Below are 41,937 nucleotides of genomic sequence, written 5' to 3'. Positions count from 1 at the left end.
CCCCGACAGCGCATCCGGGAAGTTCAGCCCGTTCGCCAGATACACCACCGGCACACCCGCCGACGGATACGTCGCCTTCGACACCGCCACCGCCGTGTCATAACGATTCGCGCCACCCTGCCGCGACACCGCATCGGGGCTCGTGGGCGTCGGTGCCAGGGGCGTGACCGCGGCCGATTTCGCGGACGCCGGCGACGAGCCGGCCGCGTTCGTCGCGGTCACGGTGAAGGTGTACGCCGTTCCATTGGCCAGCCCCGACACCGTCGCCTTCAACGCCCCGGTGGTCGTGACGGTCTTGCCGCCTGGCTGGGTCGTCACGGTGTATTTCGTGATCGCCGATCCGCCGTTGCTCGACGGCGCCTTCCACGACACCGTGGCGCGCGCATCGCCGGCCTTGGCACTCACACTCTGCGGCGCGCTCGGCGCCTTGTACTGCGTCGACCCGAACCAGTCGGTGAAGTAGTTGTAGAAGTTGCGGTTGCCGTAGGAGCCGCACGGCTCGGCAGAGCCGTAGCCGGCCTTCAGGGCGGCGGCGTTCGGCTGGTACGGCGTGTAGTAGTACAGCGCCGAGGTGGCCTTGTTCGCCACGTACACGGGCGCGGAGCCGCAGCTGACCTCGACGTCGTAGCGGATGTTCCACGTCTTGCCCGGCGCGTACCAGGTGAAGTACCGGCCCTCCATGTACAGCTGCATCTGGCGAGCCGCGCCGTAGATCTGGTGGAAGAATCCGACGTATTTCGGGTTGCACGCCGCGTCGTCGGGGCACCCCTGCCCGAGCGCCTTGTCATAGCGCCAGGCGCTGGGCCAGGTATGCGTCACCAGGCTCTGCTCCTTCTGGAGCATGACGATCAGCACGCGCGGGTTGATGTTGCACGACTGCGACACGCGGTGGATGATGCGCGCTGCCGACTCGCCCTTCGCGCCGGTGTACCCCTTGCAGTAGGCGTCGGCCGGGCGGTTGACGGAATCCGTCTTGAAGTCCTTCAAGCAGATGATGGGGCCGTACTTGTCGCTGCCGCCGCGACAGGTCTTGACCTTCGAGTTGAAGAACGACTGGATCTGCGCCTCGGTCATCGTCGACTTGTCGGTGAAGACGGCGTCGCTGATGATGTTTCCCGCTGTGAAGCCGGCGAGCGACATCTTGGCCGGTCCGCCGGCGAGTCCGGTCACGGCGCCGGAGGGCGCGGTCGCCGCGTACGCGGGCGCGGCAGCACCCGCCACAAGCGCGAAGACGGCGAGCACGGTCGCCAGCCAGCGGGCGCCGGGACGCAGGTTCAGACGGGCTCTGCTGCGTGGATGCATGTGAATAGTGTGACTGAAGTTGCGCCATGATGCCAGTGAGGCGGTATATCGGCCCGATTCACCCGGCGTGTCGCACGCCTTCCGAGTCGGTTTTCAGAGTTCTGCGTGCAGCGCCCAGAGCCGTTCGGCCGAGCTCGCCCACGAGAAGGCGCGAGCGCGGTCGGAGGCGAGCACGCGCAGGCGCCGCTCACCCGACTCCAGTGCATCCGCTGTCGCGTCCTCCAGATCCGCGGCATCCACCACCGCTCCCCCGTCAGCCACGACGTCCTGATGCACGCCCGAATCGACCGCGACGACCGGCGTCCCCAGCGCCATCGCCTCGACGGTGCGCCAGGGCCAGGACGACCGTCGCGAGGTCGCGATCTGCGCGGCGGCCCCGCCGATGACAGCCGCCCGATCGTCGTCGTCCAGTCTTCCGCGCACATGCACTCGATGCTCGGGCAGACCCGCGGCCGCTGCGACGTCCGCCAGAGCCGGCTCGCTGCCCTCCGCGGCATCCACCACCACCGCATCGGCCTGCGTCCGCACGACAGCTCGGAACCCCGGCGCGAGCGAGTCCCCCTCCCCCGTCACGACGACATACCTCTCCGGGAGCTGCAACCGCATCCGCCGCTGAGCGGCATCCTCGCCGACGCGGAGGCCCTCCGGCGGCGCACCGGCGATCACGCGGATGCGGTCTCCGAACTGCGCGATCTCACCGAGACGTTCGGCCATCGCGTGCGACGGAACGATCACGGCATCCGCATGCCTGACGGCGCGCTTGAGCATCGCCCGCTGCCACACGACCTGCGCCTTGGGCAGGCTGTCCGGGGTCTCCCAGGCGCACAGGTCCCACAGCGTCACCGTGATCTGGTGGTTGTCGTTCGCGCGATCGTGGCGCACGAGCGGCGCCATCAGCGTGGGCGCATGCAGAAGCCCGCCTCCCACTCCTGGCGCGAGTCCCATCTGCCAGGCCGCGGCGAGTTCGCGTCGCGCGAGCGGAAGGGCGCGCACGTCCTGCACACCACTCAGCGACAGCTCCGCACCACTGGGCACCAGAGCGGCCACCGCGCACCCGCGCGGTGCCGTGGTGACCAGCCCCGCCGTGAGGGACAGTGCCGCCCGCGCCTGATCGGCGTCGACGACCTGTGCCGTCTGATCGAGCACGACACGCAGCAGCACACTCATGGGGAAAGCCTAGATCGCACTCCGCCCGGTTCCCTTCAGGCGCGGCCGCCCCGCGACGGAGCCTACTTCTCGGCCTTCGGGGGATGCAGTGCGTCGGTGACCTTCTCGCGGATCAGGTCGAAGTCCGGTGCCTTCTCCTCGATGCCGTTCTCCGGTGTCAGCTCGATCCGCGTCACCGGCTGCTCCTTGGCCTTCATCATCAGGTCGAAGAACTCCGGCAGCTTGTCCTGCGGCAGGTCGGTCGACGCCAGCGCCGTGCCCGCCGCCATCACGTCGCCGAAGCGCGAGAGCACGTTCTGCGGCGTGAACTGCGCCAGGATGGCCTCCTGCAGCTCGCGCTGGCGCTTCATGCGGTCGTAGTCGCTCGTGGTGTACCGCGAACGCGCGTACCACTGGGCGGTGTCGCCGTTCATGTGCTGCGGTCCGGGCTCGATCCAGCCGGTCGCCCAGCTCTCGACGTCGTGAGCGCCCGAGCCGGGCGGAGGTCCGCCCTTGGGCAGTCGCTCGGCGACGTCGATATCCACTCCGCCGAGCGCGTCGATGAGATCGGCGAAACCGTTCATGTCGACGAAGACGTAGTACGGGATGTCGATACCCAGCACACCCTCTGCCGCGTCCTTGGTCGCCTCGATGCCCGGAGCGGAGCCCTGCTGCGCGGCATCCGGATACAGCCCCTCACCGCGATCCTCGCGGCACACCTCGGCCGCGTTGCGGACCTGGTTCATCCATGCCTCCCAGCCGCAGCTGCGATCTGCGTGCGACTGGAACCCGTCGGGGTAGACCTCGTGCATCGGACTGCCCTCGCTGAAGGGCGGATGCGGCAGCTCGCGCGGGATGCCGGTGATGGTCATCGCTCCGGACTCGGCGTTCACGGAGACGACCGAGATGCTGTCGAAGCGCATCGAGTCGCGTCCGTCGCCGCTGTCGGCGCCGAGCAGCAGGATGTTGTAGTAGCCGTCGCTGGGCGGCAGGCTCGGGCCGCCGTTCCCGAACAGGGCGGTGAGCGCACCGCGGCCGGACGCCACGGCGTTCGACGCGTACACGGCCCCGGAACCGACCAGCGCCAGGACGAGCAGCGACGCGAGGGGCGCCGCCCATCGCGTGATCACGGGCAGCTTCACGAGCCGCAGCAGTCGCAGCGTGTCGATCGTGAGGATCAGCCACAGCACGGCGTATCCCAGCAGAATCGCCTGTGCGAGCGTGAGCACGAACCAGGACAGCGGACCGGTGGCGAGCCACACGAGAGTCTGCCGGGCGAAGAGCGCGAGCCCTCCCACGACGACGACGAGCAGCCAGCCGGTGAGCGTCGCCCCCAGCCCGAACCTGCCGAGCCTGCGATTGCCCGCCAGCACCTGCGCGGACCCGGGGATGAGGGCGTTCAGCACCACCAGCCACCAGGCACGCCGCCCCATGCCCTCGACATCCTGCGAATCCGGATGCCGGAGGGGGCGTGACTCGATGAGCGGGCGCGCACCTCGGTCGTCCGAGATGCGCGGAGCCGCCAGGGTCACAGCGAGTCCTTCAGCCGCTGATTCTTCTGCTCCACCTGGCCCTCGAGATCGCGGGCGTAGGCCTCGACGCGATCGGCGAGTGCGGGGTCCGACGTGCCCAGCATCCGGGCTGCGAGGATGCCCGCGTTGCGGGCGCCGCCGATCGAGACCGTCGCGACCGGGATGCCCGCGGGCATCTGCACGATCGAGAGCAGCGAATCCATGCCGTCGAGATAGGCCAGCGGCACCGGCACGCCGATCACCGGCAGAGCGGTGACCGAGGCCAGCATGCCGGGCAGGTGGGCCGCTCCCCCTGCGCCCGCGATGATCGCGCGGATGCCGCGAGCGCGCGCCTCACGGCCGTAGCTCATGAGCTTGTCCGGGGTGCGATGCGCCGAGACGACCTCGACCTCGTGCGGGATGCCGAAGTCGGTGAGCGCCTGCGAGGCGTCGCTCATCACGCGCCAGTCGGAGTCGGAACCCATCACGACGCCGACGAGGGGCGAACTCGAGGAATGCAGCGGCTCAGTCACCATGACAGGCTACGGCGCGCCGCTGGGAGAACGTCGCAGCGGCACGCGCGACGTCGCCTACAGGAAGCGCGCGGCGGCCGCGCGGGCGGTGTAGACGACGTCGTCCAGTTCGTCGCCCGTCACATTGACGTGCCCGACCTTGCGGCCGGGTCGGGGCGACTTGCCGTACGTGTGGATCTTCGCCCCCGGGTGCTCGGACATCGCCGACGCGAAACGGTCTTCGAGCGCGCCCTGCTCCGGCCCCCCGAGGATGTTGACCATCACGGTCCACGGCGACCGCGGCTCGGGATGGCCCAGGGGCAGATCCGCGACCGCGCGCAGGTGCTGCTCGAACTGCCCCGTCACAGCGCCGTCCTGGCTCCAGTGACCGCTGTTGTGCGGACGCATCGCCAGCTCGTTCACGAGCAGACGCTCGTCGTCGGTCTCGAAGAGCTCGACAGCCAGCATCCCGGTCACCCCGATCCCCTCGGCGATGCTCAGGCCGATCCGCTCCGCGACCTCCTGCACGCGCGCACCGGCGCCGGGCGCCGGAGCGATCACCTCGGCGCAGACGCCGTCGCGCTGCACGGTCTCCACGACCGGGTACGCGACCATCTGGCCGCCGGGGCGGCGCGCGATCTGCTGCGCCAGTTCACGGGTGAAGGACACGAGCTCCTCGGCCAGAAGCGCCTCGCCCTCGGCCAGCCCGGCGAACCAGTCGTCGGCCTCGCCACCGGCGCGCACGACGCGCACGCCCTTGCCGTCGTAGCCGCCGCGCGGGGTCTTCACCACGGCACCGCCGCCGTGGTCGTCGATGAACCGCTGCAGCTCGCCGGCGTCGTCCACGGGCGCCCAGTCCGGCTGCGGCACTCCGAGCTCGGCGAGGCGCGCGCGCATCACGAGCTTGTCCTGTGCGTACTGCAGCGCATCGGGTCCGGGGTGCACCCGGACGCCGTCCGCGACGAGTGCCCGAAGCACCTCCTGCGGGACGTGCTCGTGGTCGAAGGTCACGACGTCGACGTCGCGGACGAATGCGCGCACTGTGTCGAGGTCGCGGTAGTCGCCGACGGCCGTGGCCGCGAGACGGGCCGACATGCCCTCGTCCTCGGCGAGCACCCGCAGATCCAGTCCGAGCTCGACCGCCGGGGCGATCATCATCCTCGCCAGCTGGCCGCCGCCGATCACTCCCACGCGCACCGTCATCCACTGCCCCTTTCGTCGCACCCCATTCTCCCGCATCCAGGGAGCGGGCCGGGCACGGGCTCAGATCTCGCCGGTCGTGCCGGCGCGGGCGTCGCGGTGCGCGAGGATCTGGTTGACCTCGATCTGGTCGGCGAGCACCTCGTGCACGAGGCCGACGCTGGGCACGTTCACCAGGCGCAGGGGTGCGTCCACGCCGTTGCTCAGCGTGATCGTGCCCGCACCCCACATGCGCTGGATCGGCCCGCGTCGCACGCCGATCGAGTACCCGCGGGTGTGCGAGAGCTCACGACGCCGCCGCGAGCCCACACCGTCGCTCGCGATCACCCGTCGGGTGGTGATGGTGTACGAGTGCGAGAGCCACACCAGGAAGGGCACGAGCGCCAGAAGCACGACGATCGCGCCGGCGACGGCGAGCAGCATCCAGTCCTCGAAGGGCTCGGGCAGGTTGCCCAAGAAGTACGCCGTCGCGCCGCACACCGCGATCAGCACGAGAGCCGACCAGAACAGGCGCCTCGCGTGTGCCCGGAACCGCGCGACGATCAGCTCCTCGGCGGGCGTGGCCGAGGAGGGCATCGTCGGTCGTCCACCGAGAGTCGCGGGCTGGCTCACCCCTCCATTGTGCCCAGCGCTCTCGCAGACCGGCTCAGCGACCCGCCCAACCGCTCGTTCGCGCGGCGATCAGCCCGCCGCCGCCCGCACATGCACGACGTCGCCCGAGGCGACCTCGCGCTGCGCGCAGCCGTCGTCGATCACCAGGCGGCCGTCATCGGCGATCGCCACAGCCGTCCCCCGCAGCACGCTCGCGTCGGGCATCGCGACGTCGACCAGCTGCCCGAGCGTGAGGCATCGCGCGGATGCCTGGGCGTGCAGGCCCGAGGCGACGGCATCCTCCGCCGTCGTGAGCGCGCCGACCGCATCCGCGAGCCCGTCGAGGTAGTCGGCGAGCAGACGATCGACGTCGGCCGCCGCGCCGAGCGCCGCGAACGACGTCGCGGTGGGCACGGGCAGCTGCTCCCCCGTCATCGCGGTGTTGACGCCCGTGCCGACGACCACGGCGGCGCCGGAGACCTCCGCCAGGATGCCGCAGATCTTGCGCCCGTCGACCAGCACGTCATTGGGCCACTTGAGTCCCACGTCGTGGCCGGGCAGCTGTGCGGCGACGGCATCGGTCATCGCCACACCCGCCGCCAGTGGTATCCACCCCCACACGGCCCGATCGGCGGGAAGCTCGCGCAGCAGCACGGAGACGGCGAGCGCGGTGCCGGGCGGCGCGCTCCAGGCACGGTCCAGCCGGCCGCGGCCGGCGGTCTGGGTGTCGGTGAGCAGCACCGACAGGTGCGGCCAGGCCGCGGCGTCCGCGGAGCGCACGCGCAGCTCGGCATTGGTCGAGCCGCACTGCGGCAGCACGACCAGAGCGGAGGCGCGCTCCTGCGTACGGATCAGATCCACTCAGTCCTCGTCGTCGTCATCGTCATCGTCGTCGTCGTCGATGTCGTCCTGATCGGCATCCGGCGCGTCGAGAGCGTGCCACTCCTCCCATTTCCCCATGAGCTGCTCGATCGCCGCGTGGAACTTGGCGGTCGCCGCACCCGGCGTCGTGTCGCCGAAGTAGTGCTGCACCCAGGTGCGCAGGCGCGCCACCGCCTCGTCGTCGGCACTGACCCGCTCGACCTCGGCGACGATGTCGCGCGCGCCCGACACGGTCAGCCACTCGCACGCCGACAGGTAGCCCTTGGTGTCGATCGAGGCGCGCTCGTCAGCGGGACGGGTGATGAGCAGTGGCTTGCCCGCGGCGAGGCGGTCGTAGACCATCGCCGAGATGTCGACCACGGCCACATCGGCCGCGGCGAGCTGCCAGCCCAGCTCGGGCCCGTCGTCGTACACGTGCTGCGCGCCGGCGTCGGACGCGTTCGCCTCGGCGATCGCCGACAGGATGCGGCGGTGAGCCGCTCCGTACTCCTCGTTGATGACCCCACTGCGCGGATGCGGCCGGTAGATCACCCGGTGCCGGCCGGTGGCCAGCAGTCCCCGCACGAGCTGCTCGCCGTGCGTGGCGATGGAGCCGTAGTGCGCCGAGGGACGGTCGCCCTCCCAGGTGGGGGCGTAGAGCACGACCATGCGCTCGTCCGGGGTGTACGGGAGCGAGCCCGAGTAATGGTCGGCCTGCGGGCGGCCGATCTCGATCGCTCGACGTTCGAGATCGTAGTCCCAGAGGGTGCGCGCCAGGCGGTCGCGCGCGGCCTGCCCCGCGATGAACGCGTAGTCGTAGGCCTTGTACTGGTTCGTCGTCATGTACATCTTGTCGGACTCGCCGTGGTTGATGAACACGTGCCACCTGCGCCCGTACCGGAACATCTGGAAGTTGCGGGTGTTCTGGTTCACGTACAGCACGATCCGGATGTCCTGCTTGGCGAGGAACTTCTCCAGGTTGCGCACCGTCGGCACGAATGCGACAGGCGGGCCGTCCTCCTCGATGAGCTTCTCCGCGCCCGTGGCGCTGCGGGACAGCACCACGACGGGCCAGCGCTCGGCCAGGCCCGCGAGCGGGCGGTACCACTGGCGCATCTGGTAGAGGTTCACAGCGCCGTCGGCGAAGTACACCGCGATGCGATAGTGATCTCTCGGGTGCGGACCCTGCGCCTTCAGGGTACGGCGCACCCGCTGCACGGCGCTCCGCGAGGCGAGGGCCTTCTGCAGCAGCCGATACGCCTTCTTCCCGTCCGAGACGACACCCATCACTCCAGGATACGGGTCAGTCGCGGACCTCCCGGCGCGCGTGATGCTGCTCCCAGAGATCGGAGAGCTCCCGGATCGCGGCTTCGAAGCGCGCGGTGGCGGCCCCGGGCGACGTGTCGCCGAAGTAGTGCTTCGACCAGTGAGCCAGGCGGTCGGCGGCGCCGGGGTCGTCGCGCACACGGTCCACCTCGGTCACGATGTCCTCGGCGGCCTCGACGGTCAGCCACTCGCAGTCGGAGAGATAGCCGGAGGTGTCGACCTGCGCCTCGTCATCGGCGGGGCGGGTGACGATCAGGGGCCTGCCCGTCGCGAGGCGGTCGTAGACCATCGCAGAGACGTCCAGGACGGCGACATCGGCCGCACCCAGCTGCCAGCCGATCTCCGGACCCTCGTCGTGCACGTGGTGCGCGCTGCTATCCGCCCGGTTCGCGGCCTCGAGCATGGCGACGATGCGGCGGCTCGCCGCCGCATAGGCGTCGTCCATCACCCCGGTGCGCGGATGCGGCCGGTAGATCACGCGGTGGCGGCCGGTGGCCAGCAGCCGTTCGACCAGGGTCACCCCGTGCGTGAGCACGGAGCCGTAGCTCATCGAGGCGCGATCGCCCTCCCAGGTCGGTGCGTACAGCACGACTGTGCGCTCGTCCGGCGCATACGGCAGCGGCCCGCTGAGATGGTCGGCCTGCGGACGGCCGATGCGCATCGTGCGCTGCGGCACGTCGTAGCCCCAGAGCGCCTCGGCGAGGCGGTCGTGCGCCGCCTGCCCGGCGATGAACGCGTAGTCGTAGGCCTTGTACTGATTGCTGACCATGTAGACCTTGTCGGACTCGCCGTGGTTGATGAACACGTGCCACCTGCGCCCGTACCGGAACATCTGGAAGTTGCGGGTGTTCTGGTTCACGTACAGCACGATCCGGATGTCCTGCTCCGCGAGGAGCGCCTCCAGCTGGCCGATCTTCGGCACGAAGGCGACGGGAAGCGCATCGTCGCGCAGCAGAGCCTCCGCTCCCAGGGGCGAGCGCGCCAGCACGACCACCGGAAATCGGTCGGCGATCGACTGCAGCGGCCGGTACCACTGACGGATCTGGTACATGTTCACGTCGGTGTCGGCGAAGTACACCGCGACGCGGAAGCGCTGAGCGACATGAGGCGCTCGAGCCTCCACCATCCGGCGCACCCGCTGCCGCGCGGCACGCGTGGCGAACGCCCGCCGGAACAGACGGAATGCCTTCTTCGCATCGGTGATGGCGTCCATCCGCGGCACGGTAGCCGTGCAACCTCCGAATCCCCCGAACCGCGTCGGCGGCCCCGCATGACATGATCGACGGATGCAGCACAACGAACGCACCCCGGCCGAGGGCGTCTCGTTCGTGATGCCCGTGCTGAACGAGATCGACTATCTCGAGCACGCCGTGCGCTCGGTGCTGCAGCAGGACGTGGACGGGCCGACCGAGCTCGTGCTGGCGCTGGGCCCCTCCACCGACGGCACCACCGATCTCGCCCGCCGCCTCGCCGCTGAGGACGACCGGATCCGACTGGTCGACAACCCGCAGGCGCACATACCCGTGGGACTGAACGCTGCGATCCGCGCGAGCAGATACGCGACCGTCATCCGGGTCGATGCGCACTCCGAGCTGTCGCCGGGGTACGCGAACCGCGCTCTCGAGACGCTGCGCCGCACCGGAGCGGCGAACGTCGGCGGCGTCATGCGGGCCGACGGTCGCACCGCGTTCCAGCGCGCGGTGGCGCGGCTGTACAACGCACCGGTCGGTCTGGGCGGGGGCGCCTATCACGGCGGCGCGCCCGAGGGCGAGGCGGAGTCGGCGTATCTCGGCGTGATGCGCCGCCGGGTGCTCGACGAGGTCGGGCTCTTCGACGAAACAGTGCGGCGCGGCGAGGACTGGGAGCTGAACCTGCGCATCCGTCAGGCCGGGCACCTCGTCTGGTTCGACCCCGAGCTGTCGGTCACCTACTGGCCCCGCGAGAGCTGGTGGCGCCTGGCACGCCAGTTCCGCGCGACGGGCGCCTGGCGCGGCGAACTGGTGCGCCGGTACGGACGTCGCAACGGCCTGCGGTTCTTCGCCCCGCCGGCGCTCGTCGTCCTCAGCGCGCTGGCGATCGTGATCGCCGTGCTGCAGGTGGCCGGCGTGCTGCAGGGTGCCGCGGCGCTGGTCGCATCCGTCATCTACCTCCCGCTGATCGCGTACGCGCTGCTGGTGCTGGCCGTCGGACTGGGCGGCGTCGGGATCGCGCGCGGCCCGCGCGGACTGCACGAGCGCCTGTGGACGCTGGCCGTGCTGCCGACGATGCACATCTCGTGGGGGCTGGGCTTTCTCGCCGGCGTGCTGCGCGGCGCCGGCGACACGGTGGATGCGTCGCGCCTGGGCTCGCGCAACACCCCGCTGCCCTGACCGCCCACGGACTCAGGCGGTCAGCCAGCCCTGGTCGAGGATGCGCGAGACCACCCGATCCGCGGCGCCGCCGTCGTCCAGGCGGTTGAACTGCGCCGTCCAGGCGGCGTACCGCTCGGCGTAGCGGCGAGGTCCGTCCACGTCCTGCAGCGCGCGCACGAGCTCGTCCTGGGTGCGCACCAGCGGTCCCGGTGCGCGCTCGGCGAGGTCGAAGTAGAAGCCGCGCAGCTCGCCCCGGTAGTGCTCGAGGTCGGGGACGAGGAAGTACATCGGGCGGCCCGTCACGCTGAAATCGAACATCACCGACGAGTAGTCGGTGATCAGCGCGTCGGCGATGAGCATCAGGCGCGCCGTCTCGGGGTAGCCGGTCACATCGATCACCCGCGCACCGGAACGGTCCCGTCCGGGCTCGAGCGTGCGGGAATGCCCGCGCACCAGCACCACCGAGTCGGTCTGTGCGGCCAGCTCCTCGGGATCGATGAACTCGACCATCTCGGCGCGGTCGTCGCGCCAGGTGGGGGCGTAGAGCAGCACCCGCTCGTCGGGACGGATGCCCAGCGCCTCGCGGATCGGTGCCGGGTCTCCCTGCGCGAACAGGTCGTTGCGCGGGTAGCCCTCCACCCAGATCGGCTTCCCGAAGAACGCGTACGCCTTCTTCAGCACCCGTGCGGCGTAGGCGTTCTGGGCGAGCAGCGCATCCCAGCGCCGGGACTCCTTGACGACGGCCGCCATCCTGCGCGGATCGAATCCCGGGCGATGGAGGGCGAGACGCTTGAGCGGCGTACCGTGCCAAGTCTGCAGCACGTGCTGGCCGGGCTTGCGCACGAACCTCCGACGCAGCCAGTCGTTGACGATGAGCATCCGGGACTCGGCGCGCGCCCGCCACCACTCCGGACTGCCCTCGACGACGGCGACCGCCCCGTCGGGGATCTCGACCGAGAGGTCGCTGACGGCCCAGTAGCGCACGACCGACGGCGCCCGCTCGGCGAGCACCCGGTCGATGGCGCGCGGGTTGCACCCGGAGGTTCGGCCGTAGAAGCTCTCGAAGAACACGGCGTTCTCGCCTGCTCCCACCTGCGAGACGTAGCGCTCCTCGAGCGTTCGCTGTCCCTCAGCGGTCTCGTACACGGGATCCAGGGGCGCGGAGATGGTCACGGCCGCACCCCGCGCCTCGACGCGCAGGATGGGCAGCAGCACCGGAGGCAGGTCGATCGCGGCGAGGTCCGCTCCTTCGACGGCGAGATCGTAGGAGCCTGCCGGCAGTGGCAGCGGCGCTCCGCCCCAGCGCGAAGCGCGCAGCGGGAACACGGCGCGCCACGTCTTGCCGCCCCCGGTGATCCGGGCGGCGACACGGGCTCGCGGGCCCGTGAGGGTGCCGGATGCGGGGCGCGCTCCGGTTCCGGAGATCGTCAGCGTCTGCGTCTGCTCATCGATCCGGACGGTCGTCATCGTGCTCCTTTCGGCGCGGGGATCCCCCGCGCGCGGATGGCCCGGTACACGCGGAGCGCGTTGCGGCCGTCGCGGTAGGCGTGCATGTCGGCGCTGAGCGCGGCCGACCGTCGCGCACGGTCGGCGCGCACGGCGGCGTCGCCGAGCACGGCGTCGATCTGCTCGATGGCGCCGTCCCAGTCGCGGGCGGGGTCGTCGCCGGCGACATCCCGGTACGAGCCGTAGAATCCGCGCTTCCGCCCGTACTCCTCCACGTCCGGGGCCAGGTACACCACAGGCATCGCCAGCAGGCCCACGTCGTACGCCATCGACGAGTAGTCCGTGATGAGGACGTCCATGCGAGGAAGGGCCGGAGTCACGTCGGGCAGCAGGTCCGAGCCGAGCATGCGCACGCGCCCGCTCGACCACGGCGGCGAGTAGGACCCCTCGCCCAGCGGATGAGACCGGATGAACAGGATCGCGTCGTGGTCCTCCAGCATCCGCACGATCCGCACCCACTGCGCCGCCGTGGGGACGGCGGCATCCGCCGATCCGTCGCGCCAGGTCGGCGCGTACAGCAGCGCCCGCTGCGCGGGCAGCAGCGGACCGGTGCGGGTCAGCAGAGCGGATGCCGCGGTGCGCCGCTCGTCGTCGGTCCCCGCCGACAGCACGTCCACGCGGGGCTCGCCGGTGACGACCACACGGTCGCCGCCCAGGCCGAAGGCCGACTCGAGGCGCCCCCGTGAGCGATGCGAGGCGGCGGGCAGCACGCGGATGCGCTGCGCGGCGGCGCGGTACGCGATCGTCAGCAGCCGTCGCAGCAGCGGCGCGCCCGGAAGCCCCGCGGGCACCTGCGCGGTGACCGGCGAGTCGAGGCCGATGCGCTTGAGCGGGATGCCGTGCCACAGCTGCACGACGAAGCCGCCGGAACTGCCGTACCTGTTCACATCCCCCAGCCCGTGCGTGACGAGCAGGACGCCGGCGCGCGCCGTCGCCCACCATCCGCGCAGGCCGTCGCGTCGGCGGGTCCGGATGCCCAGAGCGCGCGCGTCGGCATCGTCGCGCGGTGATCTGGTCAGCCAGAGCACGCGATGGCCCGCGGCCTCGGCCTCTCGGTACATCGCCAGCGCGCCGTCGCCGATTCCCGCGCCGCATCCGAACACCCAGACGTCGCCGCGGGGAAGCAGAAGCGTTCCCATGCGTCCCACGGCATACAGCGGCAGCCGGACCAGCTTGGCCGCATTGCCGGTTCCGAAGGAGAAGGACGCCACCCCGCGAGCCTATCGCGGGGTGGCGTCCGGAGCCGACGGGAGAGACCTCAGAGCTTGAGCTCGCCGAGCGTCGCCTCGGTGGTGTACGTCTTGCCGGAGCGCACGTAGGTGATCTCCACCTTCGTGCCCGGCGCGACCGCCCGCACCTGCGCCGTCAGGTCGGTGGCACTGGTGATCGGCAGCCCGTCGAACTCGGTGATGACGTCGCCGCGCTTGAGCCCGGCCTGCTCCGCTCCCCCGCCTTCGGTGGGCGTGTCGATCACGGCACCGGCGACCGTGGCGTTCTCGAGCGTCGAGGCATCGCGCACTGTGGCGCCCAGCAGCCCGTGGGTCGCCGCGCCGTCGGCGATGATCTCGTCGGCGACGCGCTCGGCGATGCCGGAGGGGATCGCGAAACCGACTCCGATCGAACCGGATTCGCCCGACGCGGACGTGCCGCCCGCCGTGGCGATCGCCACGTTGATGCCGATCAGGCGCCCCTTGCTGTCCACGAGCGCCCCGCCGGAGTTGCCCGGGTTGATCGCGGCATCGGTCTGGATCACGGCGATGGAGATCGACTGCTTTCCCTGCTGGCTGCCCATCCCGGGGATGTCGAACTGGAACGGACCACCCTCACCGTTCTGTCCGCCGTCGCCCTGCTCCTGGTCCGGCGATTCGGCGTCGTCGGGCAGTGCGGCCGAGGCGACCTGGATGCTGCGGTTGAGCGCGCTGACGATGCCGGTGGTCACGGAGTTCGACAGGCCGAGGGGCGCGCCGACGGCCACGGCGGTGTCGCCGACGTTGAGCTTGGAGGAGTCGGCGAACTCGATGGGAGTCAGACCCTCGGCGTCCTTCAGCTTGATGACGGCCAGATCGTAGACCGGGTCGGTGCCGACGATCGTCGCCGCGTGGATGCGGCCATCCGACGTCGTGACCCGGATCGTGGGATCGGCCACGGCGCCGCCGAGGGTGACGACGTGCGTGTTGGTCAGGACATATCCGTCCTCGCTCAGGATCACGCCGGACCCGCTGCCGGATTCCTGACTCCCGGCGACCTCGATGGTCACCACCGACGGCAGCACCTCGGAGGCGATGGCGGTGGTCTCGTTGACGGAGCCGGGGTTGTTGACCGTCACCGTCTGCGGCCCGGTGGCCGACTGCGACGTGGGCCTGTCCAGCACCGCGGCGCCGAGCACGCTGCCGCCGAAGCCGGCGACACCGCCGACCAGCGCTGCGGCGAGGAACAGCCCTGCGATCTTCACCGGCGCTCCGGTCTTCTTCGGAGCGCCGGGCGCCGCGTCCGCCGAGTCCGCGGGAGCAGCGAGGAGTGCGGGGTCGAGCGGCACCGTCGGAGCGGTCTGCTGCGCGGGCCTGCCGAACGCGGTGCCGGGCGCCGCATTCGACGGCGATCCGCCGTGCGGAGGCTGCCAGGTCGGCGCCGGGTGAGATCCGAAGGTGCCGGGCACGCTGTGTCCGGCGGGTGCGGCCGGCGCAGCGGGCCCGGCCGGAGGCGCGGGCTGCGCGGCCGGTGCGGGTGCGGGCTGCGGTGCGGCCGGCGTCGTCCCGGCGCTCGGGACCTCGGGGTTCGAGGTCTCACCGTGGGTGTTGTCGTCGTTCATGATCTGCTCCTTCCAGGCGCACAATCAGAGTGACAAGCGAGTCTGTGCTTTTCATATGGCGAGGATGGAATTCCCCTATGGTCTTAGCCTGTTCTGCATGGACGTCATTCCCGGTGCCTGGCGGCGCACCGCCGCTGGAGCAGGTCTTCTCTCCCCGCAGGGCGAGGTCGCGCCCACCATCTTCGCAGAGATGTCGGCCGCGGCGGTCCGCCACGACGCGATCAACCTCGGCCAGGGCTTTCCCGATGAGGACGGACCTCAACTCGTTCTCGAGGCCGCGCGCGAGGCCATCGCGCGCGGCGCGAACCAGTATCCGCCCGGCCGCGGCATCCCCGATCTCCGCCTGGCGATCAGCGAGCACCAGCGACGCTTCTACGGTCTGCCGGTGGACCCCGAGACCGAGGTGCTGGTGACGGCGGGCGCCACCGAGGCGCTCACGGCGACCCTGCTGGCGCTCATCGACTCGCCGGACGACGAGGTCCTGGTGTTCGAGCCGTACTACGACTCGTACGCGGCGGTGGTCGCACTGGCGGGTGCGCGGCTGCGGACCGTTCCGCTGCGCCGGCCGGGATTCCAGCCCGACCTCGACGAGCTCGCCCGGGCCGTGAGCGACCGCACGAGGATCATCCTCGTGAACGATCCTCACAATCCGACCGGGGCGGTCTTCGCATCCGAGGTGCAGGCCGAGATCGTGCGGCTGGCCGAGAAGCACGACGCGGTCATCGTGACCGACGAGGTGTACGAGCATCTGTCCTTCCACGCGCCGCACGTGCCGATCGCCGCCCTTCCCGGAGCAGCCGAACGCACGCTGACGATCTCGTCGGCCGGGAAGACCTTCTCGGTGACGGGCTGGAAGATCGGCTGGGTGCACGGTCCGGCGGATCTCATCACCGCGTTGCTCACCGTGAAGCAGTTCCTGACCTACGTCAACGGATCCCCGTTCCAGCCCGCGATCGCCCTCGGTCTGCGCCTGCCGGACGCATACTTCGATGACGCGCGCTCAGCGCTGCTGCGCAAGCACGGGCTGCTGGGCGATGCTCTGCGCGCAGCCGGGTTCGAGGTGCACGCTCCGGCGGGCGGCTATTTCACCGTCGCCGACGCGACCGCTCTCGGCGGGGCGGACGCCGCCGCGTTCTGCCGCGCGCTTCCCGAGCGCGCCGGCGTGGTCGCGATCCCGATCACCGCGTTCGTCGCCCCGGAGCATCACGCCGCCTACGCCGGGCTGGTGCGCTTCGCGGCCTGCAAGCGCGTCGAGGTGCTCGAGGAGGCCGCCACGCGGCTCGCCGCACTGCGCTGACGCCGGCCGGTGACCGGACCCGTCAGGAGACGGGTGCGACGCGGTAACGCCGCAGGCGCAGCACGGGGTTCACCTCGCGGGTGCGGGCGATGAGGGATACGTCGAGGGATGCCACCGCGATCCCCTCCCCCGCACTGGCAGCCGCCACCCGCACGCCCTGCGGGTCGACCACCTGCGACAGGCCGACGCCGATCGCCCCGGGGTGGTCGGCGGCGATCACATAGACGGTGTTCTCGATCGCCCGGGCGGCCAGGAGAGTGTTCCAGTGATGCTCCTTCAGCGGACCGCGCACCCATTCCGCCGGCACGATCAGGGCATCCGCCCCGGCATCGACCAGCGTGCGCGCCACCTCAGGGAAACGCAAGTCGTAACAGGTCATCATCCCGAACCGGATGCCGTGCGCCTCGAACACGGACGCCTGACCGGCCTCTCCCGGGGCGATCCAGTCGGACTCCGTCTGCCCGAAGGCGTCATACAGGTGCTGCTTGCGGTAGACGGCCTGCACCCCGGCATCCGACACCGCGACGAGACTGTTGTGCACGCGCGAGCCCTCGGCACGCTCCACGAGACCGGCCACGACCACGACGTCGTGCTCGGCCGCGATGCCGCGCAGACCCGCGACGAACTCGCCTTCGAGCGTCTCGGCGCTCGCGGCGAGACGCTCGTCCATCGGATCCACGAAGAAGCTGGAGTACTCGGGCAGCACCACCAGGCGCGCACCGCGCGCGGCCGCCTGCGCCACGAGGGCGGCGATCCGCTCCCTGTTCCGTGCGGGGTCGTCCCCCGGTGCGAACTGGCAGACGGCGGCGAGCGGAGCGGGCGAGGTCATGCCCTCATCCTCCCGCATCGACGCACCGGCGGCGAGAGCACGTGGCGCAAGCCGAAGGCCCCTGATCGGGATTTCTCCTGATCAGGGGCCTTCTCTTTGTTGCGGGGACAGGATTTGAACCTGCGACCTCCGGGTTATGAGCCCGGCGAGCTACCGAACTGCTCCACCCCGCGGCACGTCTTAAAGCCTAACACGGCTGCGGAGAGAGGGCGAATCGAGGCCATCCCCGCGAAGCAGGCGGGCGTGTCGCGGGCCGCCCCCCGGCTCCCCGCATGCAGAAGGAGGGCGCCCCGCGCGGGGCGCCCTCCTTCGTGAACCGGTCACTCGGACTCCTGGCCCTCCAGGGCGAGAAGCTTCTCGATCGCGGCGGTGAGCTTCTTGTCCTGCACGGCGAACTCCTCGAGATCTCCCGCCTTGAGGGCGGTCTCGCGGGCCGTGAGCGCGTCCTTGGCATCCGCCAGAGCCTGCTGCTGGGCATCCGACCCCGGCGCCGGCGTCCCGCCCTCGTCCGGTGGAGTCTCCTCGCCTTCGCCTTCGCCGGTTTCCGGCTCGGTGGGCGTGACGTCCTCATCACCGGCCGCGGCGCCGGAGTCGCCGCCGAAGAGCACGTCGAGAGCCTCGGTCAGGGTGTCCTCGAAGGCGACCCGATCGCCGAAGGCGACCAGCACCTTTCGCAGGTTCGGCAGCTTGGTGCCCTCAGACGACTGCACGAACACCGGCTGCACGTACAGCAGACCACCACCGACCGGCAGGGTCAGCAGGTTGCCGTACTTCACCTCGGATTTACCGAGAGTCAGCACGTTCAGCTTGTTGGCGATCTCGGTGTCGGAGTCGAAGGTGTTCTGCACCTGCCCGGGTCCGGGCACGGTGGTCGCCGTGTCGATCTCCAGCAGCCTGAGCTTGCCGTAGTCCGGGGATTTCTCGCCCTTGGTCGATCCGGCATCCGAATCCACCGCCAGGTAGCCCATCAGCACCTCGCGGCTCTCGCCCTGGGCGTCGGCCGGGATGAACGTCGAGAACATCGAGAAGCGCGCGTCGTCCTGCCCCGGCATCTTCATGGACAGGTAGTACGGCGGCTGCAGCTGATCCTTGCTGCGCGGGTCCTTCGGCGTCTGCCAGCGGTTGTCCTCCTGCGCGAAGGAGCCGGCGTCGTCGATGTGGTAGATGCCCAGCATCGCACGCTGCACCTTGAACAGATCGGTCGGGTACCGGACGTGGCTCATCAGATCACCGGACATCTCGCTGATCGGCAGCACCGTCGACGGGTAGATCTTCTGCCACGTCTCCAGGATCGGATCCTCGTCGTCCCAGGCGTACAGCTTCACCGAGCCGTCGTACGCGTCGACGGTCGCCTTCACCGAGTTGCGGATGTAGTTGATGTTGTCGAAGGCCACGGCCGACGCGGGCGTGCTCGAGTCGGCGATGGCGTCCTGCATGCTGACCGTCTTCGAGTACGGGTAGGTCGAGCTCGTGGTGAAGCCGTCCACGATCCAGACGATGCGGCCGTCGACCACGCTGGGGTACGGGTCGCGGTCCAGCGTCAGGTACGGCGCGACCTTCTGCACGCGGGTGCGCGGGTCACGGTCGTACAGGATCTGCGACTCGGAGTTCACGAGGTCGGAGAACAGGATCTGCTCGGACTGGAACTTCATCGCGTACAGCAGCTTGGTGAACGTGTTGCCGATGCGCGGACCGCCGTCGCCGTTGAACGTCGTCTTGGTGTCGCTGGCGCCGTCCTCTCCGCGGGGGTAGTCGATCTCGACCGGAGTGGTGCCCTTGGGGGCGCCCACGATCGAGTAGTCGGGCGAGGACTCTCCGAAGTACACCCGCGGCTCGAAGTCCTCCGACTCCGTCAGGAAGCCCGACGAGGGGATGCCCTGCTCGAGGAACACCGGCTCGCCGTCGGAGGTGCGCTCGTTGCCGGCCATCGCGACCAGGCCGTAGCCGTGCGTGTACACCGCAGCGCGGTTGTTCCAGCTGTCACCGCCGCCGAGCTTGGACATGTCCAGGTCGCGGACGGAGACCACGGTGTCCTGCGTCTTGCCGTCGATCTCGTAGCGGTCGACGTCCAGCTCCTGGGCGAACTGATAGTAGGAGCGGTACTGCTGCAGCTGACGCACCGTCGGTCCGATCACGGCCGGATCCATGATGCGCACGGATGCCGTCGTCTCGGCGTCCGAGCGCAGCTGGCCGGGAGCGGTGTCGGTCTCGGCCTTGAACGAGGTGACCTCCATGTCGGCCACGCCGTACGCCTGCTTGGTGGCCTCGATGTTGCGCTCGTAGTACGGCGCCTGGTAGGCGTTCAGGTTCGGGTTGACCTGGAAGGTGGTGACCACCCACGGGTAGCCGATACCGACGACCAGCGAAGCGACGATCAGCAGCGCGGTGGCCGCGAGGGGGAAGCGCCAGCGCCCGACGACGGCGGTGACGAAGAACAGGACGGCCACCACCGCGGCGATGATCGAGAGGATCGCGAGGCCCGGGATGGTCGCGTTGGCGCCCGTGTACGCGGCGCCGGTGATGCGCCCCTCGGCCTGCACGAGCGTGAGGTAGCGATCCAGCCACAGGCTCACGGCCTGCACGGCCAGGTAGAGCCCTGCGAGGATCGCGAGCTGGATCCGAGCGGGCTTGGAGATCCGCAGCTCACGCTGTCCGATGCGCACCGACCCGTAGAGGTACGACACCAGCGCCGTGATGATCACGCTGAGCAGCAGCACGGCCGAGACGAACGCGAGCAGCATCGAGTAGAACGGCATCGCGAACAGGTAGAAGCCCGTGTCGACGCCGAACTCCGGGTCGACGGTCGTGGTGGTGACGCCGTTCGCCCACAGCCAGACGGTCTTCCAGTTGCCCGCCGCGGCGAACCCGGCGAAGATGCCGAAGAAGACCGGCATGCCCCACATGGCCAGCCGGCGCAGCGGCTCGATGACCTCCTGATAGCGGTCCAACTGCGAGCTCAGCCGCGCGTACACCGGCCGCAGCCGGTAGGCGAGCTGGATGCACACGAAGATCGGCACGGCCATGCCCAGGAACCCGAGCAGGAACATCGTGACGGTGGCGAACCACTGAGTCGTGAGCACCGTGCTGAAGTCGAGCTGGTCGAACCAGAGGAACTCGGTGTAGAGCGACGCGAACACGAAGAACGCCGCGATCAGGGCGGCGATGATCGCCACCGAGACGGCGAGGATGCGACGCGAGGTGCTGGGTGTGGCCGGCGGACGGGCTGAGGTGGTGGTCACCCCTTCATCCTATGCAGGGGTCCTATGAGCGCACTGCGGTTCCGCTCAGCGCGGAATGCCGGTCAGGATGCCGAGCACACCGGCAGCTTCGACGTGTCGCCGTCATCGGCGATCACGTCGAGGATGTGCAGCGACTCCTCGAGGGTCGCGGTGCGGTAGACCTGCAGTCCGCTCGGCACGTGCCCCACCACCTCGTCGCAGTTGCTCGCCGGGGCCAGGAAGACGGTCGCTCCGGCGTCGCGGGCGCCGTACAGCTTCTGCCGGATGCCGCCGATCGGCCCGACGGTGCCGGCGGCGTCGATCGTGCCGGTGCCCGCTACCCTCTCGCCGCCGTTGAGCTCGCCGGGGGTGAGGGTGTCGATGATCCCGAGCGCGAACATCATGCCCGCACTCGGGCCGCCCACGTTGTCGAGCTGCAGCTTCACGTCGACGGGGAAGTCGTAGTCGGTGGTCAGGGTGATGCCGATCAGCCAGACCTCTGCGCCACTGGCATCCGTCGTCTTCTCCGGCGTGATCGCGATCTCTCTCGGCTCGCCGTCACGCAGCACGCTGAGGGAGACCTCGGCGCCCTCCCCCGCCTGGATGGTGTCGCGCAGCAGGGTCGCGGAGTCGACCTCGACCCCGTCGATGGCGAGGATCCGGTCGCCGTCCTCCAGCTCGCCCTCGGCCGGTGCGTCCTCCACGACGCTGACGACCTCGACCTGGGCGCCCACGTCGTAGCCGAGCTCGCTGAGCGCCGCCGCCGTGGCCTCGTGCTGGGAGTCGACCATGAGCGCGGCGTTGCGCTCGTCGCGCTGCTCGCTGGTGACGCCCTCGGGGAAGACCGTGTCGATCGGCACCACCGCTCGGGTCGGGTCGAACCACGTCAGCGCCAGCTCGAACCAGGTGGGGGTGCGCTCGCGATTGCCGACGACCTGCACGGTGGTGAGGTCGAGCTGGCCGCCGGTCGGATAGGTCTCGGCGCCGTCAATCTCGATCAGCGGCACCTCCTCACCGTCTGCGCCCAGCGCGGTGCCGAGCGTGTCGAAGACGGGGCCGGGGCGCTGGATGACGTACTGCGTCGGGACGAAGGTCAGCGCGACCAGAGCCACCAGCGAGACGCTCAGCGCGGTGATGCCGATGACCGTGCCGTTGCTGCGGCGTGATGACACGTGACCTCCGGGCGTTCGCGGGCGGCGTACAGATATCCACGGCTCCCAGGGTCGGAGCACAGGATCGTGTGACTAGCGTAGAGCGCACACGCTACGGGCACGCTGAGAGGGCGATTCGCATGGCTGAGGACGACCGGGATCCTTCCGACTTCGAGGAGATGCTGCGCCGCATGATGTCCGGCGGGCAGGTGGATCCCGAGGCGCTGCGCGACGCGCTGTCGAGCATGCAGGGTGCCTCGATCGACCCGGCGGCGATGTCGGGGTTCATGGCGCAGATGCAGGGCATGTTCAGCGCGGATCCGTGGCAGAACGCGGAGCGTCAGGCCCTGCACCTCGCCAACCGCGACGGCCAGGGCATCACCGCGGGCGCGCAGTCGTCGCTGGTGGATGCGTTCGGTCTGGCGAACCTGTGGCTGAGCGAGGCCACGACCATCTCCGAGCTCGCCTCCGACCCGCAGGCGATGACGCGCGGCGATTGGGTGCAGAAGACCCTGCCGGTGTGGAAGGAGATCGCCGCGCCCGTGTCGACCTCGATCGCGGACGCCCTGATGGATGCCCTTCAGACCCAGGTGCCCGAAGAGATGCAGGGCATGGTGCAGGGTGCCGGTGATCTCATGCGTGGCCTGGGCGGCTCGGTCTTCGCCGCGCAGTTCGGACAGGTGCTCGGACGGCTCTCGCTCGAAGTCGTGTCGGGCGGCGATGTGGGCATCCCGGTGCTCCCCGCAGGCACCGCGACCGTCATCCCGCAGAACATCGCCGCGTTCGGCGAGGGGCTGGAGATCCCCGAGGATCAGATCACGCTCTACCTGGCGGTCAGAGAGCTCGCCTACGCGCGGCTGTACCGCCACGCGAAGTGGCTGCACCTGCACGTGCTCTCGCAGATCACCGACTTCGCGCGCGGCGTGACCGTCGACATCGACGCACTGGAGGACCTGGCATCCCGCCTGGATCCCAGCGACCCGGCGGAGCTGCGGGCGGCCATCGAGGGCGGTGCGCTGCTGCCGGCGCAGACGGATGCCCAGCGCGAGGCGCTGACCCGGCTCGAGAACCTCATCGCGACGATCGACGGCTGGGTCGACGTGGTGACCACGCAGGCCATCGCCCGGCTGCCCGACGGGGCGCGCCTCGCCGAGGCCGCTCGCCGTCGCCGAGCCGTCGGCGGACCCGCCGAGGACGCGCTGGGGGCGCTGGTCGGGCTGAAGCTGCGACCGCGCCGGCTGCGGGAGGCGTCGGCGATGTGGAGCGCGGTGACGGATGCCGTGGGCGTCGCGGCACGCGACTCCCTGTGGGATTACCCGGACCTCATGCCGCAGCCCGCCGACATCGACGATCCGACTGCGCTGATCGAGCGACTCCGGGCCGCGCAGCGCGGCGACGCTCCCGCGACCGACGAGTTCGACGAGGCGCTCGCGCGTCTGCTGGACGGCGACGACTTCGGTGACACCGACCGCCCCGAGGACGACCGCCCGGAGGGCGACCGTCCCGTCTGACCGTCGGCGCCCGGCGATCAGGCGATCAGGCGATCAGGCGATTCATCCTGCACAGATCGCCGCAGTCGCGGATCCATCCACAGATCGCGAGTACACGCCCTGCGCCGTGCCGACTCGGATCAGAATCGGGGGCATGAGTCCACTGACCCCGCCGGAGCTCACCCGTCTCGACCCGCGATACCCGCTGCTCTGGCGCGACGAGCGCACCGTGCAGTTCGGGATGGAGAACGCCGTGTGCATCGATGCCGGCGCCCCCTGGGTCGAGCCTCTTCTGGCACGACTGCACCGGGGCATCCGGCTCGGCTCCTTCGACGTCGTCGCACACGGCGTGGGCGCGCCCCGCGCGGCCGCGCGCGAGCTGCTCGCGCGGCTGCGTCCGGTCCTCATCGGCGACTCGCACTCCTCGCCGGCGGCATGGGTCGACGCGGTGAACGTCGCCGACGGAAGGGCCGTGGAGCGGATGCGGCAGGCACTCGTCGACGAGGACATCACACTGACCGACCACGGGAGCCCGGGGGCCGTCGCCGTCGTCCTGATCGAGGGCGCGGCCGCCGCTCTGCAACTGGCCCCCTACCTGCGAGACGATGTGCCGCACCTGCCGGTCGCCTTCGAGGACCAGGCGATCTCGGTCGGCCCGCTCGTGCGTCCCGGCCGCACGCCCTGCCTCTCGTGCCGCGACGCCCACGAGACACGACGCGACCCCGCGTGGCCGATGCTGCACGCCCAGCTGGTGGGTCGGACGGTGACGCTCGGCGCGGCAAGGGTCGCGCGCGCCGCGGACATGGTCGCGCGCGTGCTGCGCGCTCCCGCGGGGGCCACAGGACTGATGGCCCGGCTCAGCCCCGACGGGCGCCTGGCATGGCGCTCGGTGCGACATCACGCAGAATGCCCGTGCCTCGAGCCGTCGTCCCTATCTCCGCGAGAAAGCGAGACGGCACCCGCTCCCCTCGCCCCGCGCTCCTCGCCCACGAGACCGACAGCGTACGCGCGGCCCGCGTGATGCCCACGTAGGCAAGCCGCCGCTCCTCGTCGATGTGCTCGAACGACGTGGCGTACGAGATCGGCAGCGATCCCTCGGCCCAGCCCGTGAGAAGGACATGCGGCCACTCGAGCCCTTTCGCGGCGTGCAGGGTGGACAGGGTCACGGTGCGCAGAGTCGGCTCGTGCTGGTCCTTGGCCCTGGCCATGAGCTCGTCCGCGAAGGTCCGCAGGGTCGTCCCCTCCGGAGCATCCTCCGCAAGGCGCAGGATGGCTCGGCGCGCTTCCCAGCCGTCGCGCTGCGCGCCGCCCGCCTCTGGCGGCTCGACGGTGAGCCCGAGCCCGCGCAGCACGTCGCGCACCGTCGGGAGGAACCCGGCGTCCGTCGGCGCCACGGCCGCCCCCCGCAGCCCGAGCACGGCCTGGCGCACCTCGGGCATGTCGAAGAAGCGCGTCCCGCCGAGCACGCTGGTGGGGATGCCCCGGGCGGCGAGCGCCTGCTGCAGCACCGCCGACTGCGCGTGCGCGCGGTACAGCACGGCGATGTCGGCAGGCGAGGCGCCCCCGGCGATGCGCGCCGCGATCGTCGCGGCGATTCCGTCGGCTTCGTCGCGCTCGCTGTCGTAGGCGACCACCGTCGGCGCCTCGGCATCCGCACCCTCCTGCACGGGTACGAGGTCGAGCGCGCCCGGGCGTCCGCGCATCAATGCGTTGGCGGCGCCGAGGATCGGCGCCTGGGACCGGTAGTTCGTCTCGAGTCGCACGACCGTGGCATCCGGATGCCGCTTGCCGAACTCCAGCAGATAGCGCTGCTGCGCGCCCGCGAAGGAGTAGATGGTCTGGCTGGCGTCGCCGACGACGCAGATGTCGCGCCGGTCGCCGAGCCAGAGCTCGAGCAGCCGGTTCTGCAGCGGCGAGACGTCCTGATACTCGTCGACGGTGAAATGACGGTACTGCTCGTGCACGGCGGCCGCGACCCGGCTCTCCGTCTCGAGCATCCCCGCGCAGGCGAGCAGCACGTCCTCGAAGTCGAGCTGGCGACGCTCGTCCTTGAGCGCCTCGTAGGCCGCCTGCAGCTCGAGCAGCTGCTCGGGACGGATGCCGGTGACCGGCCGCCCCTGCTGCGCGTACTGCTCGATGGACATCATCGAGACCTTGCGCCATTCGATCTCCGCGGCGATGTCGCGCAGCGTCGCCGTGCTGAGGCGAAGCCGCATCGCGTCTGCCGCCTGGCCCAGCATCCGCACCTTGTTGTCGATGATGCTCGGCGCGGTGTCTCCGGTGAGCGTCGGCCAGAAGAAGTTCAACTGCGCGAGTGCGGCGCTGTGGAACGTGCGCGCCGAGACGCCGCCGACGCCGAGTGCGCGCAGCCGGCCGCGCAGCTCGCCCGCCGCCTTCGCGGTGAAGGTCACCGCCATCACGCGCGAGGGCGAGTACGCCCCGGTGTCGACGCCGTGGGCGATGCGGTGGGTGATGACACGGGTCTTGCCGGTGCCGGCGCCGGCGAGAACCGCGACGGGTCCGCGCAGCACGGATGCCGCCTCGCGCTGCCGGTCGTCGAGCGCGTCGAGCGCGCTCACGGCGCTCCGCTCCCGCCTTCGGGATCGGAAGCCGGCCGCTCCTCGTACCATTCGGCGATCAGGCGCCGGGCGATCGATGCGGGGCCGGGCAGCCCGACCGGGCCCTCCCCCGCGAGCGCCGTCCCGATCTCGTCGCGGGTCAGCCACCGCACCGAGATGATCTCCTCGCCGTCCGGCCGGCTGTCCTCGTCGACGGCGACCGCGCGGAAGCCGAGCATGAGCGAGCGCGGATAGGGCCAGGCCTGCGAGGAGCGGTAGCGGATGTCGCGCAGCCGCACGCCCGCCTCCTCGGCGATCTCCCGCCGCACCGTGTCCTCGAGCGATTCGCCCGCCTCCACGAAACCGGCGAAGCAGGAGTGCATGCGCCCGCCCCAGTTCGCGTTCGCGCCGAGAAGCAGTCGTTCCCCGTCGGGGCTCTCGACGGCGACGATGACCGCCGGATCGGTGCGGGGGAAGTGATCCGTCGCGCAGGATTCGCACCGGCGCGACCAGCCCGCCTGCTGCAGCGCGATCGCGGAGCCGCACGAGGGGCAGAACCGGGCATCGCGGAGCCAGGCGGCGAGCGCGATGGCGGTGACGAACAGATCGGTCTCATGCGGATCCAGGGCGCCGCCGGCATCCCGCAGGCCGAGCCAGGTCTCCGGCGGGGCGCTGTCGATGCTGTCGGTGAGCGGCGGGACCGATGCCAGCAGCAGCGGCGAGCCGTCGCGGTCGCGGCCGAGCAGCGCCCATTCGGCGTCCCCGACCTCGTCGACCCCGACGCGCAGTACCGTGTCCCCGTCGATGCGCAGCCGGCCCTCCCGCACCACGACGGCGCGGGCGCTCGCGTCGGCGCGCATCCGGCCGATGACGCCGGTCTCCGTGCGGAGCTCGGCGGCCCTGTCGAGGATGTCCCGCTCCGCGGTCATGTGCTCCTCCTGCTCTCGTGCCATGCGCTCGTGCCGCCCCGTGAAAGCGGGGCAAGGGGGCGTGGCGTCAGCGCACCCGACGGGGTGCGCACCTACCCTGGAGGACATGGCACGCTCACCTTTCACTCTAGTGGCGGCGGTCACGGCCGCACTGCCCGGGGCCGAGGTCGTCGGCGCTCGCTCGCTCACCTCGGACGGGGACGGGAGGTTCGATTCCGCCGTGGCCACGCTGGCCGACGGCCGCGAGCTCGTGATCCGGGTGGCCGAGGACGATGCCGCGGCGCGCGAGCTCGCGGAGGAGTCGCTGGCGCTGCGCGCTCTGACCGCGGGCGCGAGGGAGATGCTGCCGTTCCGGGTGCCCGCCTATGTCGGCGAGACCGCCGTCGGCGACGCGCGCGCACTCGTCACGGATCTGATGCCGGGATTCCAGATCGACGCCGGGCACATCCCCTCCGGGCGCGGGGCGGCGCCGTCGGTCGGCGAGGCGATCGCCGCGGTGCACGCACTGCCGGCGTCGGTGGTGCGCGCCGCCGGACTGGCCGTGCGGGATGCCGGTGGCGTGCGCGGCGACGTGCAGCAGCTGATCGACCGTGCGGCGGCGACGGGACGCGTTCCCGCGCGGCTGACGGCACGGTGGCGGGACGCCGCGGCCGACGACGACCTGTGGCGCTTCGAGACGACCGTCACCCTCGCGGGAGCACAGGCGCAGTCCTTTCTCTTCGAGGACGACCCGGATGACGGCCCCCGCGTGACAGGGATGATCGGGTGGCGCGGGCTGACCGTCGGCGACCCGGCGGAGGACCTCGGATGGCTCTCCGGCGCGCGCGAGGCGGCCGATGACGTGCACGCCGCGTACGTGGCCGCCTCGTCCCGAGCGGCCGATGACGCCCTGCGGGTGCGAGCGCGGCTGCACGCCGAGCTGGAGTTCGCGCGCTGGCTCGTGCACGGAGACGAGCTGCGGCGCCCGGACATCGTCGATGACGCGGCCGCACTGCTCGACTCGCTCGCCGACGGCCTGCGCAGTGACGACCTCCGTGTCATCGCCGCCTACACCGGGGGCGTGGATTCGGCTCTCGATGTGCTGGACCGCACTCCCGACACCGCGGCCACCGCGGTCGACACCTCGATGCAGACGGATGCCTATCGCGCCGAGGACCTCTGGCTGGACGAGGTCGACGACGCGGATGCCCCGGACGACGAGGACGAGCAGGCGCGACGGAACGACGCGGGAGATGCCGCGCATGACGGGGATTCCGGGGATGACGAGACGCGTCCTGCCAGCCACGCGCAGCAGGACGACGGCCGGCAGGATGGTGGCCGGCACGACTCGTGGGAGGAGCCGACGCAGGACCTCACCGAGGTGAGCGGGATGCGCGGATCGAGCCCTGCCGCCCGGGCCGACGGCTCCGAGCCGCCGAGCGACATCGATTCGGCCGAAGAGGCTCAGCGCGCGGCGCGGGCTGCGCTCCAGCGCTGGACCAACTCCGCCTCGGAGTAGACCCGGTCACCACGGATGACGAGGTCGTCCGCCACGTAGTACAGCGCGACGTCGATCTGCTCGAGCGGCACCCCGAAGCGGCGGTGATAGGCCACGCGGTACAGCGCGAGCTGCAGCATCCGCTCTTCGCGCTCCCGGGCGGTGCGCGGCGCACGACCGGTCTTCCAGTCGACGATCTCGATACGGCCGTCCCGGTCGTCCCGCCGATAGACGGCGTCGAGCTTGCAGATGACGATCTGCCCCTGCGCGAAGGCGAAGTCGATCTCGATCTCCACGGCGATCGGCTGCAGAGGCGCCCACTCGCTCTGCTCGAACGTGCGCTTCAGCCGGTCGAGGTCCACCGCATCGACGGCGGACACATCCGCGGAGTCCGACGCGTCTTCGTCGGCCTCCCACAGCCCCTCGTCGATGCGCGCGCCCACGCCGACCTGCTCGCTGCGTTGTTCGACCCAGGCGTGGAACAGAGTGCCGAGCCGGGTCTGCCGATAGGGCCGCTCAGGCATGGGACGCACGATGCGCCCCAGGGTTCCGGCGAAGTCGGTGATGTAGTCCTTGAACCGCGAGGCCGGCAGACGGGTCGGAGGCGGGGCGTCCGTGCCGCGCATCCGCGCATCGCGCTCCGCCAGCAGCCGGCCCAGCTCGGCGCTCGGCTCGACGTCCTCGGCTCCGGCGACTGCGGCGCGCACGAGATCCGCGGCGGCCGTCACGACCGCGCGGCGTCCGCCGAGCGGATCGAGTGGCCACTGCCTCGTCATCCCCACCCCGGCATAGGGGTTCTCGTCGGCATCCACCTCGCCGATCGGGTCGAGGCCGAGCACGTCGATCGCCTCGAGCAGGTACGGACTGGGCGTGCGGGGGCTCTTCTGCCCCGCCCAGTGCGCTCCGGTCATCAGCAGGTCGGTGCGGGCCCGCGTGACCGCCACATACGCGAGCCGGCGCTCCTCCTGCCTCTGATAGTCGCGGTACTCGCCCTTGAACACCGTCAGCGCGCCCGGGGCCGACCGGCTCGCGCTGGTCAGCGAGGCCACACCCGCCTTGATGCTCTTCGCCGGTTCGGTCGGGTCGTAAGGGGGCGGCGACCAGCGGAAGACGGGGAGGGCGTCGGCGTCGCCGCGCAGCGCGAAGGGCAGCATTCCGAACCCAAACCAGCCCGAGGTGTCGTTCACCCGCGAGGGCAGCTCGTCATCGACCAGGCGCACCACGGCGACGGCGTCCCATTCCAGGCCCTTGGATCCGTGGATGGTGAGCAGCTGCACGACGCCGGGCTCGGGCGGCTCGGGACGCGGCATGAGCTCATCGGTGCTCTCGGCCTTGTCGAGCCAGGCGATCAGGCTCCCGATCGTGCCCCGCTGATCGGCGGAGAGGAAGGCGCGCACCTCGTCGGCGAAGGCGCGAAGCTGGGTCGCCGCCACCCGGGCGGGCCCTCGAGTCTCGTTGGTGGCCAGCTCGATGTCCAGGCGCAGCTCCAGCTCGATCAGGCGGATCAGCTCGGGGATCGGCTGGGTGGCCGCGCGACGCAGCCGCTCGAGCATCTCGCCTGCCGCCCGGAGACGGGCGCGGCCCTCCGACGTGATGCCCTCGAGCAGCCGGTAGTCGTCGCGCAGGCTGCGCACCACGTCGACCGCGTCCACGATCGACACCGCCTCGTCCGCTCCCCGGGAGGAGCGGATGCGGGCGCGCAGCTCGTCGGGCAGCGGCAGCAGGGCGCTGTCGCGACGGGAGAGCTCGGAGGCGAGATCGTACAGTGCGGCCATGTCGGCCACGCCGATGCCGAATCGCGGACCGACGAGCAGGCGGATGAGAGCGGAACCGGCGTTGGGATCGTGAATGACCCGCAGCACGGACACCACGTCGACGACCTCCGGAGTCGCGAGCAGACCACCGAGCCCGAGAATGCGGTGCGGGATCCCCTCTGCCGCCAGCGCTCCGGCGAAGGTCTGCATGTGCCGTTTGGAGCGGAACAGGATCGCGCCGGTGTGCGGCCTGTTCCCGGGTGCGGCCGAGGCTGCGTGAGCGGCGCGGCGCGCGGCGAACCAGCGCGCGACCTCGGCGGCCTCGTCGTCGACGGTGAAGGCGAAGCGCACCTCGACGGCGCCCTCGCCCGCTCCGGGGCGTGGCTCGAGCGGCGGCACCTCCAGCCCGGGGCGGTGCAGCGGCTCGAGCACGCGGTTGGCGACGTCGAGGATGCGGCTGTCGTTGCGCCAGCTGGTCATCAGACTGTACGTTCGCGCCTGCTGCTCGCGCGCGAAGGAGCTCGAGAAGGCGTACAGGTTGTCGGCGCTCGCGCCGCGCCAGCCGTAGATGGACTGATGCGGGTCCCCGACGGCCATCACGGCGGAGTCCCGGAACAGCTCGGCCAGGAAGCGCGTCTGGATGACCGAGGTGTCCTGGTACTCGTCGAGCAGCACGACCCGGTGCTGCTCGCGCAGTTCGGCCCGCACGTCGGGCGCGGACTCGACGATGTCGAACGCGCCGCTGACCTGGTCGGCGAAGTCCAGCACTCCCCTGCGCTGCTTCTCGGAGATGTACTCGCGGACCAGCGCGGTCAGTGTGGGCAGGGCCAGCAGGTTCGCCACGGCCTTCTCGATGGTGTCGTTGCCGCTGCGGTAGGGATCGAGCGATGCCGCCGTGTCGACGGCGATCCGCCCGGCACGATCGAGATCGGCGCGGTGGTCGAGGGCGTCGCCGGCCAGTCTCTGCACCGCGTCGACGACGGTGTTGACAGCGAAGTCGATCTGCTCGAGCTCGGGAAGGTCGGCTCGCAGCACGACCTCGCGGGCGAGCATCCATGATGCGGCCTGGCTCAGCATCGCCACGTCGGCGTCGCGGCCGATGCGCGCGGCGTGCTCGCGCACGATGCCGTCGGCGAACGCGTTGTAGGTCGAGACCCGTGGACGGATCATCAGGTCTTCGGCGGTGCGGGGAGTGGCCGGATCCCATCCGGTGCCGTATCGCGCGGCCAGTTCGTCGAGCACGTGGGTGCGCACCAGCTCGCGCTGCCGGCCCGGCGCCGCCTCCTCGACGCGACGGAGGTCGCCTGCGGCGACGATCTCGGGCAGATGGGCGAGCAGACCGCGCCGGCCGTACTCGTCGATCACCGCGAGCCGCGCGCCGATGCGCTCGGCGAGTTCGCCGGCCGCCTTGCGGGTGAAGGTGAGCCCGAGGACCTCGTCGCGGCGCACCAGGTCGTTCGCGACCAGCCAGACGACCCTGCCGGACATCGTCTCGGTCTTGCCGCTGCCGGCGCCCGCCACGACCAGTGCGGGTGCCGCGGGTGCCTCGATCACTCGCTGCTGCGCCGGAGTCGGCGCGGGCAGCCCGAGTGCGGCCGCCACATCCGTGGCCGAGATGCGCGGCGGTTGCGGCCAGCCCGTGCTCACCCCGTCAGCGGGCGCGTCAGCGGGGCGGGCGACGGGCGTCACGAGCTCACCGCCGGGATCGCGTGGATACGGCACGCCTGGACGCGCGCCTGGGTGTCGGCGCAGTGCGCCTCGACCTGTGCCGTGAAGCTGCCGGCCGACATCCCTCTCGCGGTCTCGGCGACGCGTCGCAGGAACTGCGCCCTCGCGTCGTCGTCCAGCGTGTGCTGGTGCGCGACCCGGTAATCGCTCTTGGACAAGGTGTCGGCGAGCATGACAAGACGGGCGCCGCCGAGCGAGGCGGGATCGGCCCCGGTCACCAGTCCCTGCTGCACGGCGATCTGGTAGGCGGCGAGCTGCGCGTGCTCGGTCACCTTGCCGTCCGTCGCCGACTCCCTGGCCTCCTTCTTCCCCGTCTTGAGGTCGACGACCACCACTCGTTCTCCGCCCTCCATGCTCGCCCAGCCCCGGCCGCGCGCGTACGCGTGCTCCCCGGCCCCGTCCGGGTACGCCTCGACGCGGTCGATGAAGCCGTGGATGACGGCCTGTCCCGGTGCGGCCTTCGTCTCGGAACTGAGGCTCACGACCGCGGGGACGTCCTCTCCGGCCTCGTCCGCCGCCTCCACCGCGAAGCGGAACTCCACCTCGCTCGCGAGGACCCTCCCGCCGTCACGCCGGACCTCGCTGAGGTAGCTGTGCAGCCGATCGACGAACTGGTCGGCACGGCGGCGCTCCTTGCGCCCGATCCACTCCGTCTCGAAGTCGAGCTCCGGCCAGCGCTCGGCGAGCACCGCCCGCAACGTCGTCAGGTCGCCATCGGGGCTCTTCTCCATCGCCTCGTGGATGATCGTGCCGATGCCGGCGGCTGGCGGGAGCACGCTGTCCCCGCCGAGTGCTGAGATCACCCAGCCGAGCCCGCACTCCTCGAAGGTCTCCATCTTCGAAGGCGACACCCGGGCGGCCTCGATCGCGAGATTCCGCAGCGGGGTGTCCGTGGAGGGCGGCGCGATGCCGTACCACTGCGCCGGCGCAGCACCGGGCACGCCCTCGCGCGCCAGAAGGGCGAGCTGTGCGGCGGCGTCGCGCTTCGCGGCGTCGGGTGCGGTGGAGGTGAGCGTCCGCCTGTGCTTGGCGACCAGTCCGCGCAGGGTGAGCGGATGCTCGGCGGCGGGATGTCGTTCGGGCGGCTCAGGCGCCGGCAGGAACGAGAAGAACGGGCTCGGTGTCTGGTCGTCGTCGTCGACAGCGGTGACCAGCAGCCGTGTGCGGGCCCGGGACACCGCACGCACGAACAGTCGCAGCTCGTCGTGCAGGGCGCTGCGCCGACGGTCCAGCACTCCCGGCGCGGGGATCTCCACGCCGGTGCGCTGCGCCGTCAGCGCGTCGGCCAGGCGCCAGGTGCGCAGCATGCCGCCGCGCAGGCGCACGTTCGGCCACACGCCGTCCTGAACCCCGGCGACCACCACGGCGTCGAACTGCGTGCCCAGCGCGGTGGCCGGCGTGAGCAGTGTCACCCGCCCGGGCCGATCGGGGGTCGACAGCGTGTCCTCGGGCACCTCGCTGCCCAGGATGTCGCGCACGAAGCGCTCCGGCTTCGCGTCGGGTGTGCGCTCGACGAAGCGCTTCGCCGCGTCGAACAGGGCCACCAGTGCGTCCAGTGCCCGGGCGGTCTCGCCGCCGGTCGCCTGCATCGCGCTCTCGCGCCAGGCCGTCTGCAGAGCGCGGCCGTCGACCGCCCTCGCCGCGTCCCAGGCGCGCCAGAGCAGGTCGTGGATCGTCTCGCCGGCGGCGGCCGCAGCCGTCATCTCGGCAAGGGTCTTCGCGAAGCGCGCGGCCGCCCTCGCCTCGGGCGCGTCGATGAGCACGAGCGGGAGTTGCTCCGTCATGGCGCGGCGCAGCAGCTCGCGCGCGGGTGTCGATCCCTCCTCGGCCAGCTCCTGGTGCCGCAGGCGCGCGCGCAGACGGCGCAGGCCGATCGCATCCATCCCGCCGAACGGCGAGAGCATCGCCTCCTCCAGCCGGGCGGGCGTGCGCTCCGCGACGGGCAGCAGCGCCAGCTCGACGATGCCGACCAGGTCTCGGACGACGCTCTCATCGCCCAGTGGGCGCTGCACGCCGGCGGCTCTGGTCGGGATCTCGCGTGCGGCCAGCTCGGCCTCGAGCATCGCGACCTGGCGGGTGTCGTGGGCGATCACCGCCATGTCCTGCCACGGCACGCCCTGGGAGAGGTGCCAGTCGCGAAGCGATCCCGCGATGCGGTCGAGCTCCTCGTAGGGCGACGCGGCGAGAAAGCTCGTCACACCGTCATCCGCGTCGGCGGTCCGGGGCCCGGGGGCGCGCCGGTGCTCCACGCGTCCCGCGGCCCCGATCGCCTGCGTGACCCTGCGGGTCAGGGCGACGAGCGCGGGGGTCTGCCTGTGCGGTCTGTCGAGCACCACCACACCGCCCAGTTCGGCGGCCAGCCGCGAGAACAGCTCCGGGCTCGCGCCCCGGAAGGCACCGGAGGAGATGTCGGGGTCGCCGAAGACCATCACCGCCACTCCCCTGCCGCGCAGCGCGAGCACGAGCTCGACGCCGCCGCGGGTGAGCTCCTGCGCGTCGTCGATCAGCACGACCCTGAGCGCTGCCAGCGGCCCGAGCGTCGCGGCATCCGCGCGACGCAGGATGGCCGTCGCCTCGGCAAGGAGGTCGGCCGCATCGCGGTGCGCGACGCGCATGTCGTCGAGGACCTGGCGGTACTGCCGCAGGAACGCAGCGACCGCGCGCCACGCGTCGTCACCGCTGTCCTGCAGTTCGGCCGGATCGGCTCCCAGCTCGGTGCACTCCGCGAGGAACGCACGCAGCTCGGATCGGAACGCCTTGCTGCCGCGTGCCGGAACGCTCAGCGCGTCGGGCCAGTCGATCATGCCGTCCTCCGCGTCGCCCGCCAGCAGGTCGGCGATGATGCGGTCCTGATCCGCACCGGTGAGCAGGGCGGGCGGGTCCTCGCCCGCGCTCACCACGGCACCGCGGACGAGCTGGAACGCGAACGAGCCGAGCGATCGCGCCAGTGCCCCGGGGGTCGCCTGGTCGATCCGCACGCCCACGCGGTCCCGCAGCGCGGTCGCGGCCTGCCTGCTCGGGGTCAGCACGAGCAGCTCCTCAGGACGCATCCCCGCCTCGAGCAGCTGGACCACGCGCTCGACCAGCGCCGTCGTCTTGCCAGTGCCCGGCGCTCCGATCACCACGCCGGATGCGGTCGCCGCGGCGTGCACGACGTCGTGCTGAGCGGCATCCTGAGTCATGCTCTCCACGGTAGCGGCGTGCGCCGACACCACCGGCGCGCGACCTGTGCGCCCACGGCGAAATCGGTGTCGACGCCGGCCCGGGCGTCGGCGCCGGCAGGTAGAGTTGCCGGTGTTCGCAGACACCTGAGGAGAACGCGTGGAAATCCGCATCGGCATCGTCAACACCGGTCGTGAGCTGAGCTTCGACACCTCCAGCAGCGCCGACGAGGTGCGCGCGCAGGTCACCTCGGCGCTCGAGCAGAACGCCAGCCACCTGAGCTTCAGCGACGCCAAGGGCAGCTCCTACATCGTCCCCACCGCGAACCTCGCCTACATCGAGCTGGGCACCGAGGAATCGCGCCGGGTCGGCTTCGTCGCCTGACATGTACATCCTGCTGGCGCTGATCGCCGCCTGCGCTTTGGGCGTGGCCCTGCACTTCGCCTTGCCGCACCGCGAGCTCCGCGGGGTGGCGCTGACCCCGGCGATCGCCACGGCCGTCGCGGCCGCGGTGTACACGATCCTGCAGTGGGCGGGCGTCGGCGAGGGCAGCTTCTGGCTCTGGCTCGCCAGCGTCGGCGGCGGTCTGCTGCTCGCCGCGATCGCCACCCTGACGATGAGCACCCTGCGCGTCCGCCACGACGCCGCGGCCAGGCAGGCGCTCGGCATCTGATCCGGCGTCTCGTCCGCGGGTCGGCGAATGCCGGGCCGGATGCTACGAGGCGAGCCCCATGGCGTCCATGCGGCGCGCGTGCGCGCCCATCAGCTCGGTGTAGACCGGTTCGATGCGCTTGTCATCGGCCAGCAGGCGGCCGGGGCGCAGTGCATCCCGGCACACGAGCAGCGTGTCGCCCACCAGGCGCCGACCCCACATCGACAGCAGGGAGCGCCATTCCTGGTCGCTCTCGATGGTCTGCTGGATGATCGAGACGATCTCCCCGCCGGCGTCGTCCTGACGCAGGATCTCGGCGACGCGATCCCCGATGCCGCCGTAGCTGGAGGCGAGCGCGAGGTAGAAGTCGTCGAGCATGCCCGCGGTGAGATAGACGGCGAGCAGGGTCTCCTCGGGTCGGGCGCCGATGGTCTTGCGCCGGAACTCGTCGAGGTTCTCACGGAACGGGAGCATCACCTCGGTCGGATCCTCGCCCTGCTCGGCGATGACCGCGACGATGCCGCGGTGCTTGTCGAGGGCGGCGCCCGCGGCGCGTGACAGTGCCTCCTTGCGAGCGAGTTCGCTCGTTCCGCGGATGCCACGGCTGAGCGTCTCGAAGTATCCCAGCTGCAGGTAGGCGGCCTGGCCGAGGAAGCGGTTCAGCTCGGGGGCGAGCTCCGCGAAGTCCACGCGCTGGGCGTCGCCGCTGTCTCCCCTGCTGCGCAGGGTGAGGACACGCCGCTGCGGCTTGCGCTTCCAGAACCAGTTCACCACCGTCTCAGGTTACCCGCACGAGCGACCGCGCCCGGAGAGCATCACCGGAGGCCCCGGCGGGTCGTCCGGTAGGCTTGTCCCGTCCTGCCATCGGAGCAGGGCCCCGCGCCTGTGGCAGCAGTGAGACGGCGTGGATCCGTAACGAGGCGCCGCTCGCGTGGCAGATCGCCGCGCACGCGCCGGACAGGCAAGAACAACTGTGACTTCATTCGCTGATCTCGGAATCGATCAGGACATCATCGACGCGCTGGGCTCCAAGGGCATCGTCGACGCGTTCCCCATCCAGGAGCAGACCATCCCGCTCGGCCTTCCCGGCCAGGACATCATCGGCCAGGCCAAGACGGGAACGGGCAAGACCTTCGGCTTCGGCATCCCCGTGGTGCAACGGCTCGGGAAGGACCCCGAGCACGGCGTCAAGGCCCTGATCGTCGTCCCGACGCGCGAGCTGGCGGTGCAGGTCTACGAGGACATCGATCTGCTCACCTCCAACCGCTCCACCAGCGTCGTGGCGATCTACGGCGGCAAGGCGTACGAAGGTCAGATCGACCAGCTCAAGGCCGGCGCCCAGATCGTCGTCGGAACCCCGGGTCGACTCATCGACCTCGCCAACCAGCGGCTTCTCGATCTGTCGAACGCGACCGAGGTCGTGCTCGACGAAGCCGACAAGATGCTCGATCTGGGCTTCCTCGCCGACATCGAGAAGATCTTCTCCAAGGTGCCGGCGGTGCGCCACACCCAGCTGTTCTCGGCGACCATGCCCGGACCGATCGTGGCGCTGGCGCGCCGATTCATGACGAACCCGATCCACATCCGGGCCAACGACCCCGATGAGGGTCTCACGCAGGCGAACATCAAGCACATCGTCTACCGCGCGCACTCCCTGGACAAGGACGAGATCATCGCCCGCATCCTGCAGGCCGAGGGCCGCGGCAAGACCGTGATCTTCACCCGCACCAAGCGCGCCGCTCAGAAGCTCGTCGACGAGCTCGGCGACCGCGGATTCAACGTCGGCGGCGTGCACGGCGACATGGGTCAGGAGCAGCGTGAGCGCTCGATGGCGGCGTTCAAGGCCGGCAAGCGCGACGTGCTGGTGGCCACCGACGTCGCCGCCCGAGGCATCGACGTCGATGATGTCACCCATGTGATCAACCACACCATCCCCGACGAGGAGAAGACCTACCTGCACCGCGCCGGGCGCACCGGACGCGCAGGCAAGACAGGCATCGCGGTCACCTTCGTCGACTGGGAGGACCTGCACAAGTGGGCCCTGATCAACCGGGCGCTCGACTTCGGCCAGCCCGAGCCCGTCGAGACGTACTCGTCGAGTCCGCACCTGTTCGCCGACCTCGACATCCCCGAGGGCACCAAGGGCCGTCTGGTGACAGCCCCCAAGGCCGAGAAGGCGCCGTCGGAGCGCCGGCAGCGTCAGCCCCAGAAGGCGGCGGACGCCGCGGCCGAGGGCACCGACGACGGCACGACGCGCCGCCGCCGCCGTCGACGCCGCAGCTCGGGCGGCGACAAGGTCGGTTCGACATTCGCCGAGGGCGCCGAGCAGCCGGCATCCGATCCCGGTGAAGGCGCACCGGCGGCCGACCGCGACGCCGACGGCGCAGGCACGCACGACGGCGACGCCACGCACGAGCACCGCGACGGCAAGCCCGCCCCGCAGCGCCGTCGACGCCGGCGTCGCAGCGGAGGAGCCGCTCCCAGCGGCGCCTGACGCTCAGCTGCATCCAGCCGCGCGGCCCGTTCCGGGTCGCGCGGCCTGTTTCGGGTCGCGCGGCTGTTGCATGCCCGCCACGCCCACCGATGTGGCGCAACACGCGGCATCCCTCCCACCCAGGCGACCAGATGCGCCACATCCACCGGGAGATCACGCCCCGAGAGCCCGCCGCACTCCCCGCGCACCCGCGCACCATGCGCGCCCCGCCCACCGATGTGGCACGACACGCGGCATCCCTCTCACCAAGGCGACCGGATGCGCCACATCCACCGGGAGATCTCGCCCCGAGATCCCGCCGTACTCCCGCGCACCCGCGCACCCCGCCCACCGATGTGGCGCAACACGCGGCATCCCTCCCACCGAAGCGACCAGATGCGCCACATCCACCGGGAGATCACGCCCGGAGATCCCGCCGCACTCCCCGCCGCACTCCCGCGCACTCCCCGCGCCCCCGCGCACCCCCTCCACCGATGTGGCGCAACACGCGGCATCCCTCCACCGAAGCGACCAGATGCGCCACATCCACCGGGAGATCACACCCCGATGACCCGCCGCACTCCCCGCCGCACTCCCCGCGCACTCCCCGCGCCCCCGCCCGCCGATGTGGCGCAACACGCGGCATCCCTCCCACCGAAGCGACCAGATGCGCCACATCCACCGGGAGATCACACCCCGATGACCCGCCGCACCGGTCAGGGACGGTGGGGAGGCGTGCCCGTGGCGCGGTCGATGATCCGCGCCACCATCTCGTCGGAGGTGGTGTTCTCACCGGGCCGATTGGGCTTTCCCGCGCCGTGGTAGTCGCTGGAGCCGGTGACGATCAGGTCGTGGTCGGCCGCGATCCCGCGGAGCATCCGCTTGCCGTCCTGGGTGTTCTCGCGGTGATCGATCTCGAAGCCGCCGAGCCCCTCCGCGATCAGCCGCTCGATGTAGGGCGTCGGCATCATCCGGTCCCGGCCCGAGCTGGCCGGGTGGGCGATGATCGCCACTCCCCCGGCGCGGGTGATCAGGCGCACCGCTGTGAGAGGGTCCGGCGCGTAGTGCGGCTCGTAGTACCCGGCGCTCGGATGCAGGATGCCGGCGAATGCCTCGGTGCGGTCTCGGACGATGCCGCGCGCCACGAGGGCGTCGGCGATGTGCGGGCGGCCCACTGTGGCATCCGCGAGGGTCTGCGCCAGCACGTCGGGCCAGCCCAGGTCGTAGTCGCGCGAGATGTTGCGGACGATGCGCTCGGCCCGACCGACGCGGTCGAGGCGGATGCGATCGGTCTCGGCGACGAGAGCTGGGTCGGCGGGATCGAAGAGGTATCCGAGCACGTGGACGCTGCGCCACTCGTGCTTGGCGGAGAGCTCGATGCCGGGGAGGAAGGTCATCCCGAGGTCGGCGGCGGCGCCGGCCGCCTCGTCCCAGCCCGTGGTGCGATCGTGGTCGGTGAGCGCGAGCGTGCGGATGCCGTGCGCGTGCGCCTGCCGCATCACCTCGGCCGGGGCCTCGGTGCCGTCGGAGTGGTTCGAATGCAGGTGCAGATCACTCGGGCCTGTGAAGGTGGAGCGCGCGCCCTGGGTCATCCCCCGAGCGTACCGCCAGGGGTGTCACAGCAAGACTCGCCTAGGCTTTCGGACGATGCTACGTCTGGTCGGAATCCTCATCACGGTGCTCTTCGCGATCGCCACGGCCGTCCTCGTCTGGCCGCAGTTCTTCCAGCTCGAGACGACCTTCCCCATCGCGCAGATCGTCGCCTCGCGGGCGCTCGTGCTCGGAGTGCTCCTGGTGATCGCGGTGCTGGCGCTGCTGCTGCTGTTCGCCCGGCCGCTGCGCGGCTTCGCGGCATCCATCCTCATCGTCGCGCTGCTCGGAGCCGCGGCGACCGGTATCGTCGGCGCGACGCGCGGGATCGGGAGCGACACGCTGCCCGACAAGACCGATGGCGCGCTGCGCGTGCTCACGTGGAACACGAACGGCGCTGCGGTGTCGGCGGAGACGATCGCGCGCGTGATCGACGAGCAGCAGGCCGACGTCGTGGCGCTGCCCGAGACGGCCGAGCAGGTCGGCGAGCAGATCGCCGTGCGGATGCGCGACGCCGGCCGTCCGATGTGGGTGCACCATGTGAACATCCGCCCGGACGTTCCCAACGGCCCTCAGGCCTGGCAGACGACCATCCTCATCTCGGCGAACCTCGGCGAGTACTCGGTGATCGCCTCGTCGCGCGACGGATCGAGCAACACCAGCTCGGTGCCGAGCGCCGTGGCCATGCCCGTGGACGGCACCGGACCGACGATCGTCGCCGTGCACGCCGTCGCGCCGCGCGAGGACGCGATGACGCGCTGGAAGTCGGACCTCGCCTGGATCGCCGACCAGTGCCCCGCGGGGGATTTCATCCTGGCCGGGGACTTCAACGCCACTCTCGATCACATGGCCTCCTTCGGCAGCGAGGGCGGCACGATGGGCCGCTGCCACGATGCGGCGAGCGCGACGGGCAACGGCATGGTGGGCACCTGGCCCGCGTCTCTGCCCGAACTGGCGGGGGCCCCGATCGACCATGTGATGGCCAGCGACCGGTGGCGGGCGACCGGGACGGTCGTGCTGGACGACGCCGGAGGCAGCGACCACCGCGCGCTCGTGGCGCAGCTCGAACCCGCGGGCTGAGACGCCGCGCGACCAGCCCCGTCGGGGCCGCGGATGCGACAATGGAGCACATGAGCAGCGCAGACAACGACACGGCCGTCGAGATCCCCTCCGAGCCGGCGCCCGCGGAGAAGAATCCCCGCAGGCAGCCCTTCCCGCAGGGCTTCCTGGACACCATCTCGACCGGCTGGGCAGACCGTCCGGAGTCGATGCCCCAAGCGCGCGCGCAGGCCGAGTACGCCGCCGCCCGCCGTGCGAAGGTGTCGGCGGCGTTCCCCGGCAAACGGCTCGTGGTGCCCGCGGGGGCCTTCAAGCAGCGCAGCAACGACACCGACTACCCGTTCCGCGCCCACTCGGCCTTCCTGCACCTGACCGGCTGGGAGAACGACGCGGAGCCGGATTCGCTGCTCGTGTTCGAGCCGACGGGTGCCGGGCATGACGTCACGCTGTACTTCCGGGAGCGCGCAGACCGCACCACCAGCGAGTTCTACGCGGATGCCACGATCGGGGAGTTCTGGATCGGTCCGCGGCCCTCGCTCGCCGGCGTGTCCGCGGATCTCGCGGTGGCGACCGCGCACCTCGACTCCTTCGCCGCCGGGGACGACGACCTCGTGGTCGACGACGACGAGGCGCTCACCCGGTTCGTCTCCGAGCTTCGGCTCGTGAAGGACGAGTTCGAGGTCGCCGAGATGCGCCGGGCCGTCGCGGTCACGGCAGCCGGTTTCGACGACATCATCCGCGAGGTCGACCGCGCCGTCGCGCATCCCCGTGGCGAGCGCATCGTCGAGGGCGTCTTCCATCAGCGCGCGCGCAGCGACGGCAACTGGGAGGGCTACGACACGATCGCGGCATCCGGACCGCACGCCTGCTATCTGCACTGGACACGGAACGACGGGGCCGTGGTGCCCGGCGATCTGATCCTCATCGACGCGGGCGTCGAGGTCGACAGCCAGTACACGGCCGACATCACGCGCACGCTGCCGGTGAACGGTACCTTCTCGGACGTGCAGCGCCGCGTGTACGAGGCGGTGCTCGAGGCGGCGGACGCCGCCTTCGCGGCGGCCAGGCCCGGGGTGCGATTCCGCACCGTGCACGAGGCGGCCATGAAGGTCATCGCCGAGCGCACCGCCAAGTGGGGCCTGCTGCCGGTCACCGCGCAGGAGGCGCTGGATGCCGACAGGGGCGGGCAGCACCGCCGCTATATGGTGCACGGCACCAGCCATCACCTCGGAATCGACGTGCACGACTGCGCGCAGGCCCGGCGTGAAATGTACTACGACGGCATCCTCGAAGCGGGCATGGTCTTCACGATCGAGCCCGGGCTCTACTTCCAGATCGACGACCTCACCGTCCCGGAGGAACTGCGCGGGATCGGCGTGCGCATCGAGGACGACATCCTGATGACCGAGGACGGACCGGTGAACCTCTCCGCCGACATCCCGCGCACCGTCGAGG

Annotated in this window: 30 protein-coding genes and 1 tRNA gene (1 of these 31 running past the window's edge); 9 read left to right on the top strand and 22 right to left on the bottom strand. The window is 71.1% G+C overall.

Going from position 1 to position 41,937, the window contains the following annotated elements:
• From ACFWHT_RS05150 to ACFWHT_RS05110, 9 genes are all read right to left on the bottom strand, one after another.
• Nucleotides 1-1,302: fibronectin type III domain-containing protein (locus ACFWHT_RS05150; RefSeq protein ID WP_378826075.1), on the bottom strand; the 1,302-nt coding region annotated here is incomplete at its 3' end.
• Between the two features lie 93 nt (nt 1,303-1,395).
• Nucleotides 1,396-2,469: a glycosyltransferase gene (locus ACFWHT_RS05145; protein WP_378826072.1), complete on the bottom strand. Its 1,074-nt coding sequence runs from the start codon at nt 2,467-2,469 to the stop codon at nt 1,396-1,398.
• Between the two features lie 62 nt (nt 2,470-2,531).
• Nucleotides 2,532-3,980, bottom strand: coding sequence for an LCP family protein (locus tag ACFWHT_RS05140; RefSeq protein WP_378826071.1), 1,449 nt, complete (start codon nt 3,978-3,980; stop codon nt 2,532-2,534).
• Nucleotides 3,977-4,444, bottom strand: coding sequence for a 5-(carboxyamino)imidazole ribonucleotide mutase (gene purE / locus ACFWHT_RS05135; RefSeq protein WP_378827911.1), 468 nt, complete (start codon nt 4,442-4,444; stop codon nt 3,977-3,979). The genes ACFWHT_RS05140 and purE overlap by 4 nt, the downstream gene beginning before the upstream one ends.
• A 105-nt stretch (nt 4,445-4,549) precedes the next feature.
• The gene (locus ACFWHT_RS05130) at nt 4,550-5,674 is read right to left on the bottom strand and encodes a 5-(carboxyamino)imidazole ribonucleotide synthase (RefSeq protein ID WP_378826068.1); all 1,125 of its coding nucleotides are present in this window, start codon (nt 5,672-5,674) and stop codon (nt 4,550-4,552) included.
• A gap of 60 nt (nt 5,675-5,734) precedes the next feature.
• The gene (locus tag ACFWHT_RS05125) at nt 5,735-6,247 is read right to left on the bottom strand and encodes a PH domain-containing protein (protein ID WP_378827909.1); all 513 of its coding nucleotides are present in this window, start codon (nt 6,245-6,247) and stop codon (nt 5,735-5,737) included.
• A gap of 105 nt (nt 6,248-6,352) precedes the next feature.
• Entirely contained in the window at nt 6,353-7,123 is a 771-nt protein-coding gene (locus ACFWHT_RS05120; protein WP_378826066.1) for a biotin--[acetyl-CoA-carboxylase] ligase, read from the bottom strand.
• Complete coding sequence (locus tag ACFWHT_RS05115) at nt 7,124-8,410, bottom strand: CDP-glycerol glycerophosphotransferase family protein (RefSeq protein WP_378826065.1); 1,287 nt, start codon at nt 8,408-8,410, stop codon at nt 7,124-7,126. It lies immediately after the preceding gene.
• Nucleotides 8,411-8,426: 16 nt separating this feature from the next.
• Nucleotides 8,427-9,662, bottom strand: coding sequence for a CDP-glycerol glycerophosphotransferase family protein (locus ACFWHT_RS05110; RefSeq protein ID WP_378826063.1), 1,236 nt, complete (start codon nt 9,660-9,662; stop codon nt 8,427-8,429).
• Between the two features lie 73 nt (nt 9,663-9,735).
• Here ACFWHT_RS05110 and ACFWHT_RS05105 point away from each other — a divergent pair, with 73 nt between their 5' ends.
• Nucleotides 9,736-10,818, top strand: a complete 1,083-nt coding sequence (locus ACFWHT_RS05105) for a glycosyltransferase family 2 protein (RefSeq protein WP_378826061.1) — start codon at nt 9,736-9,738, stop codon at nt 10,816-10,818.
• Between the two features lie 12 nt (nt 10,819-10,830).
• Here ACFWHT_RS05105 and ACFWHT_RS05100 read toward each other — a convergent pair whose 3' ends face one another.
• Genes ACFWHT_RS05100 through ACFWHT_RS05090 form a run of 3 tightly spaced genes read right to left on the bottom strand, consistent with a single transcriptional unit; the run spans nt 10,831 to nt 15,115 of the window.
• Nucleotides 10,831-12,267 (bottom strand): CDP-glycerol glycerophosphotransferase family protein, encoded by a 1,437-nt coding sequence (locus ACFWHT_RS05100; protein WP_378826059.1) that lies wholly within the window; start codon nt 12,265-12,267, stop codon nt 10,831-10,833.
• On the bottom strand, nt 12,264-13,517 hold the full coding sequence (locus ACFWHT_RS05095; RefSeq protein WP_378826057.1) for a CDP-glycerol glycerophosphotransferase family protein: 1,254 nt from the start codon (nt 13,515-13,517) through the stop codon (nt 12,264-12,266). The genes ACFWHT_RS05100 and ACFWHT_RS05095 overlap by 4 nt, the downstream gene beginning before the upstream one ends.
• A 47-nt stretch (nt 13,518-13,564) precedes the next feature.
• On the bottom strand, nt 13,565-15,115 hold the full coding sequence (locus ACFWHT_RS05090) for a S1C family serine protease (RefSeq protein ID WP_378826055.1): 1,551 nt from the start codon (nt 15,113-15,115) through the stop codon (nt 13,565-13,567).
• Between the two features lie 97 nt (nt 15,116-15,212).
• Here ACFWHT_RS05090 and ACFWHT_RS05085 point away from each other — a divergent pair, with 97 nt between their 5' ends.
• Nucleotides 15,213-16,412 (top strand): aminotransferase class I/II-fold pyridoxal phosphate-dependent enzyme, encoded by a 1,200-nt coding sequence (locus ACFWHT_RS05085; RefSeq protein WP_378826053.1) that lies wholly within the window; start codon nt 15,213-15,215, stop codon nt 16,410-16,412.
• Nucleotides 16,413-16,434: 22 nt separating this feature from the next.
• On the opposite strand, the gene ACFWHT_RS05080 is transcribed toward ACFWHT_RS05085, so the two are convergent.
• The 4 genes from ACFWHT_RS05080 to ACFWHT_RS05065 all read right to left on the bottom strand — a co-directional run bounded on the left by ACFWHT_RS05080 (nt 16,435) and on the right by ACFWHT_RS05065 (nt 21,631).
• A complete protein-coding gene (locus ACFWHT_RS05080; protein WP_378826052.1) occupies nt 16,435-17,241 on the bottom strand; it encodes a carbon-nitrogen hydrolase family protein in 807 nt (268 codons plus the stop codon).
• Nucleotides 17,242-17,340: 99 nt separating this feature from the next.
• Nucleotides 17,341-17,414 (bottom strand) — tRNA-Met (locus tag ACFWHT_RS05075).
• A gap of 147 nt (nt 17,415-17,561) precedes the next feature.
• Nucleotides 17,562-20,480 carry a UPF0182 family protein gene (locus ACFWHT_RS05070; RefSeq protein ID WP_378826050.1) on the bottom strand — a complete coding sequence of 973 codons (2,919 nt, stop codon included), beginning with the start codon at nt 20,478-20,480 and terminating at the stop codon, nt 17,562-17,564.
• 62 nt (nt 20,481-20,542) lie between these two features.
• The gene (locus tag ACFWHT_RS05065; protein WP_378826048.1) at nt 20,543-21,631 is read right to left on the bottom strand and encodes a PDZ domain-containing protein; all 1,089 of its coding nucleotides are present in this window, start codon (nt 21,629-21,631) and stop codon (nt 20,543-20,545) included.
• A 119-nt stretch (nt 21,632-21,750) separates the two neighbouring features.
• Here ACFWHT_RS05065 and ACFWHT_RS05060 point away from each other — a divergent pair, with 119 nt between their 5' ends.
• The gene (locus ACFWHT_RS05060; RefSeq protein ID WP_378826046.1) at nt 21,751-23,121 is read left to right on the top strand and encodes a zinc-dependent metalloprotease; all 1,371 of its coding nucleotides are present in this window, start codon (nt 21,751-21,753) and stop codon (nt 23,119-23,121) included.
• Between the two features lie 836 nt (nt 23,122-23,957).
• On the opposite strand, the gene ACFWHT_RS05055 is transcribed toward ACFWHT_RS05060, so the two are convergent.
• Together ACFWHT_RS05055 and nudC are read right to left on the bottom strand one after the other, a co-directional pair.
• On the bottom strand, nt 23,958-25,730 hold the full coding sequence (locus ACFWHT_RS05055) for an ATP-dependent helicase (protein WP_378826045.1): 1,773 nt from the start codon (nt 25,728-25,730) through the stop codon (nt 23,958-23,960).
• The gene (gene nudC / locus ACFWHT_RS05050) at nt 25,676-26,587 is read right to left on the bottom strand and encodes an NAD(+) diphosphatase (RefSeq protein ID WP_378826042.1); all 912 of its coding nucleotides are present in this window, start codon (nt 26,585-26,587) and stop codon (nt 25,676-25,678) included. The genes ACFWHT_RS05055 and nudC overlap by 55 nt, the downstream gene beginning before the upstream one ends.
• 106 nt (nt 26,588-26,693) lie before the next feature.
• Here nudC and ACFWHT_RS05045 point away from each other — a divergent pair, with 106 nt between their 5' ends.
• A complete protein-coding gene (locus tag ACFWHT_RS05045; RefSeq protein WP_378826040.1) occupies nt 26,694-28,085 on the top strand; it encodes a phosphotransferase in 1,392 nt (463 codons plus the stop codon).
• On the opposite strand, the gene ACFWHT_RS05040 is transcribed toward ACFWHT_RS05045, so the two are convergent.
• Both ACFWHT_RS05040 and ACFWHT_RS05035 read right to left on the bottom strand, forming a co-directional pair.
• Nucleotides 28,031-31,465, bottom strand: coding sequence for an ATP-dependent helicase (locus ACFWHT_RS05040; protein WP_378827907.1), 3,435 nt, complete (start codon nt 31,463-31,465; stop codon nt 28,031-28,033). The two genes, ACFWHT_RS05045 and ACFWHT_RS05040, sit on opposite strands and share 55 nt — an antisense overlap.
• Before the next feature lie 38 nt (nt 31,466-31,503).
• Entirely contained in the window at nt 31,504-34,728 is a 3,225-nt protein-coding gene (locus tag ACFWHT_RS05035; RefSeq protein ID WP_378826039.1) for an ATP-dependent helicase, read from the bottom strand.
• Between the two features lie 139 nt (nt 34,729-34,867).
• Here ACFWHT_RS05035 and ACFWHT_RS05030 point away from each other — a divergent pair, with 139 nt between their 5' ends.
• Together ACFWHT_RS05030 and ACFWHT_RS05025 are read left to right on the top strand one after the other, a co-directional pair.
• Nucleotides 34,868-35,092 carry a DUF3107 domain-containing protein gene (locus ACFWHT_RS05030; protein WP_378826037.1) on the top strand — a complete coding sequence of 75 codons (225 nt, stop codon included), beginning with the start codon at nt 34,868-34,870 and terminating at the stop codon, nt 35,090-35,092.
• Nucleotide 35,093: 1 nt separating this feature from the next.
• Complete coding sequence (locus ACFWHT_RS05025; protein WP_378826035.1) at nt 35,094-35,381, top strand: hypothetical protein; 288 nt, start codon at nt 35,094-35,096, stop codon at nt 35,379-35,381.
• Nucleotides 35,382-35,423: 42 nt separating this feature from the next.
• On the opposite strand, the gene ACFWHT_RS05020 is transcribed toward ACFWHT_RS05025, so the two are convergent.
• Nucleotides 35,424-36,134 carry a ferritin-like fold-containing protein gene (locus ACFWHT_RS05020; RefSeq protein ID WP_378826032.1) on the bottom strand — a complete coding sequence of 237 codons (711 nt, stop codon included), beginning with the start codon at nt 36,132-36,134 and terminating at the stop codon, nt 35,424-35,426.
• Nucleotides 36,135-36,333: 199 nt separating this feature from the next.
• Between ACFWHT_RS05020 and ACFWHT_RS05015 the strand changes: the two genes are divergently transcribed.
• Nucleotides 36,334-37,854, top strand: coding sequence for a DEAD/DEAH box helicase (locus ACFWHT_RS05015; protein ID WP_378826030.1), 1,521 nt, complete (start codon nt 36,334-36,336; stop codon nt 37,852-37,854).
• 695 nt (nt 37,855-38,549) lie between these two features.
• On the opposite strand, the gene ACFWHT_RS05010 is transcribed toward ACFWHT_RS05015, so the two are convergent.
• Nucleotides 38,550-39,425 carry a PHP domain-containing protein gene (locus tag ACFWHT_RS05010; RefSeq protein WP_378826028.1) on the bottom strand — a complete coding sequence of 292 codons (876 nt, stop codon included), beginning with the start codon at nt 39,423-39,425 and terminating at the stop codon, nt 38,550-38,552.
• A gap of 55 nt (nt 39,426-39,480) precedes the next feature.
• On the opposite strand from ACFWHT_RS05010, the gene ACFWHT_RS05005 reads away from it, so the two are divergent.
• Both ACFWHT_RS05005 and ACFWHT_RS05000 read left to right on the top strand, forming a co-directional pair.
• A complete protein-coding gene (locus ACFWHT_RS05005) occupies nt 39,481-40,503 on the top strand; it encodes an endonuclease/exonuclease/phosphatase family protein (protein WP_378826026.1) in 1,023 nt (340 codons plus the stop codon).
• Between the two features lie 50 nt (nt 40,504-40,553).
• Nucleotides 40,554-41,937, top strand: partial view of an aminopeptidase P family protein gene (locus ACFWHT_RS05000; RefSeq protein ID WP_378826024.1) — the 5' portion only. It continues 35 nt past the right edge of the window; 1,384 of the gene's 1,419 nt are visible here — the first part of the coding sequence; it begins with the start codon at nt 40,554-40,556; its stop codon lies beyond the right edge, outside the window.

This window comes from Microbacterium sp. NPDC058342 (genome assembly GCF_042723935.1).
In the GTDB taxonomy this organism is placed as follows: Bacteria; Actinomycetota; Actinomycetes; order Actinomycetales; family Microbacteriaceae; genus Microbacterium.
Note: the sequence above shows the minus strand (reverse complement) of the source record. Positions and strands in the feature narration are given on the sequence as shown.

What these genes read in the sequence shown, in the direction of transcription:
- ACFWHT_RS05145 (WP_378826072.1), bottom strand. Translation starts at nt 2,469, where the DNA reads ATGAGTGTGCTGCTGCGTGTCGTGCTCGATCAGACGGCACAGGTCGTC.
- purE (WP_378827911.1), bottom strand. Translation starts at nt 4,444, where the DNA reads ATGGGTTCCGACTCCGACTGGCGCGTGATGAGCGACGCCTCGCAGGCG.
- ACFWHT_RS05130 (WP_378826068.1), bottom strand. Translation starts at nt 5,674, where the DNA reads ATGACGGTGCGCGTGGGAGTGATCGGCGGCGGCCAGCTGGCGAGGATG.
- ACFWHT_RS05125 (WP_378827909.1), bottom strand. Translation starts at nt 6,247, where the DNA reads ATGCCCTCCTCGGCCACGCCCGCCGAGGAGCTGATCGTCGCGCGGTTC.
- ACFWHT_RS05115 (WP_378826065.1), bottom strand. Translation starts at nt 8,410, where the DNA reads ATGGGTGTCGTCTCGGACGGGAAGAAGGCGTATCGGCTGCTGCAGAAG.
- ACFWHT_RS05110 (WP_378826063.1), bottom strand. Translation starts at nt 9,662, where the DNA reads ATGGACGCCATCACCGATGCGAAGAAGGCATTCCGTCTGTTCCGGCGG.
- ACFWHT_RS05105 (WP_378826061.1), top strand. Translation starts at nt 9,736, where the DNA reads ATGCAGCACAACGAACGCACCCCGGCCGAGGGCGTCTCGTTCGTGATG.
- ACFWHT_RS05100 (WP_378826059.1), bottom strand. Translation starts at nt 12,267, where the DNA reads ATGACGACCGTCCGGATCGATGAGCAGACGCAGACGCTGACGATCTCC.
- ACFWHT_RS05090 (WP_378826055.1), bottom strand. Translation starts at nt 15,115, where the DNA reads ATGAACGACGACAACACCCACGGTGAGACCTCGAACCCCGAGGTCCCG.
- ACFWHT_RS05085 (WP_378826053.1), top strand. Translation starts at nt 15,213, where the DNA reads ATGGACGTCATTCCCGGTGCCTGGCGGCGCACCGCCGCTGGAGCAGGT.
- ACFWHT_RS05080 (WP_378826052.1), bottom strand. Translation starts at nt 17,241, where the DNA reads ATGACCTCGCCCGCTCCGCTCGCCGCCGTCTGCCAGTTCGCACCGGGG.
- ACFWHT_RS05060 (WP_378826046.1), top strand. Translation starts at nt 21,751, where the DNA reads ATGGCTGAGGACGACCGGGATCCTTCCGACTTCGAGGAGATGCTGCGC.
- ACFWHT_RS05055 (WP_378826045.1), bottom strand. Translation starts at nt 25,730, where the DNA reads ATGGTACGAGGAGCGGCCGGCTTCCGATCCCGAAGGCGGGAGCGGAGC.
- nudC (WP_378826042.1), bottom strand. Translation starts at nt 26,587, where the DNA reads ATGACCGCGGAGCGGGACATCCTCGACAGGGCCGCCGAGCTCCGCACG.
- ACFWHT_RS05045 (WP_378826040.1), top strand. Translation starts at nt 26,694, where the DNA reads ATGGCACGCTCACCTTTCACTCTAGTGGCGGCGGTCACGGCCGCACTG.
- ACFWHT_RS05035 (WP_378826039.1), bottom strand. Translation starts at nt 34,728, where the DNA reads ATGACTCAGGATGCCGCTCAGCACGACGTCGTGCACGCCGCGGCGACC.
- ACFWHT_RS05025 (WP_378826035.1), top strand. Translation starts at nt 35,094, where the DNA reads ATGTACATCCTGCTGGCGCTGATCGCCGCCTGCGCTTTGGGCGTGGCC.
- ACFWHT_RS05010 (WP_378826028.1), bottom strand. Translation starts at nt 39,425, where the DNA reads ATGACCCAGGGCGCGCGCTCCACCTTCACAGGCCCGAGTGATCTGCAC.
- ACFWHT_RS05005 (WP_378826026.1), top strand. Translation starts at nt 39,481, where the DNA reads ATGCTACGTCTGGTCGGAATCCTCATCACGGTGCTCTTCGCGATCGCC.